Origin of the sequence: Paenibacillus hebaui (assembly GCF_051934385.1) — a bacterium.
Lineage (GTDB): Bacteria > Bacillota > Bacilli > Paenibacillales > Paenibacillaceae > Paenibacillus.
Genome location: NZ_CP196836.1, coordinates 173,014 through 230,684, shown reverse-complemented (window position 1 = coordinate 230,684; position 57,671 = coordinate 173,014). Strand labels below are relative to the sequence as shown.

Annotated in this window: 45 protein-coding genes, 1 tRNA gene and 1 other RNA gene (1 of these 47 running past the window's edge); 6 read left to right on the top strand and 41 right to left on the bottom strand. The window is 44.5% G+C overall.

Features of this window, described 5'->3' with window-relative positions; all coding sequences use genetic code 11:
- Positions 1 to 108: 108 nt before the first annotated feature.
- Complete coding sequence (locus ACR32F_RS01080) at positions 109 to 1,014, bottom strand: AraC family transcriptional regulator (protein WP_440115361.1); 906 nt, start codon at positions 1,012 to 1,014, stop codon at positions 109 to 111.
- A 175-nt stretch (positions 1,015 to 1,189) separates the two neighbouring features.
- On the opposite strand from ACR32F_RS01080, the gene ACR32F_RS01075 reads away from it, so the two are divergent.
- A complete protein-coding gene (locus ACR32F_RS01075; RefSeq protein WP_440115359.1) occupies positions 1,190 to 4,360 on the top strand; it encodes an alpha-mannosidase in 3,171 nt (1,056 codons plus the stop codon).
- Positions 4,361 to 4,549: 189 nt separating this feature from the next.
- Here ACR32F_RS01075 and ACR32F_RS01070 read toward each other — a convergent pair whose 3' ends face one another.
- From ACR32F_RS01070 to ACR32F_RS01045, 6 genes are all read right to left on the bottom strand, one after another.
- On the bottom strand, positions 4,550 to 5,350 hold the full coding sequence (locus ACR32F_RS01070; protein WP_440115357.1) for a carbohydrate ABC transporter permease: 801 nt from the start codon (positions 5,348 to 5,350) through the stop codon (positions 4,550 to 4,552).
- A gap of 72 nt (positions 5,351 to 5,422) precedes the next feature.
- On the bottom strand, positions 5,423 to 6,292 hold the full coding sequence (locus tag ACR32F_RS01065) for a carbohydrate ABC transporter permease (protein WP_440115355.1): 870 nt from the start codon (positions 6,290 to 6,292) through the stop codon (positions 5,423 to 5,425).
- Positions 6,293 to 6,361: 69 nt separating this feature from the next.
- Positions 6,362 to 7,675: an extracellular solute-binding protein gene (locus ACR32F_RS01060; protein WP_440115352.1), complete on the bottom strand. Its 1,314-nt coding sequence runs from the start codon at positions 7,673 to 7,675 to the stop codon at positions 6,362 to 6,364.
- 114 nt (positions 7,676 to 7,789) lie between these two features.
- Positions 7,790 to 9,376 (bottom strand): response regulator, encoded by a 1,587-nt coding sequence (locus tag ACR32F_RS01055; protein ID WP_440115350.1) that lies wholly within the window; start codon positions 9,374 to 9,376, stop codon positions 7,790 to 7,792.
- Positions 9,364 to 11,193 carry a cache domain-containing sensor histidine kinase gene (locus ACR32F_RS01050; RefSeq protein WP_440115348.1) on the bottom strand — a complete coding sequence of 610 codons (1,830 nt, stop codon included), beginning with the start codon at positions 11,191 to 11,193 and terminating at the stop codon, positions 9,364 to 9,366. The genes ACR32F_RS01055 and ACR32F_RS01050 overlap by 13 nt, the downstream gene beginning before the upstream one ends.
- 233 nt (positions 11,194 to 11,426) lie before the next feature.
- Positions 11,427 to 12,332: a LysR family transcriptional regulator gene (locus ACR32F_RS01045; protein ID WP_440115346.1), complete on the bottom strand. Its 906-nt coding sequence runs from the start codon at positions 12,330 to 12,332 to the stop codon at positions 11,427 to 11,429.
- A gap of 176 nt (positions 12,333 to 12,508) precedes the next feature.
- On the opposite strand from ACR32F_RS01045, the gene ACR32F_RS01040 reads away from it, so the two are divergent.
- Positions 12,509 to 13,303 (top strand): SDR family oxidoreductase, encoded by a 795-nt coding sequence (locus ACR32F_RS01040; protein ID WP_440115344.1) that lies wholly within the window; start codon positions 12,509 to 12,511, stop codon positions 13,301 to 13,303.
- 29 nt (positions 13,304 to 13,332) lie between these two features.
- Entirely contained in the window at positions 13,333 to 13,695 is a 363-nt protein-coding gene (locus ACR32F_RS01035; RefSeq protein WP_440115342.1) for a nuclear transport factor 2 family protein, read from the top strand.
- A 266-nt stretch (positions 13,696 to 13,961) separates the two neighbouring features.
- On the opposite strand, the gene ACR32F_RS01030 is transcribed toward ACR32F_RS01035, so the two are convergent.
- From ACR32F_RS01030 to ACR32F_RS00930, 21 genes are all read right to left on the bottom strand, one after another.
- Positions 13,962 to 14,342: an aldo/keto reductase gene (locus ACR32F_RS01030; protein WP_440119632.1), complete on the bottom strand. Its 381-nt coding sequence runs from the start codon at positions 14,340 to 14,342 to the stop codon at positions 13,962 to 13,964.
- 63 nt (positions 14,343 to 14,405) lie between these two features.
- Positions 14,406 to 15,653 carry a macrolide family glycosyltransferase gene (locus ACR32F_RS01025; protein ID WP_440115340.1) on the bottom strand — a complete coding sequence of 416 codons (1,248 nt, stop codon included), beginning with the start codon at positions 15,651 to 15,653 and terminating at the stop codon, positions 14,406 to 14,408.
- 266 nt (positions 15,654 to 15,919) lie between these two features.
- Positions 15,920 to 17,173, bottom strand: a complete 1,254-nt coding sequence (locus ACR32F_RS01020) for a mechanosensitive ion channel family protein (protein WP_440115338.1) — start codon at positions 17,171 to 17,173, stop codon at positions 15,920 to 15,922.
- 254 nt (positions 17,174 to 17,427) lie between these two features.
- Positions 17,428 to 18,054 carry a polysaccharide deacetylase family protein gene (locus ACR32F_RS01015; RefSeq protein ID WP_440115336.1) on the bottom strand — a complete coding sequence of 209 codons (627 nt, stop codon included), beginning with the start codon at positions 18,052 to 18,054 and terminating at the stop codon, positions 17,428 to 17,430.
- A 229-nt stretch (positions 18,055 to 18,283) separates the two neighbouring features.
- Entirely contained in the window at positions 18,284 to 18,922 is a 639-nt protein-coding gene (locus tag ACR32F_RS01010) for a methyl-accepting chemotaxis protein (protein WP_440115334.1), read from the bottom strand.
- Positions 18,873 to 19,085: a hypothetical protein gene (locus tag ACR32F_RS01005; protein ID WP_440115332.1), complete on the bottom strand. Its 213-nt coding sequence runs from the start codon at positions 19,083 to 19,085 to the stop codon at positions 18,873 to 18,875. Before ACR32F_RS01005 ends, ACR32F_RS01010 begins: the two co-directional genes overlap by 50 nt.
- A gap of 759 nt (positions 19,086 to 19,844) precedes the next feature.
- Positions 19,845 to 23,546, bottom strand: a complete 3,702-nt coding sequence (locus tag ACR32F_RS01000; protein WP_440115330.1) for an S-layer homology domain-containing protein — start codon at positions 23,544 to 23,546, stop codon at positions 19,845 to 19,847.
- A 572-nt stretch (positions 23,547 to 24,118) separates the two neighbouring features.
- Positions 24,119 to 24,652, bottom strand: coding sequence for a zeta toxin family protein (locus ACR32F_RS00995; RefSeq protein WP_440115328.1), 534 nt, complete (start codon positions 24,650 to 24,652; stop codon positions 24,119 to 24,121).
- A complete protein-coding gene (locus tag ACR32F_RS00990; RefSeq protein WP_440115326.1) occupies positions 24,645 to 24,842 on the bottom strand; it encodes a hypothetical protein in 198 nt (65 codons plus the stop codon). Before ACR32F_RS00990 ends, ACR32F_RS00995 begins: the two co-directional genes overlap by 8 nt.
- Positions 24,843 to 25,059: 217 nt before the next feature.
- Entirely contained in the window at positions 25,060 to 25,554 is a 495-nt protein-coding gene (locus ACR32F_RS00985; protein ID WP_440115324.1) for a hypothetical protein, read from the bottom strand.
- 551 nt (positions 25,555 to 26,105) lie between these two features.
- Positions 26,106 to 26,666, bottom strand: a complete 561-nt coding sequence (locus tag ACR32F_RS00980) for a hypothetical protein (protein WP_440115322.1) — start codon at positions 26,664 to 26,666, stop codon at positions 26,106 to 26,108.
- Positions 26,667 to 26,928: 262 nt separating this feature from the next.
- Positions 26,929 to 27,291, bottom strand: a transfer-messenger RNA (tmRNA) gene (gene ssrA / locus ACR32F_RS00975).
- Positions 27,292 to 28,041: 750 nt separating this feature from the next.
- Positions 28,042 to 28,524, bottom strand: a complete 483-nt coding sequence (smpB, locus tag ACR32F_RS00970; RefSeq protein ID WP_440115320.1) for an SsrA-binding protein SmpB — start codon at positions 28,522 to 28,524, stop codon at positions 28,042 to 28,044.
- 258 nt (positions 28,525 to 28,782) lie between these two features.
- Positions 28,783 to 31,578, bottom strand: a complete 2,796-nt coding sequence (gene rnr / locus ACR32F_RS00965) for a ribonuclease R (protein ID WP_440115318.1) — start codon at positions 31,576 to 31,578, stop codon at positions 28,783 to 28,785.
- Positions 31,579 to 32,098: 520 nt separating this feature from the next.
- Positions 32,099 to 32,332, bottom strand: coding sequence for a preprotein translocase subunit SecG (secG, locus tag ACR32F_RS00960; RefSeq protein WP_024629498.1), 234 nt, complete (start codon positions 32,330 to 32,332; stop codon positions 32,099 to 32,101).
- A gap of 216 nt (positions 32,333 to 32,548) precedes the next feature.
- Positions 32,549 to 33,835, bottom strand: a complete 1,287-nt coding sequence (gene eno / locus ACR32F_RS00955) for a phosphopyruvate hydratase (RefSeq protein WP_440115315.1) — start codon at positions 33,833 to 33,835, stop codon at positions 32,549 to 32,551.
- Positions 33,836 to 34,077: 242 nt separating this feature from the next.
- A complete protein-coding gene (gene gpmI, locus ACR32F_RS00950; protein ID WP_440115313.1) occupies positions 34,078 to 35,622 on the bottom strand; it encodes a 2,3-bisphosphoglycerate-independent phosphoglycerate mutase in 1,545 nt (514 codons plus the stop codon).
- A gap of 1 nt (position 35,623) precedes the next feature.
- Positions 35,624 to 36,376, bottom strand: a complete 753-nt coding sequence (tpiA, locus tag ACR32F_RS00945) for a triose-phosphate isomerase (protein ID WP_440115311.1) — start codon at positions 36,374 to 36,376, stop codon at positions 35,624 to 35,626.
- Positions 36,377 to 36,402: 26 nt separating this feature from the next.
- The gene (locus ACR32F_RS00940) at positions 36,403 to 37,584 is read right to left on the bottom strand and encodes a phosphoglycerate kinase (protein ID WP_440115309.1); all 1,182 of its coding nucleotides are present in this window, start codon (positions 37,582 to 37,584) and stop codon (positions 36,403 to 36,405) included.
- Between the two features lie 149 nt (positions 37,585 to 37,733).
- Complete coding sequence (gene gap / locus ACR32F_RS00935) at positions 37,734 to 38,741, bottom strand: type I glyceraldehyde-3-phosphate dehydrogenase (RefSeq protein ID WP_440115307.1); 1,008 nt, start codon at positions 38,739 to 38,741, stop codon at positions 37,734 to 37,736.
- Between the two features lie 103 nt (positions 38,742 to 38,844).
- Positions 38,845 to 39,873 carry a sugar-binding transcriptional regulator gene (locus ACR32F_RS00930; protein WP_440115305.1) on the bottom strand — a complete coding sequence of 343 codons (1,029 nt, stop codon included), beginning with the start codon at positions 39,871 to 39,873 and terminating at the stop codon, positions 38,845 to 38,847.
- Between the two features lie 482 nt (positions 39,874 to 40,355).
- Here ACR32F_RS00930 and ACR32F_RS00925 point away from each other — a divergent pair.
- Both ACR32F_RS00925 and clpP read left to right on the top strand, forming a co-directional pair.
- Positions 40,356 to 40,430: transfer RNA gene (locus ACR32F_RS00925), tRNA-Arg, on the top strand.
- A 179-nt stretch (positions 40,431 to 40,609) separates the two neighbouring features.
- Positions 40,610 to 41,206, top strand: a complete 597-nt coding sequence (gene clpP / locus ACR32F_RS00920; protein WP_024629505.1) for an ATP-dependent Clp endopeptidase proteolytic subunit ClpP — start codon at positions 40,610 to 40,612, stop codon at positions 41,204 to 41,206.
- 316 nt (positions 41,207 to 41,522) lie between these two features.
- Here clpP and ACR32F_RS00915 read toward each other — a convergent pair whose 3' ends face one another.
- The 10 genes from ACR32F_RS00915 to ACR32F_RS00870 form a co-directional block, all read right to left on the bottom strand.
- Positions 41,523 to 42,620 carry a PdaC/SigV domain-containing protein gene (locus ACR32F_RS00915; protein ID WP_440115302.1) on the bottom strand — a complete coding sequence of 366 codons (1,098 nt, stop codon included), beginning with the start codon at positions 42,618 to 42,620 and terminating at the stop codon, positions 41,523 to 41,525.
- A 378-nt stretch (positions 42,621 to 42,998) separates the two neighbouring features.
- Positions 42,999 to 43,751 (bottom strand): SIMPL domain-containing protein, encoded by a 753-nt coding sequence (locus tag ACR32F_RS00910; protein ID WP_440115300.1) that lies wholly within the window; start codon positions 43,749 to 43,751, stop codon positions 42,999 to 43,001.
- Between the two features lie 147 nt (positions 43,752 to 43,898).
- Positions 43,899 to 44,168: an HPr family phosphocarrier protein gene (locus ACR32F_RS00905; RefSeq protein WP_017691248.1), complete on the bottom strand. Its 270-nt coding sequence runs from the start codon at positions 44,166 to 44,168 to the stop codon at positions 43,899 to 43,901.
- 255 nt (positions 44,169 to 44,423) lie between these two features.
- Positions 44,424 to 45,362, bottom strand: a complete 939-nt coding sequence (gene whiA, locus ACR32F_RS00900; protein WP_440115298.1) for a DNA-binding protein WhiA — start codon at positions 45,360 to 45,362, stop codon at positions 44,424 to 44,426.
- 6 nt (positions 45,363 to 45,368) lie between these two features.
- Positions 45,369 to 46,355, bottom strand: a complete 987-nt coding sequence (locus ACR32F_RS00895; RefSeq protein WP_440115296.1) for a gluconeogenesis factor YvcK family protein — start codon at positions 46,353 to 46,355, stop codon at positions 45,369 to 45,371.
- Positions 46,356 to 46,368: 13 nt separating this feature from the next.
- Positions 46,369 to 47,271 carry an RNase adapter RapZ gene (gene rapZ, locus ACR32F_RS00890; protein ID WP_440115294.1) on the bottom strand — a complete coding sequence of 301 codons (903 nt, stop codon included), beginning with the start codon at positions 47,269 to 47,271 and terminating at the stop codon, positions 46,369 to 46,371.
- Between the two features lie 48 nt (positions 47,272 to 47,319).
- Positions 47,320 to 48,270: an ROK family glucokinase gene (locus tag ACR32F_RS00885; RefSeq protein WP_440115292.1), complete on the bottom strand. Its 951-nt coding sequence runs from the start codon at positions 48,268 to 48,270 to the stop codon at positions 47,320 to 47,322.
- Between the two features lie 441 nt (positions 48,271 to 48,711).
- Entirely contained in the window at positions 48,712 to 49,743 is a 1,032-nt protein-coding gene (locus tag ACR32F_RS00880) for an AI-2E family transporter (RefSeq protein ID WP_440119631.1), read from the bottom strand.
- A 162-nt stretch (positions 49,744 to 49,905) separates the two neighbouring features.
- Entirely contained in the window at positions 49,906 to 50,865 is a 960-nt protein-coding gene (gene trxB / locus ACR32F_RS00875; protein ID WP_440115290.1) for a thioredoxin-disulfide reductase, read from the bottom strand.
- A gap of 170 nt (positions 50,866 to 51,035) precedes the next feature.
- Positions 51,036 to 52,769, bottom strand: a complete 1,734-nt coding sequence (locus ACR32F_RS00870) for a tetratricopeptide repeat protein (protein ID WP_440115288.1) — start codon at positions 52,767 to 52,769, stop codon at positions 51,036 to 51,038.
- 1,361 nt (positions 52,770 to 54,130) lie between these two features.
- Between ACR32F_RS00870 and ACR32F_RS00865 the strand changes: the two genes are divergently transcribed.
- Positions 54,131 to 54,589, top strand: a complete 459-nt coding sequence (locus tag ACR32F_RS00865; protein WP_440115286.1) for a hypothetical protein — start codon at positions 54,131 to 54,133, stop codon at positions 54,587 to 54,589.
- 758 nt (positions 54,590 to 55,347) lie between these two features.
- Here ACR32F_RS00865 and ACR32F_RS00860 read toward each other — a convergent pair.
- From ACR32F_RS00860 to ACR32F_RS00850, 3 genes are all read right to left on the bottom strand, one after another.
- On the bottom strand, positions 55,348 to 56,034 hold the full coding sequence (locus tag ACR32F_RS00860) for a SurA N-terminal domain-containing protein (protein WP_440115284.1): 687 nt from the start codon (positions 56,032 to 56,034) through the stop codon (positions 55,348 to 55,350).
- Positions 56,035 to 56,046: 12 nt separating this feature from the next.
- Positions 56,047 to 56,568: a hypothetical protein gene (locus ACR32F_RS00855; RefSeq protein WP_440115282.1), complete on the bottom strand. Its 522-nt coding sequence runs from the start codon at positions 56,566 to 56,568 to the stop codon at positions 56,047 to 56,049.
- A gap of 626 nt (positions 56,569 to 57,194) precedes the next feature.
- A protein-coding gene (locus tag ACR32F_RS00850; RefSeq protein ID WP_440115280.1) for a hypothetical protein crosses the window boundary here: on the bottom strand, positions 57,195 to 57,671 show its end. It continues 1,266 nt past the right edge of the window; the window shows 477 of its 1,743 coding nt (coding positions 1,267-1,743); its start codon lies off the right edge, out of view; it ends in the stop codon at positions 57,195 to 57,197.

Below are 57,671 nucleotides of genomic sequence, written 5' to 3'. Positions count from 1 at the left end.
TCCATTTCTAGCTTCATCCCATCTTCTCGGTACTGAAAACCGGTCTTTTTGAACACACACTTATACATGAATATAGGGAGGAAGGTTTCAATAAAGCGTATTACCCTGCTACGGCTCCAGCCTCCGATTCTTCTGTGAATGCTGCATCCGGCGATATGCACTTGGGGACATGCCATTCAGCTTATTGAAGCTGCGATTGAATTGAGAGAAGCTGGCGAAGCCGCACTGCTCTGCGATTTCCGTTATTTTCATTTTGGAATTCAGAAGCAGCTGCTGGGCATTACGAATACGAGTCATTTGGATATATTGGGTGAATGTAAAGCCGGTAACCTTATTGAACTGACGGGACAAGTGATGAGCGCTTACATAAAATGTCTTCGAAATGGCTTCCAGCGACAGTTCCTGATGATAATGGCTGTGAATATAGGAGGCAATGGCATATATCTGCTTGGACATGGATGACCCTGTCTCGTGCACAACATAACTATTTTCATGGGAATAACAGTGGATGGCATACAGAAACTCAACGATTTTACTATGGATGGCGACGGATTGAACAGCAGATGGAGATTGAGACAGCGCGAAGATTTCATTTAAAGGTGTAAAAATATCCTTGTGCCGCTCTTCCGTAAACCTGAATATAGGCAGTGCTTCCTCAAAAATGGTGAACAATTCATTGTAACCGCTCTCAAGTCCAGGGATGTTGCGTGGCATGGCAAAGTTAATAATGACCCTTTTAGGAGGAGCACCCTTGGGATAAGTTGTTTTGTGCAGCAATGAAGGCCGAAGTAATACCAGATCAAACGGCTGAATTTCATATAAACGCCCTTCAATAATATGAGCAGCACTGCGATCAAGCAAAATGTGTATTTCATAAAAATCGTGAAAATGCTGAAACTCCATATTCTCATCATGGGAGCGTTCATCATAATCCATATAATAAAAGATTGAGTCACCAGGCTGGTTCACACGGATCGCATATCCCTGCTCGTAGGCCAGATCAAATGGTGTCATGGACATGTACCTCCTATCCCACTTCATTGCAAATATCTTAGCATGAAATGCAATAAAAAGACGTTATTTTAAGCATAAAATACATAGTTTACTACAAACCTCGTTTGCTATAGTGTAAGTTGATATGCAACATACGCACCCTGTACCTACACTTCAAACCAAGGTGGGAAACAAAATGAAAGCGAATTCACTACACACTCGAATCCATACCATTGTTAAACACTTGGAACGTGCCCGATTGACCTCAAAAGTTGATGTACAAGAGCTTTACCATAAAGAATGCGGTTATCACACATGGGAGTTGGTCCACGAAGACCCTTCCTCCTGGAATATTTTCCGAAAGGGAGACGGCTGGGGCGGCAAGGATGTGCACAGTTGTTTCAAAACACAAATTCGCATCCCCGACCATATGCAAGGCAAAAAAGTGGTCTGTGGCATCGTTACCGGTGCTGACGATATATGGAACTACGATAATCCGCAATTTCTGGCTTTCCTGAACGGTGAACTGGTCTGCGGACTGGACGTTAACCATACAGAAATTGATCTGACGCCAGCGGCGACCGCTGGTGAATCGTTTGAACTTGCGCTATATGCGTACTGCAGCACCTCCGCCTCTGATGTCTTTCTTCAAGTATATATAGCTGAACACCATCAGCCTGTCACGGATCTGTATTATGATCTGAAGGCAGCGCTGGATGCCGCTGATCTGCTGCGCGAGGATGATCTGGAGCGGCTGAAGCTGATTGAACAACTTAACATGGCGGTTAACCACCTGGATCTGCGCCAGGAAAACAGTGCCGCTTTTCACGCCTCGGTGCTGGAAGCTCGTCGTTACATGCAAGAAAACATTTACGGTGATATCCGTCCTGCTGGAGATCACATGCCAACAGTCCACTGCATTGGTCATACCCACATTGATGTGGCGTGGCTGTGGACGCTGGATCAGACGAGGGAGAAAGTGATTCGGAGCTTCGCGAGCGTACTGTACTTGATGGACAAGTTCCCCGAGTATACATTCATGTCCTCTCAGCCCAAGCTGTATGAGTACCTGAAGTCCGATTATCCACCGTTGTACGAAAAGATCAAACAGAAGGTTGCGGAAGGTCGCTGGGAAGCCGAAGGCTCCATGTGGCTGGAAGCAGACTGTAACCTGATCTCCGGCGAGTCTATGGTCCGTCAGATCCTATACGGAAAACAGTTCTTCAAGGAAGAGTTCGGTGTGGACAATCGCGTATTATGGTTGCCGGACGTCTTCGGATACAGTGCGGCTATGCCGCAGATTATGCGCAAGAGCGGCATCGATTATTTCATGACCACCAAGATTGCCTGGAACGATACCAACCAGATTCCGAACGACACGATGTACTGGAGAGGCATTGATGGTTCCGAGGTATTAACCCATTTCATCACAACTACCGATTATGACAAACATCCTGACCTCAAGCTTCGCAGCCGGTTTGAAACGACCTACAACGGGCGTTTCAACGCAAGCCAGGTCAAAGGAACATGGCAGCGCTATCAGAACAAAAGTATCAATTCGGATGTTTTACAGTGCTTCGGATTCGGAGATGGCGGGGGTGGGCCAACCGAGGAGATGCTAGAGCATGGCAGACGACTTGAAAAAGGCTTGCCTGGGGTACCAACGGTTAAGCGTACTTTCGTTCGGGAGTTTTTCGAGAAGCTGGAGGACAACTTAACCGATGTTCGTTCTGTCCCCCGCTGGTCCGGCGAGCTGTATCTGGAATATCATCGGGGGACCTATACTTCCATGGCCCGCAATAAGCGTTATAATCGGCACAGCGAATTCGCGTTAGCTGATGCCGAGTTTTTCTCCGTCATTCGTCAGCAGATGGATTCACAAGCAGTCTATCCGGAAGAGGCATTGGAGCGCGCGTGGAAGCTGACGATGCTGAATCAGTTTCATGACATTTTACCGGGCAGTTCCATTGGGCAAGTGTATGAGGATTCGAAGGAACAATATGAAGAAGTCCTGCAAGTCACGGATGAGCTGAAGGCCAATGCGCTGAACAGTATTGTGGGCAAGATTCAGTCCGATGGAGAAGCGATTGTGGTGTTTAACACGACCGGCTTCGAACGGACCGATGTCGTGGAAATTCCTTCTTTTGATCAAAAGGTAGCTGTATATGACGGAGACCGTCAATTGCCGAGTCAACTCACACCGGATGGCGGGTTGGTCTTTCTGGCAGAAGCGGTTCCGGCGGCCGGGTACAAAAGCTTCCGAATCACTCCGGCGGCCGCCTATGATGACACGACTAGCCAGTCGCTCACGCACGGAGAGCCGAGCTTGATACAGACGCCTTTTTACGAGATTCGTCTGAATGACAGCGCCGAATTTGTGTCCGTGTGGGACAAGGCCGAAGGCCGGGAACTGCTCCAGCCAGGCAAACGTGGCAACGTATTGCAGGTATTCGAGGATCGTCCTGCGGAATACGAGGCATGGAACATTGATGAATACTATGAAGAGAAAATGTGGGAGGTCAGCGATCTTCAACAGCTCGAATGGATTGAAAGCGGCCCCGTTCGTTCCCTGCTCAAAGTAAAACGTCAATTCCTTGATTCCGTCATTGAGCAAACGATCATCTTTTACGCACATACGCGCCGTATTGATTTCCGAACCTTTGTGGATTGGAAGCAAGAACACCTCTTGTTGAAAGCGGCTTTCCCGCTGGATATCTGGAGTGAAAAGGCCGTCTATGAAATTCAGTACGGCAACGTGGAGCGAGCAACCCACCGTAACACAAGTTGGGATCAGGCCCGGTTCGAGGTGTGCGGTCAGAAGTGGGCTGACCTGGCGGAGAACGGGTACGGGGCAGCTCTCCTGAACGACTGTAAATACGGGTATGACATTCATAATTCCGTGATGCGCCTGTCGCTGATTAAAAGCGCAACCTATCCTAATGAAACAGCGGACAAAGAACAGCACGTATTCACGTACTCCCTCTATCCACACAAGGGAGACTTCCGAGAAGGGCGTGTCATCCAGGCCGCCTATGATATCAACCGACCTTTGGTCGCCCGTGAGATTCCGCAGCAAACAGGTCCGATTCCTGAGGTGTGGTCACTCGTATCGGTCGATCAGGAAAATGTCATTGTGGAAGTGATCAAAAAAGCTGAGAATAACGATGATCTGATCATCAGGCTTTATGAAGCACATGGACGCCGCAGTCGGGCATCCCTCCAGCTGCCTCAAGGTATGGCCTCCACTGCTTATGCCTGTGATTTGCTGGAGAATAACGAAAGGGAATATGACGTGATAAGCGATCAGATTTCGTTTGACATTAAGCCGTATGAAATTCTGACCTTCCGTATCCCAACCGGGCAATAGCGAATTGCCTAACCTGTAACTTGGCGCTTGTCCAATAACAATACGCCTGTTCCATAACATGACATTAGTCCAATCAGACAGCGTTCATCCACACCAAAAGGGCTCTCCCCGTCATTACTGACAGGGGAGAGCCCTTTTCAACAACGCAAATTTAAGCCTGTATCCCGTCTCTTACGTTTAACCTCACAATTATCCCTTGATCGCACCAGCGATCATGCTTTTCTGTACCTGTTTGTTCAGCAGCAAATAAATAACAATGGTTGGCAATGTCGTGATCATGAGTCCTGCTCCGATAATACCCCATTGGGTAATATAGGTGCCCACCATGGACATCATGCCCACCGTCAGTGTCTGATACGCCTCATTATTAATAAACGTAACGGCAAACATCAGCTCGTTCCAGCAGGCAAGGAAAGTAAAGATTGCTACCGTGGACACCGCAGGACGAACAAGCGGCATGATGATGAAGAAAAAGGTTCTGTATATTCCGCAGCCATCGATGACCGCCGCTTCCTCCAGCTCACGTGGAACCCCCTTGAAAAAGCTGCCCAATATAAACACCGCCATGGGTATGCCAAAAGCAACGTAAGGGATAATCAACGACCAATAGGTGTTCAGCAATCCCAAATTCTTTAATATGATGAACAGGGGAAGGAGTGCGGCGTGAATGGGAACCATGATGCCCAGAAGGATCAGCGTCATCGTGAAGCCGCTCCATTTCCAGTTCATCCTTGTAATGGCGTATGCCGTCATAGAGGAGAGAATCAATACAAAAATAATCGAGATGATCGTCACTAACACACTGTTAAAAAAATAACTCAAGACATGGCCGTCCGACAACGCCTTGGTATAATTGCTCCAGAGAAAGGATTTGGGGAGTGCTACCACATCGCCGCTAAATATCTCGCTATTATCCTTCAGCGAGAAAAAAGTCAGCCAGACGAGCGGATACATCTGTAAGACGGCTACAATGATCAAAAACAGATGCAACAGTATTTTTCCCACCGGTTTTGGTTTTGGGGACGACAACACCACATCAACTGTACTCAGTTTTTTCACCCCCTACTCGGTCTTGAACCATTTATTGATTAAGACTGTACAGATCAGACATTCCAGAATGATAAAAACGGATATCGCACTACCGTAGCCATACCTGTACGTACTAAAAATGGTTGTATACATTAACGTGCTCGGCACTTCGGTCGTAAACAGCGGGCCGCCGCCCGTCAGTACATAGATCAGATCGAATACCTTAAACGCTCCGATGACCGAAAAGATAAGACAAACTTTGAGAATGGGCTTCATCAGTGGAATGGTGATGGAAAATGCCGTACGCAGACGGGAAGCCCCGTCCATTTTGGCCGCTTCCACAATATCCTGAGAGATCGACTTGGCACCTGCGTACATTAGCAGCATGTGATAGCCAATATACTGCCACAACGTTGGCACAAACGAGGCCGCGAGAGCCGTATTCTTCTGACCAAGCCAATCCTGAGCCAAGTGGGACAGCCCTATACTTTCAAGCAAAGCGTTCAGAAGGCCGTAATCCGCGTTATAGATTTTGGACCATAACTGTGCAATCACAACGGTTGAGATCAGAACCGGTATAAAGTAGACCGTGCGATAAAAGCCTTCACCCTTCACACTTGATGCCAGTACAAGAGCCAGCAGCAGTGAGATTGGCAACTGAATGAACACCGATGCACCTGCGAACACCAGTGAATTCTTAATCGAATTTAATACACGTGGGTCTTTAAACATCTCAACATAATTATCCAGTCCGATAAATACACCTTTACCTATGCCATTCCAATCCAGCAGACTATAATAACTGGAGACAAAAATCGGAATGAGTACAATGCCGCAGAACAGTACTAGCGTAGGCAAAACAAATATGGCGATCGTCGTTTTATTGGAAAATACAGTGTTCATTATTGTTCTCCTCTCCAAGTTGCAGCCAGGGATTACCCCTGACTACAATCTTGTATGGGTATTCCTGGATCAAAGACTCAACTCCGTTGGTTTAAGCTGAGCCATCTGTTCGCAGAATTCCTCTGGAGTAACGTCTCCGGCCAAAAGCTGTGCAATCAGATTTTTATGTGCCTCTGCGGATTCCGCGGGCAGAATGTTATCCCACCATGCAATGAACGAAGTCGCTGTTTTCATAATTTCCGCACTGGATTGGTCAAGCGTGGATAATCCGGATGTATCCAGATCGTCCGTGTTCCAGCTCGGAAGCCCTGCACCTGCCAGATAACCTTGCGTGCCGAGCTGCTCGCTCAGATACTTGAGAAACTCAACCGCTTCTTCGGGATGCTGAGTGTTGTTGCTAATATAGAAGCCATCCACGGCTCCGCCGAATATTTCAGTATTATTCCCTTTGCCATCTTCAAATACAGGGAAAGGAATGACCTTCACATTGCCCTTGGTTGCCGAGGATGGATCTTCGATCCCTGCATTTACCCAATTGGCCTGGAACATCATGGCTCCATTTCCTGCGTTGAATGCACCCAGCATTTCATCGTAGCCCATGCTGAACATGCTGCTGTTGAATGCCCCTGCTTTGGCAAGCTCCTGCATTTTGGTTGCCGCTGCAATAAAGTCGGGCGAATTCCATTTTGCCGGGTCTTTAAATGCTTCAATGACCGCTTCATTCCCTGCCTGCCGCATCGCAATGATGTCGTACCAGTACATACCTGGCCAGCGATCCTTTTCCCCCAGGAGAGCCGGGGTAATTCCAGCCGCTTTCAATTTCTCTACCGCATCAAGCAATTCCGTATAGGTGGTCGGCAGCTTGGCTCCTGCCTGCTCGAACAGCGCAGTGTTCACATACAGATTAGCGATATGGGTGTAGACCGGAAGGGTATAGATTTTCCCGTCCTTTTCAATCGCCTCTGCCATCCCTGGGGCCATTCGTTTTTTCAAGTCATCCGTAACATACTTGGTGATTTCCAGCACATTTCCAGACTGGATATATGGCTCCATGAAACTTCCCCCACCCATGCCGTAAAACAAATCAGGTGCCTCACCTGCTGCTATGGATGTCTTGACTTTGGTTTTGTACTGCTCACCTGTTGTGCCTGTCCGTACAATCTGGATGTCGGGATGTTCATTGTTCCATTTCTTGATGATTTGCGGCAATAATTTTGCCGATGGGTCTGTATTGCCGACGGACTGATCCCATAGCTTCAAGGTAACGCTTCCATCTCCGCCTGAACTTGTCCCCTCCGATGACCCGGATGAACATGCGACCAAGCTGCCTGCAATACCCAATGCCAACACCATACCCAGCGATCTTTTTAATAGCGCTTTCATCTTGTGACCTCCCCTAATCAGGTTTTGTTCTACTTGTACTATTTTAGGGAGTCATTTCCAATATTACCATTTAGAAAACGCACAATTCCTTTTAAAATTCAAACATGTTCCAGGTTACGATTTGCGTTGTCTGTACTCATTCATGGATCTCCCTATGCTTTTTTTGAATAACACACTAAAGTAATGCGGGTCCGCAATGCCGACCTGCTCGCCAATTTCATATCCTTTTAATTGTGTCTGCTTCAGTAAGATCTCTGCCCTTTTCATACGCAAATTCGTAAGGTACTCTACAAAGGTTTTTCCCGTTTCCTTCTTCATCAGCCTTCCTAAATGACCTGGACTGACAAAGAAAGCCGCTGCGGTATTCGCCAGGCTGATATTAGAATCGCTCATATGATCTTCCAGGTATGTCTTGACCTGGCTGATCAGGTTGTCTTCCTTGGTCTGGTTCTTGGAATATACCGTTTCGGATACATATCGGACGTAACTCTCCAATCGGGTTAACAGTTCCGGGAGATGATCGACGGTAAGAATGGAAACCAGCGTTGCTTTGTTAAACACCTGATCACTTTCAAACTGCTGCTCCATTGCCGCTCGCTGACATTCCGTAATGACATCCATTGCTGCCAGGCGAAACTGTGACACACTCGAAAAGGATACATCAAAAATAGGATGCAGGGCTTCAATTGCACGCGCTGAAGAACCAACACTGATGTAAAATTGTAATCGCTGAAGAAGATCAGCGTTTGACCGATATGACTGCTCCTGGTTATCCACAATATCCTCGAAGCAGACCACCTGATTTTTTCCGACAAACGATTGGTATGCCAGAGCGCGGCAAGCTTCCTGATAGACTACCGGTGCGTCCTCTACAAGACCATGCTTTCGTCCAATCCCCATGCTCACAGCACAGGGATAGGAAGTGGTCAGACGTGAAATGAGCGCTTCGCCATCTTCAATAAAATCCACCCCCGGAGTTAAGCTAATGATCACAATCCGGTTTCGAGTATCCGTCAAACGAATAACACCCGGTTCTTTTTCATAAAATGCGTCTATTTCGTTGCTGCACTCCATGCTGAGCAAAATCAACTGCTCCTCTGTCTCTTTGGCTGATGCCGTTGAAATTTCAATAACAGCTACCTGAATGCCATCGGTCTCCAGAAGCATCGGAATATTAAAATAGGCCGCTTTCTCTCGAATTTCTGCCTGTGTGGGGAGTAAGCCATTCAACCATTGCAGCAAAAATTTTTCCCGGAGATACGGAAAGTTGCGTTCCAGATCTGCCCTGAGCTTCTGGATCTCCTGCTCACGCTTTCGCTCATCATCAATCATGACTCTCAGCTTGTCTGTCACCGTAAGCAGTTCGGTTGCACGAATAGGCTTCAATATATAATCCACGATGCCTATTTGAATGCTTTTGCGTGCATATTCAAACTCATCATGTCCTGTGACCACCACGATTTTAATATCCGGATACTTCTCCAGAATCACTCGGCTTAATTCAATCCCATCCATGTTGGGCATATAAATATCGGTAAAAATAATATCCGGCGGCTGCTTGTCCACCAAAGCAAGGGCCTCTTGTCCGTTCGAAGCTTCGCCCATGATCCTCATGCCTTGTTCTTCCCAATCAATGCGCATACGAAGCAAGTTCCGTATCAGATATTCATCGTCTACAATCAGCACGTTTAATTGTCCCATGATGCCTCCGCTCCATTCGGTATTCTAATCATGATGGTTGTTCCTTGTCCTGGTTCACTATGAATCGTGATGCCGTCCTGTATTCCATAGAACATTCGCAAGCGTTCCAGTGTCCCCCACAGGCCAAAACTTCTGATTTCGCCTATCCTCTCCGTATGGAGAATCTGATCGATCTCTTCTACCGACATGCCAACACCATCATCGGAGATGGACAGGTTCACGCCACCCTTTGTTTTGCTCGCATGAATTTGGATGGTTCCTTTCGTGCCTTTTGGGCGAATGCCATGGTAAAGTGAGTTTTCAGCCAAAGGTTGCAGCACAAGCTTGGGGATCAGCGTCTGTAGGCAGCCCTGATCCACATGGAATTCAATCTCAAACGTATCCTGATAACGTGTTTTCTGAATTTTCATGTAGTTCCTTACAATCTCAACTTCCTCCCCAAGGGTGACCACATCACGACCTTTGCTGACACTCATGCGATAATACGTGCCCAGCGCCTCCAGTAGCTCGCATACCTGATGATTGCGGCCGGACAGGGCCAGGGAAGTGATGGAGTCCAGCGTGTTATACAAGAAATGCGGTTTGATCTGGGCTTGGAGTGTACTCAGTTCAGCTCTGCGGATCATCTTCTGTTCTTCCATCTTGCGTTTTAACATCTGATCCATCTGTTCAATCATCTGGTTATACCCCTTAAATAGCTGTTCAAATTCATAACTGTTCAGTTCCACATTCACTTTTCTGAAGTTGCCGCTTGGTGCTTTGTTCATGGATCGCAGAAGTTTATGAATGGGCTTGATTATACTGTTTGAAATAATGAACGAGCTGACAAAAAACACCGTTCCGTTGATGATTAACATCACCAGCGCCAGTAACACAAGTGACTTGTTACGGGAATCGACCCTGTCATACGAATTCATACTGATGAACTTCCATTGTTCATTTCCATCCGCGCGATACGAGACGGCATATTTCTGTGATCCGTTATTCAGCGTTAGCGATCCTGAGCTGCTCTGCTCGAAATGCTGCTCCAGTTCATCTTGGTGCCCAGCCAGAATGTCCTGAAAAGAGGTATTGTCTGGATCAACGGTGGAGTTATCAACAATGATCTGATTATGCTCATCCAGAATGGCCATCTGAAATGAATCCTGATTGATGAGGCTGGCGTAAGCTTGAGCAAAGGACTCACCTTTGATATTCATCACAAGAATCCCAAGCTGGGAGGTATTATCGATATCCCGAATCATTCGAATGAAGGAGACAAAAGGTTCATCATCCGCATCGGTGGAAACAGACTCGTTTCCATTGCGAATCAGCACATATTTCCCCTTATTGCGCACGACCTGTTCATACCACGAGGTTTCCTCAACGTTCGCATTCAGAAATGAAGGCAGTTCCTCTGTCCCGATGGAAAATCGATGTCCAGAATTGTCATAAATATATACCGAATCAATCATTGGAACCGCTTGCATAAGATTCACCAAATATGTACTGACCTTGGCCTGGGTTTGCAGGTTGGCATATACGTCTCCTTGTCTTAGCAGATTTTGCAGGTTGTGATCCGAGAAAATCATTTTGGAATAGTTGTTTACATTGTCAATAATCAGCTCCACATTGGTCTGGATGGAAGTAAGGGTTTGCAAGGAGGTCTCATTGATTTTTTTCTGGGCCGAGTTTGCAGAGATTTGGATGAGTACCCAATAACTGAATGCAACCGTGAGCAAAATGATCAGAAAGTAGGCAAATGGTATTTTAAAGGCCAGTTTTTTCGGTTTGCTGCGAATAAAAGAATGCCATTCATTCATCTGTTTTATGATCACTGTATTCCCCCCACTCGATATGACCTAGTTCTGCCGTCACCATATATCATTATAGCCGCAGCTCCGTTTAACTCAATGTACGATATGTGGCGCACTCCGTTAAATAACTGGGGTCTGCATGAGCCATAGATGCCATTCCTCCGTAAGTTGGATATAATTTACTGATGGGGATTGCCTTTTTTATATTTCTGATGCCAACCTACAGTGAATCTTGTAGACAGCATTATTAATTTCTAAAACTCTTTGCACTCGTTTGGGTCCTGTCCCCACAACCGTTTTTCAATATATGCAATAAACCGCTTGGCAGTCGGAGAAATATGGCGATCCTCTCTCCACTTCAAGCCTATTTCCCAATGCCAACCCTCATCGGTAATCGGAATCCACACCATCTCATCCAACATCAATCCCATAGTCCTAGGCAGGACAGATACACCGAGATTTGACTTAATAAATCCGGCTACTGTGATTAAGTCCTCGGCTTCATATGCCGAATCAAGTACAAAACCAGTATGTTGGAAACGCGACATAATGGTCGCTTTTAATCCGCAGTTGTTTTTCAAACCAATGAATGGCTCACCCGACAACTCTGCCAAACTCAAAGCTGAACGATCCGCTAAATGATGCTGGGAGGATACAACAATATACAATGGGACCTGCCGGATAATTATCCATTTATGATTGTCTAAAGTGGATTCCTTCGATGTAATCATAAGATCCGAGCGTCCTTCTTCCAAATGTGCATCTATATCTCCTAGATTCCCTTGTGTCAATTCAAAGCGGACTTTGGGATATTCTAATTGATAGCTTCGGACTAAATTGGGGATTAAATCAACGCCAAGGATATTGAGATAGGATAAAGTAATGACCCCCGTATCCGGGTTAGACCATTCTTCGATTTCTTTTACGCCATTTTCAATGTTTTGCAGTGCTTTGCCGATCCATTTAGAGAACATAGCGCCATTACGGTTCAGCTCCACATTTCTCCCATTACGCTCAAACAAGGGAGCACCGATTTCGTTCTCAAGTTTGGCAATCGCATGACTGAGCGCCGGCTGAGTAATACCGAGTGCCTTCGAAGCCATCGTCATGTGCTCTAACCTTGCAACCGTCATAAAATACTCTAATTGTGTGAGCTCCATTATATGACCCTCTTTACATTAATATTATTCATCAATTTCATTATTATAATAGATTGGACGTTATAAAAGGGTCAAGTGTAACATTATATCCAGCCCCTCTTGAACATTGCCTAAAAGTTTAAGGGACTGAGCGCTGAACAGGCAGATTCAGTTATTCACTATAAGGAGGAATAGATATGAATAGAACATTTGAGTACTCGGCAACAGAATTTAAAGGCAAGAAGGTGCTTGTAACGGGCGGAACAAAAGGAATGGGACGAGCTGTTGTAAATAGACTGGCAGACAGCGGAGCCACAGTTCTGGCAACCGCCCGTTCCGTATCTGCTGACTTGCCAAATTCGGTTAAATTTGTTCAAGCAGATCTTGCGTCACCTGAAGGGGTTCAGCAAGTGATTGCAGCGGTGAAAGAACAACTTGGCGGTATCGATATTATTGTCCATTGTGTAGGCGGCTCATCTACTCCACCAGGAGGAGCACTTGTACTTAGTGATGAAGATTGGCTACAGGCGTTAAATTGGAATCTTCTCGCCGCAGTTCGGCTTGATCGCGGCCTTATTCCATTAATGTTGGACAATAAATCAGGTGTTATTCTTCATTTCACCTCAATTCAAAGAAGATTGCCTCTTTATGAAACGACATTAGCTTATGCAGCGGCTAAAGCTGCTCTCGCGAATTACAGCAAAGGGCTGTCTAATGAATTTTCTCCCCGTGGCATTCGGGTTAATTCATTGTCTCCTGGTTTTATTCAGACTGAGGCAGCAGATGCGTTAATTGACCGGATGGCAACTGCAACAGGAAGCAGAGAAAGTGCGCTCCAGCAGCTTATGGATTCGCTCGGAGGTATTCCAATTGGCCGGCCAGGATTTCCTGAAGAAGTCGCTGAGTTGGTTGCATTTCTGGTTTCTGACCGTGCAGCATCCATAACAGGAAGCGAATATGTCATTGATGGCGGAACCATTCCTACCGTTTAATTATTCAAACTAACTAAGGGGGAGAAACAATGGAAATCGTTCAAATTCCTACTGTGATCCGTAAATATATTGATGCATCGAATCAGCCCAATCCGGAAGCATTTGTAAATTGCTTTTCAGAAGATGCCGTTGTGTTGGATGAAGGAAAAAAGCGGATTGGGAAAAAAGAGATTAAACAATGGAGTGATCAATATCATTTTGGAGCAAACGTAACGTTAGAGCCTAAAACAGTAAAAGAAAATAACGATGAGGTTGTTGTAACATGCAAAGTGGAAGGAACTTACGACAAAACAGGTCTACCCGATCCGTTATTGCTCGATTATCATTTCCGTATTGTAGATGATAAAATTGGGAGCTTATCCATTTTTCTAAACGATTACAAACGAGATTAGAGAAAACAATCGGACAAGCTGTTGATCACTCATGATACTCTAGCTCCAGCCGCTTTCCGGTTCGGGAGATCTCTTGATTAGGATGGAAAGAACCAAAATATCGCTAACAAGGGGCGTCCCCCGTCATGTCATGCTCATGACTTTTGGGACAGCCCCTTCGTTTGGGTCAAATCAATTGGAAGAAAATCCGTTTCTTAAAACTCTTCGTACTCGCTTGGGTCCTGCCCCCACAACCGTCCATTCTCACGATTATAAGAAGAGATGACCTACATCTCCTTCTCACTCAACTCGAAATCAAAAATATTGATATTTTCTTGTTGGTGTTGAAGGGAGCTTGCTTTAGGAATAGGAATTGAGCCAAGCTGGGTATGCCAGTTCAAAATAATCTGGGTGCTCGTTTTTCCATGAACTTTTGCAATGCGGAGGATCTGTTCATCTTTTACGATATCCTGTACAACATCCTTCCCACGTCCGATTGGACTCCAGGACTCGTTCACAATCCCATGCTGTGCATCCTGTTTCCGCTGGTCTTCTTGGTCAAAAAACGGATGCAGCTCGATCTGATTCAGGCTCGGGGCTACCCCTGTCTCTTTAATCAGACGGTCACTCACAAGCGCTTGAATCAATTCGACACCACTGTCGCTGATCCCTTCAGCCCTCCGCTCTGTTCACCCGGTAAGTCAACCTCTCTATAGAGGAAAGTCGCCTCTTCATTCAAGTGAAGAGATGGTCTTGGCCGATAATGGCTGATTGCCTATGAAGTTCTTAATAGCCCTAGCAGCCTGTTTGTACCCACCAGCGTCACGTAGCGTTTTCCCAATAACCTCTGCATGTTCCCTGTAGGAGACATTGCCGAGCACCTCTAATACAGCGGATTTCAGTACATCGGACGTAAGGTTATTTTTATCCACGATTACCCCTGCTCCCAGCTCCTGCACCCGGCTTGCTACACGCGGCTGATCCGAGGTTAACGGGAGCATGATCAACGGTACATTGTAATACAAAGCTTCGCTTGTACTGTTCATGCCTGCATGTGTCAGAAAAGCATCTACACCCTGCAACACTTCCAGTTGAGGAACATAGGGTCTTATGATGAAATTGTCAGGAATGAGATCAGCAATGGGCTCTATATCGGTATCCTTCCCAGAAGACAATATAAACTGCACAGGCAAATCACGAAAGGCTATAAAGCAAAGCTTATAAAAATCTAGATCTTTATTTAAAATGGTTCCCATCGAAATATAAACCGCCTGTTTATAAAGAGCATGCAGAGATTCGTTTGCAAAGGCTGGCGCATCCTTGCGGGGTATAATAGATGGGCCGGTGAACACAAAGCTGTCATCCAGCTTCTCCCCCATGGGTTGAAAATAACGGCTTGTATAGACAATTTTCAGTTGCCCTGGAGGCCCTGAAAGTTCCGCTAGGGAAGGCGCAACCACATTGAACCGGGAAGCTACTTGCTGGGACATTTCCATGATGCCGTTATATAGCTCCTTCACCTCCTCCGAGTCATCCTTCAGTTGATTGTCTGATCCAAGAGGCTCCACGAAAACAAAGGTGCTGGTTGAGCATACCGTTGGTATTCCTAGCTTCTCTCCTAAAATTTGTCCTCCCCAGCCTATTATGGAGTCAAAAATTAAATAATCGTAGGTTTCATCATTTTCGACCAGATTCATGACATCCGGAATAAAACGTTGAATAATTTTTTTCAACATCATATATAAAAATTGGTAAGGATGTTTGAGTTCAAATGGCTTCATACCAGGGTTGTTGAGCAGAGTTGCCTCGTTGAAGGAGTATGCTTTAAATTGTGCGCCTATCGCTTCAATCTTCGTCCGGTATTTTTCGGTACAACAATAGACGACTTCATCACCGTTCTCTACCAGTTCCTTGATTAATCCGAGCGACGGATTGATATGGCCTTCTGCAGGTATCATCACAACTAATACACGTGCCACGACACTCACCTCCATTAAATTTTCCAATCATCAGAGCGAGATATAATACCCATATCTTCATAATGATATAAAATAAAATCGTGCTGGAACCTTCACCCTAGTGGATATATTATACATTATTTACATTTTTGACAATAGAGTACATAGTCACTTTTAAACAAAAAAGAAGCACCTGAGAGGGTGCTTCTTCGTAATAAAACAAGACCATGGAAGCAAGGGAATAACTTTTCCATGCCTATAACTTCAATAAATTTGGATAACCTATCTCAATATCCCCGTGAAAATTCCTTACTTTCTTTGAGTTGAACGATATCATGACCCGTTGGATTTTGGAAAGCTCGAAGGCCAAATGTCGGCGCAACCGCAAAGATGTGATCAAAGATATCCGCCTGAACTGATTCATACACTCCCCAGGTGATGTCATTGCTGAATGCATAGATTTCGAGAGGCAGTCCGTTATCTCCCGGCGCTAGCTGTCTCACAATCAACGTCATATCCTTATGAATTTTCGGATGATTCCTCAGATATTGATGGATGTATTCTCTGAATACACCTACATTCGTAAGCTGTCTGCCGTTCACAATGCTTTCTGTATTAATGTGGTGTTCCATGTTGTATGCGTTGATTTCATCTAATTTTGTCGCGATATAATCGGTAAGGTAGTGGACTTTCTGAAATTCCCTAATCATGTCCTCGGTGCAGAAGCTTATGCTGCTAGTATCGATATAGACGCTTCGCTTAATCCTTCTACCGCCGGATACTTGCATACCTCTCCAATTTTTAAACGAGTCCGAGATGAGGGCGTAACTTGGAAGCATCGTGATCGTTTTATCAAAATTCATAACCTTTACCGTGTTTAATGTAATATCAATGACGTCGCCGTCGGCATTATACTTGGGCATTTCAATCCAGTCACCGACACGCACCATGTCATTCGATGATAATTGAATGCCTGCCACCAAGCCCAGGATGGAATCCTTGAAAACGAGCATCAGCACAGCCGATAATGCACCAAGGCCACTGAGAATAATTAACGGATTTTGACCGATGAGGCTTGAGATGACGATAATGCCCCCAATGATGTACAGGACAATTTTAGCGACCTGAATATATCCCTTAATCGGTCTGATCTTGGAGACTTCATATGATCGATAGATGTCATCAAACACATTGAGCAGCGCGTTGAGTACCGTAATCATGATAACAATCATGTATGTCATGGCAGCCTTCTCAATCAAGGCCTGATAGGATGGAAAAATGTAAGCAGAATAATAGATAATGATCGCCGGCACGAGATGCGACAGCTTGTGGAACAATTTTTTCTCCACAATGATATTGCCCCATTTGTACCGGTTGTTGTTGACGATATGATTAATCGTCTTCAGTACGATTTTTTTGGCGATAAAATTGGCTAGTATGGAGATCACCGCTATAAAAATGACCATGATTATATTCGAAAGATATCCAATGGATGGTTCACTCATGCCCAATCCGTCTAGTTGATTTTTAATAAAGTCCATTGTTTCCTCCTAACGCAATCTAGTTTAGCCTACTATTATAAAGTAGATTGGGGTGCTAAGCAAAATGTGCAGCTCGCTCTCCACCAATACTCCACATTTAAACAAGGTTAAAGGGTCTGCCTATTTTCTACAATTATGATTAGTGATCTATGCCCTTCGAAGGTCATTTATTATACTATCTGTTACTTTACTCTACAAGGAAAAAGGCCCCTAACATTCTATAGAATGATGGGCCCCGTTCTGCTTTATTTCAGTCATACATCATGAGAAATATCCAATAATTCACTTACCGTGACCAGACGGTACCCTTCCGCGACCAGTTCCTCCACCAGTATACGAACAGCCTCCACCGTCTGGAAACGCTCCCCGTACCCGTCATGGAACAGGAAAACGCTGCCGGGCTTCACCGTAGACCGGGTATGCTCCAGAATGTGACCAACACCAGGATTGTCCCAATCCTTCGCACCGCCGTTGACCGCACCAATCGTTCGGTATCCACGCTCTGCAGCCATGGACAAGATATCGTCATTTACGCCAAAATACGGCGGTCTGAAACACTTCGCTGGTTTCCCTGTTACTTCTCGTATGAGGTCTTCCGCACGTCGCAGTTCCTCTCCGGCTTGCTCCAGCATCAGCTTGGTTAGATCCGGATGTGTGTACGTATGGTTTGCAATCTCATGCCCTTCGCGGTGCACCTCAGCCACAATCTCCGGGTAAGCCTCCATCTCCTTGCCAATCATGAAAAAAGTTGCTCGCCCTCCTGCACGGCGGAAAATCTCAAGTACTTGATGCGTGTATACCGGATGCGGACCATCATCAAACGTGAAGGCCACGGCCTTTTCCCGGACGGATACCTGCTCTATCAACGATATATTGATCATAAAACAACGATCTCCTCTCCATCACAGCTTGCTATGCTAACCCTTATTATTCCATGGGCGAAGACTCTGGTCCAGCCCGGTTAAGCATGTAGGCTTCCGGGCCTGAACGGAACAAATTAAAGTATAAGCAGATCAATTGCCATTGCGAACAGACGGTGTAGAGAAACGCAAAAAAGCAACCGATCATGGTCGCTTTTCTGATGATATCGGTGGAGACGTGGGGAGTTAATCATAATTTCTTTGCAAATTGATTGAGCTGCTCCGACATACGATGAATCTCTTCGATGTAAGCCAAGACCTGTTGAGTCGACGTGGCTTGCTGATCTACGATAGACGCTATATGTTCAATCGATTGACGCATGTCATCCATAGCCCCTTCAAATGCCTTCAACGTATGCTGAACCGTATCCGTGGAATGGACTGATTCATTGGATAGCTTTCGGATCTCATTGGCTACAACGCCGAATCCTCTCCCATGATCCCCAGCATGTGCCGCTTCAATCGCCGCATTAATGCCTAGTAGATTGGTCTGGTCCGCTACTCGTCTGACGATAGCTAACACCTTGTCCGTTTCATTCACCTGTTCTACTGTCTGATAGGCTAGATCCCGAAGCTCCTGAGCAGCCCCAGCCAGCCCAAGTGAGCTATCCGTCACTTGCGAGAGCTGACGATTGGCTTGTGATAGTGAAAGTGAAATTTGATTGGATATGGATATGAGTTCCGTCTGCTTCCTAAGCTGAATCGCAATACCACCGATGACTTTGCCGCTGGAATCGTGTAGTGGCGTAGCCGTCCCTATAAATTCGAATCCGTAAAATTCAGAAGGTACTTCCGCTCGCAGAGCTACGTTGTTTCGAATTGCCTGCATCAAAGGCTCCTCTTGATGCAATACGTAAGTCGATATTTTCACCAGGCCAATACGCTAAAAACTTCTCTGTATCACAGATCGCAATCGATAATTCGGCCGGAACTGCCGCCTTAAACATTGGGATCATTGCAATCGCAGCTTCAAGTGATTCAATGCTATGCATCCTGGTGTCCCCCGCTCTGCACGATAAGTAAATTCCTGTTACGCAACCTCATTTTATCAAACTGGTTATCTATTGTAAATTTTAAGGTTTGGAGTTTTTGACTTGCTTACACTAAGAGCTGGGCATTAGAGCAAAAACCACCAACCAGAACGAACGGGTCGGTGATTTCTACTTACTACTTGGAGGAAAGGGACATCGTCTTCCATTGGTACTTAGAATTTCTCATGGGTATTTTACGCTTATAATAGAAGAAACATATTTAATCACAAAAAAGACCAGGTAGTACCCAATCCTCAGTTGTTGACTGCTTTGGCTAGCAAGTATATCTCTAAGCTCTACATCAATAGAGATACTAAAAAGATCTATTTAAATCTTCAACTGACTATGAATGACAAGTTTATGTACGAAAAAACAATGATGAGCGAATGGAAGTAAGTCCTGGTTCTTGTGCCACGACACCTTAAATCACACAAAATAATTCTGATGCCCTATAGTGCTGGTAAAACTCCAGAATTGTAGGGTTTCTCAAACCTCCTTGTATCAGAACAAACAAAAAAGCACCCTTCGAGGTGCTTCTTCTGATAATACTAATGGAGACAAACCGTGGCTATGCAAAACCACAATTCGCCGCAATTTCTACCTGGTCGGGCTTGCTCAAGTCCGTAGGTATTTCACTACCCGAAAGTGATCCCTTTTGGAGTTCATCTTTCGGGTCACCGTTGACTGTCCGCCTATTTATACTTCTTCTTAAAATCTCACTTATGGTGCAAGCAGTTTATCCAACAAGCGAATAATCATCGCAACTGACTCAGCACGGGAAGCAGAATCATTCGGTTTGAACAATCCGTTGCCTTTACCACTTACGATACCTGCATTCGCGAAAGCATTGATTTGTTCAGAAGCCCAGTTCGTAACTACATCCGAAAATGGATTGGATGCGCTGGGAACGTAGTTCGTCAGCCGAGCAAGCATGGCAACGATCTCAGCGCGGGAGATCTCTTGATTAGGATGGAAAGAACCATCACCATAACCCTTGATTATCCCTTTAGACTGTAATGCTGCAATCGCTTCTGAAGCCCAATGCCCTTGCGTGTCAGAGAAGGAAGAACGGCTTGAATCCGTTAGACCAAAAGCTTTTGCAAGCATCGTGGCGAACTCGGCGCGAGTTACCTTTTCATTGGGACGGTAAGAACCATCACGATAACCCTTTACAATGCCCATCTTAGCGGCACGTTCCACTACGGAAGCACTCCACAAAGATGCTGGAACGTCCGTAAAGCTTACAGCGGGAGCAGATTTCTCTTTTTCCACGATAGCCTTAACTGCGTCTACATCTACCTTATCGTTGAAGACAGGCCTCGAAGGCGTTGGTGTTGGTGTTGGCGTCGGCGTTGGTGTTGGCGTCGGCGTTGGTGTCGGTGTTGGCGTCGGCGTTGGTGTCGGTGTCGGTGTCGGCGTTGGCGTCGGCGTTGGTGTCGGTGTCGGTGTCGGCGGCTCGATTTCTGTTGTTTTCACGACAGAAAACTCATCGATCATTTTACCCTCACTCGTACGTGCTTCCACATGAATCTTATCCTCGCTAATTTCAATAGCGGAATATACGGGAACGTCTTCATCAAAGATAAAATTCAAATAATTATATTTAGTGCCATCATAGAATTTCCAGCCCGAAGCTCCACCATCCAGATATACAGTACCCTTATTTGTAGCTTTATTGGGCTTTCCATCCAGCATTGGATAGGTGCGCGCATACACATGATCATGACCAACCAAGATCAAATCAACTTTTTTCTCTTCTAATATAGGTGCAAAATACGTTCGTGTATACTCAACAAGGGATTCCCGGCCATTTTCTGTATGGTAGGCAGGACGGTGGAACATAGCAATAGTCCATTTTTTATCATTCTGATCCAAGTCTTCCTTCAGCCATGCTGCTTGATCAATCATTTGCTCCTCTGTACCTTCTGAGTTCAATACGACAAAATGAGTATCATCGACCTCATAAGAGTAAGCATATTGCATTTGGGATTCCGGCCCGTTCTCTGGGAAATTCGCACCTTTGGTAAATACATCTTTCCCTTCACTCTTCACATCATGATTACCCAATGTTAGAGCAGTTGGAATTGTTGTTGCATAGACCGACGAAGCTTGCCAGAACTTTTGCCATTCTTCAAATGCGCCACCTGCATCAACCATATCTCCACCATGCATAATAAACTGGGTAGATGGATATTGTGTCATAGCGTTAGTCATTAATTCTTGATAGATTTGTTGTCCTTGTAATTGATTCGTATGAGAATCCGTAATAAACAAGAATGAGGTCGGTGTTGATTTGTTCTGATCTACAGTAGAATATTCATGCCACTCCGACCAATTGCCCTCATAGCCTACACGATATTTGTAAGTGGTATCTGCTTTCAAGCCTTCAATCAGAGCATTATGAAACCGGATTTCACCCTTCGTTCCATTTTCCTTCATACTAACCACTTGGAGCTCACTCTCAGCTTGATGCTGTTTTACATGATTGACATCAGGGCTTTCTCCTGTTCCCCATTCACTTGCTTCGATGTATTGAAGATAAGTAAAGGTTTGGTCCGGATTTGTTTGCCAGGCAGCGCTCAGTTGTGAAGACATATCTTCTGCCACATAGGTTTGAACATATTGAGCTTCATCCGTACCGTATTGCTCCACGACTTCATAATGGACAACCTTGCTGTTCTGATCACCGTTGACAGCTTGAACCTGATAGGTTCCTAGTGCCAATGTAGTTAGGTCTGTCGTTAATTGTCCTTTAGCATCTGTTTTACCAACGCTGCTGTTCAATAACTGACTGCTAACATCAGCTTCAGAGATATAGCCCGTTGTTTGGCCATCTGCGAGAATAACCTCGAATAATCCATCCTCAGCTTCTGCTGAAGCGTAGTAACGTTCACCAGCATTTGCAACCATTAATACATTAGAAGACATATCATCATCCTCATATACATTAGACGTTACAGTTTTAACTGTAACTACTGAGCTTTGCTTTAATAATCCGGTGAATACAATATCCGCACCTTCATACGGTTTGCCCTCTCGGTCTAACACTGTAAATGTAGAAGACGTGCCCAAACCAACTCCCGTCATTTCCAGCTGATATGGAAATGCGATTGTATAGTGAATAGGTGCAGCCACCGGTGAGCTTGTCTGAACATCGCCCGCTGTAAGACTCGAATTACTCATAGTAATAGTTTTGTACTCTTCACCGCGCTCTAACAAGGCATGAGAGCTCACTCTGAAGTTAACAGTAACGACATCATGAGCTGCTGCTGTTACCTTATCAAGTGCTACCTGAACAATTCCGTGCTCATTATCAATATCTGAGGTTAGGACAACTCCAGCCGCTGGAGTAATACTTTCAACTTGAAGGGTGTTTGCATCATAATTTAGTGCGAATTTTGCCCCTTCTGCATTCAAGTAATCTTTGATGCTGACTTGAACAGAGTAGATTTCATTGCTTACTGCTTCTTTGCCAGCAGTCATGAACAAACGTTCTCCTGCATTCATTGTAAAATTGTATGTTTTCCCTGCCGGGTTACCAACCTTATCCCTCACTTCAATAACAAGCTCATGGTAACCGCCACCCACATATTTCCCTGGATAGGTTAATACATTTGTATCTGGAGAATAGTGCACTTCATTCGTAATATCCGTTCCATCCAGAAGAACAGATAATGTATCCAAATCCAAACCTGATCCGTTATCGGTCAGCTCAACCTTTAATTCATCAAGCGGAGCGTTTAATGCTTCATTCTCAACAGGGGCTATAGGTTTAATGTTTGGTACGTCTTTATCCTCATTCATTTCCTCATAGATGAAGGTAATATCATCTACCCAAATAGAGCCCTTATTTTTTTTGCTCATATTCGATTGTTTCAATTGGAGAAACAATTCAAGGACAAACGGTCCTTGTTTACCCTGCGGAACATCCGCCTCGATATATTTCCAACCAGACCAGTCTATACCGATTTGATTTTCATTATAAAATTCAGCCTGGAAAGAAGATCCGCCTTTATCTCTAAATTTTGTCGTTAGCAAATGCCCTTCCTTGTTCCCATAAACCCACATGCCTACTTTAGTAGGGTAACCTGTTACTGGGATATTCCCTGTTTTATACCCTACTTCAATTTGAGAGGGGTTATCTACGATACCAATCATATCGTAATCAATTCTAGCCGAGTATTGTCCATTTCTTACATGCTTCTTGTTGTCTTCCAAGTGCAGCGTCGCATCATACATACGTTTAGGATTCAATTTCACATCTGAGATTCCATCTTCAAAATCTTCAACCATGACGGATGACGCAGTTTCATCTGCTGCATAGATATAATTATTTTGACCAATACCTGTATGCAGAGTTCCTCCTAGCAACGTTACCATTGATGCAATCACTACTGTCTTTTGTAATACTTTTGCTTTCATTACTTTTCCTTCACTCCTTAGTGAAATTATCATTCTAAGAGTACTATAACAATTCAATGTAAAATTAATACACCATTACTATTAAGGATCTTTTCAATAAGCAGAATCTTAACATGTAGGAGTCGGACTTCCCATGGTGGGCGTCACCTGCCACTGTTACAATCGTGATATCGCACTCAGCAATGTGTCAATGCGAAGCTACGCAGAGAATACAAGCTGCGTCATAACCCAACTTAACCAGAAAGTTTTCAACGAACATGCCATTACCCAATTGGTACAGTTGCTTTCTTGGTGAATAACCTGAGAAAAAAACGGTTAGCCAAATCGATAAAGCAAAATGCACGCGTCACAGAGGCAGGTTTACGGCAGCTCCTTGCAAGCTTCAATGAGCATGTGGAACTCTTACTTTGAAAATGCAAAAAATCCACAACCTCTTGCGGTTGTGGATTTATATGGTGGAGGCGAGGGGGAGGCGAACCCCTGTCCGAAGATAACGACACATAAGCTTCTACGGGTGTAGTCACAGTTTTGATGTCATCCGAGTATTAGTATCCAGCAAGAACAGGATTAGCTCAAGCAGGTATTGACTCAACACAATAGATCAAATTACCCTGTATGATTTCCGTAACAATTAAAGGCTCGTATGTATTATCAAAGATGATAACCTGATCTGCGATGGCTAGAGCTGGTCTAAGGTTCTTCAATGACTGACCATATCGATAACGAATGTCCTCTTCTGCAATCCAATGTCCACCTTGTTCAACACAATCAATATGTATTTGAACGTTCTCAAGGCCAATATAGTATACGACAATTTCGTAACTGTTTTCTTTTGCAATTTGCATGTGTTTCAAAACAAACGATCCAGATAATGTCGTTTCAATAGCGAAGTTTTTACCACTTTTTATGAGAGATCGGATTCTTTTCACAGCTTCCCTTCCAGCAGACAGGTCAGCACTACGTGGATCCTCTGGCTTCAACTCCCTTGCAATCTGATCAGGATCAACCAGTTCACCAAGCCACTCTCTCATTTGCATGCTGAGTGTACTTTTCCCTGCTCCATTGGTTCCAGCAAACACAGTCATGACTGGTTTAGTTTCACTCATGATACTCAAACTCCTGGCGTTTCCCAGCAGCATCGAAAATAATTTCGAATTTATTACCTTTAGCATCTTCACGAACGCGTTTGTTATTCTTTATATAATAAATAGAGGCACCAGATTCTTTAGCTTGCTTCCGTGCATGTTGATTTGCTTTTTTTAAAATTTCTTGGAGCTGTTCTCGATTTTCAAACATCTTGAGTCCCCCAATCTAAACTTATGCGAATTGTATCATAAACTGAAAAACCACCAACCAGAACACTGGTTGATGGTTTTTGCTCTAATGGAGGCGAGGGGCATCGCACCCTACTTGGTACTTAATATTTCTGGCCATTTACTATGGTCAAAAAAAAGAAAATGATCGGTTAATCGATCATTTTCTTTGAATCAAGCTACTCAAAACAATGTTACGTTCATCCTTTTACTTCTTCAACATTATCAGAAGCAAACCCAGCAATATCCACATTTACATTACCGGAAGAAGAACGGTAACTAACGGTAAAGTCTCCACCACGTACCCCTTGCGGGAAATCATAGATGCTTCTCCAAGTGAAATCCTTTCCTTCTTTTACAGTTTTAGTAAAATAAACCTTGCCACTAGAATGGGTTACCGAAATAATTGTATCGCTCGTTCCTTTATTATTAAAATACAATTTAACATGTCCAAAGGTAGCAGGTACATAAAACTGGCTAGAAGTCATTTTGTTACCGTTCACATTTTGAGCCCAATTATTCCCTATGTTAAAAAGAGTGATATCTGGTCCAGGGTTATTTTCTCCCACTTGATCATTCTGGATAACTGGCGGAGTTGTAACATCCACCGTTTCGCTTGTTTGTGCCGATACTGCTGATACAGCAATCGCACCAAGCAGAACTGCGGAAGCTAATGTAGTCATAGTTTTCTTCATTTTAATTGCCCCTAAATTATGTAATTTATTTTACAATATTTAGGTTAACATCTTTAGCTTAATTTGTAAACAAAATATTAAATATTCCTTTTGGATAAAATTATAGGATTAAAACTCAACTATTGAGAAAAACTTACCACAGGCGATTAAAGTTCAGTAATAATTTTTGTTTTTCCTAATATTCAGTCCAATAGCTTAAATCAGTTGGTTGCACTTGCGGCAGAGCCTTAGGAAGTTTAGGTTTTTCCGCCTCGCACTCCCAGCCTAATAAAAAAATACCCAGTCGCTTTGACCAGGTACCATCATAACAGCATTCATGGGAGAGATTAATTCTATTACTCCCCCACTCTACCGTTCATAATAACACGCATATTTGCACGCATAAAAATTCGACGCGTATAATTACGCACTCTATATGGAGTTAATTATTTCTGATAGTAAATTGGTTTAACTTAAGTTTTTTATTTCAGAATTGAATTTATTAAGAGTATTTTGAATTTTTACTTTATTCTCTTTTTCGTCGATCTTATCTTGCATTTCCTTAAATACAATCAAAATAGCCTCACTCTCCTCAGATATGTATAAGCTGCGATTGCCGTAACGCTGGCATTCATATATGAGGCTTTTACAAAGTCATCATAGCAGCCTAATTTTTTCATCAAATTCCTGTGTCTATCTATTTGCGGCCTTACAAAATCACTCATGGAAGGAATTTGACCAATCTTTTTAAATTCATGCAAGTTCTTATCTTTATTATCATTCAATTGGTAAATAAACATGAATTCATGATCCGGGTTAAATGAGCATTTTACAATCTTAGTGAGTGTCTTATCTTTTAATAATAAATTTAGTCTAATAGCCATTGTTATATCTGGCATGTTAACTTTTGAGTCAAGATATTCTATTTCATCATCTTGCAAAGATTCTAACAGGCTTTCTGCTAGTTCTTCTTCCAATTCAAATTGCGAGGGTTGTACTGGGTTCTCTCGCTTACAGTAAGGGCAGTACTTATAAAACTTACTTTCCCATTTCAGAAAATCAATGAGATATTGAAAATCTTCTGAGTAATGAGTTTCATGTACATCAATTTCAATCTCATTATAATTTCCCATGGAATTTTTCTTGTCTTAGGAGTGTAACTATTAACATCTAGTTCTAATGTCTGATAAAAACTCAGCTTAAAAAGTAAATCCTCAAAAGAGTATTCCCTAAAACTTTTCTTCAAGACATCTCCTCCTAAAAAAACTATCTATTTTGAATTAGAACATTATAAAAAAAGAATCAGATTGCTGATGTTTCAGCTACCTGATTCTTTTTCACTTGAAGATTTTACCTAAACGCCTTCAACATAGTACTTACTCGTTAAGTACCATCTTGGAGGCGAGGGGAGTCGAACCCCTGTCCGAAGATAACGGCACATAAGCTTCTACGGGTGTAGTCACAGTTTTGATGTCACCCGAGTATCGCCCCGTAACCGGCTATACGTTGGGTCAGCCTGATTGTCTTCTTCAGCACACCCCAGGCGGAGATGTGACAGCGTATCCCACTACTAGTTAGCCCCTATCCCTGTCACATGGGCGATGCAGGGTAGAAGCACGCACACAGTTTCTTAGGCTGCGAAAGCGTAGTTTGTTTGTTGTTTGCCGTTTAATAGGCTTTAGCGTTGATAAAGCGGACGCGTCCCCACTACCCGCTACCCATGCTCGAACTACCCCCGTCGAATCCATAAACGCCCCCTCATATAAGAAGGGCTCCAGGATTAATCCGTGAATACGGAGCAAAGGTGCTGCACATCTTTTTCCTCCAAGGTAAAAGATGCTTCTTTCAAACTCGGCATTCCTGTCTGCTACATGAATAATCATAACACAGGACAGATTACCGATATAGTACAGATTACTGGAAGATGTTCCAGCAGGATGAGCACGTGTGCAAGTATATCCAACACAACCGGACTCAATCGTCTACATATTATACCGCGTCACCAGTGGGAAGTAAAGTTTACCCATATCGGACAACGAACAATTGTACCTAAGTATCTTACCCACGATTCAGTCAAATTAAGCAACAACAAGTCATGCCTCTGTATTTTAGCACCGTTAAGGCCTCAAACTCTGATACCTTTCCTTAACGAGAGAACGATCACCAAACAAACCTATTCAAAAGTACCCTTCTAACTCATGTAAACAAAAAAATCATTATGACATGCCTCGGTTATTTAATCACGGTGAACTGCTCATGTTAAAAATTGATATATCAAACAAATATCCTCCCAAAAACAACAGCAACATCAATTAACCACAAACAATTACTATCCACATCAAGAGACTACTTCTCATCCGATCAATACAAATTAAAAAAAGCCTCAATCTATCCCAATACAGGACAATACTTGAGACTTCTTAACCCGAACATCACTCTTCCTAAACTCTATTACGATACTAACTTATATACCTTAACATCTAAACCATTCACGCTCAGCAACCCCAATCAACGCGCAACCTTCTGCTTCTCGCGCAGTACCCGTTGGATATCACGTTGAGCATCGCGCTTCGCGGCAGTCTCACGTTTGTCGAACTGTTTCTTACCTTTGCCCAGCCCAATCAACAGCTTCGCATAGCCATTCCGGATATAGATCTTCAGCGGCACAATGCTGTATCCATCCTGCTTGGACAGCCCAAGCAGCTTGTGGATCTGCACTTTATGCATCAGCAGCTTGCGCGTACGTGTTGGATCTAAAGGGTTATTGCGGTTCCCTTGTTCAAAAGGACTAATATGCATATTGTGAATATGAATCTCACCGTTCCGAATCGTGGCAAAAGAATCCCCAATATTCGCACGGCCGTTGCGAAGAGATTTAATCTCCGTTCCGGTAAGCACCATGCCCGCTTCATACGTATCTTCAATGAAGTAGTCATGGGAAGCCTTTTTATTCTGTGCGAGCACTTTACTCTGTCCATCGTTCTTGCCCATGTCCTCACTCCTTCTCCGTAAAATAAGCCGGTACCATGCTCTATAGCAGTGCACCCTAAGTTGCACAAAGGTACCACGTGCCAGACCTCAATTGTAGCAAGTACGGCTGTTAAAATCAAGAAAGAGGCGACCTCTGCCGCCCCTCCTCATTACACCACTTCCAGACTGTGCGAAACAACACACAGCCCTAAAGCTAATAATCTTACACTTCTTCACTTAGATCACCATGTGTTCAATCCAGCTCTAAGTAAATTTGCTTTATTTTTTCTTTTTCCGTACAAAAGCCGCCGTGCCATTAGCTGACTCGCCTTTGCTTTTCTTGCGCTTGCGACGTGGCGCTCCACCTTCCTGAGCACCACCCGGTGTAGCTGCTTCCCCAATAAACACCCCACTAGTTGATGTGTTTTTGCGTCCACTACCACCTTTGCCACCTTTACCAGAGCCCTTGCCGGACTTGAAGCTTCCCTCACCTCGACCGCTGCTGCTGTTCAGGCCACTTCCTTGTCCACCGATTGAACTACTGTCCTGTCCACCCGATGTAGAGCTGTAGCCACCCTTACCAGAGCCAAAACCAAAGCTTAACGAGCCTTTGCCCCGGCCAGTCGATCCGCCAGCATCACCAGTGCGACGCTCACCCTTCGGTTTGCCCCCACCTTTACCAGCATAGCCTCCGGAAGTGCCTGCACCCGCACTTGCTGCACCGCTACGACCGCCACGTCCACCTTTGCTGCTATCTTCGGTGGTTCTTCCACCACGGTTGCCGCCAGCCCCAGCAGGCTTACCTTTACCGCCCCGTGAACCGCTAAATCCGCCAGACCCAGGCCCGCCTTTTGCTCCACCGCGTCCACCGCTACCTGCCGGACGTCCACCTTTACCGCCACGTCCACCGCTAAAGCCGCCAGGGCGTTCGCCGCGAGGTTTCATGTCGACCATTTCGAAGTCGATCGTATACTCTTCCATACTCACACGAGCCACACGGATCTTCACTTCATCACCGATACGGAATACCTTCGAGGTACGTTCACCAATGAGAGCCATATGCTGATCGTCAAAATGGTAATAGTCGTCCGTGAGTGCGCTCATTCGAATCAGACCTTCAACCGTGTTCTCCAGTTCAATGAACATACCAAAACTGGTCACACTGCTGATCATGCCTTCGAACTCTTCGCCTACCTTATCCAGCATGTACTCGGCTTTCTTCATTTTCTCCGTATCACGTTCAGCTTCAACCGCCACACGCTCACGTTCCGAAGACTGCTGGGCAATATCGGCCATGCGTGCAGCTAAATACTCCTGACGGTTCTCCGGCAAAGCGCCATTATTCTCGATGACTTCACGAATAACACGGTGAATGACCAGATCGGGATAACGACGGATCGGAGACGTGAAGTGACTGTAGAATTCTGCTGCCAAGCCAAAGTGACCCGACATTTCGGAATCATATTTCGCCTGTTTCATGGAACGAAGCATCATTGTACTGATCACAGTCTGTTCCTTCGTACCGCTAATATCCTCAAGCAGAGACTGAAGTGCCCGTGGATGAATCGCGTTGCCACGTCCTTTGACCTGATGTCCGAAATTCGCCGCAAAGGCGAGGAAATTTTGCAGTTTCTCCTGATCAGGATCTTCATGCACACGATAGATGAATGGAACCTTTAACCAGTGGAAATGCTCTGCCACCGTTTCATTGGCTGCCAACATGAATTCCTCAATAATTTGCTCAGCGATCGAACGCTCACGTTTAACGATATCCACCGGTTTGCATTCTTCGTCCACAATGATTTTGGATTCTTCAAAATCAAAGTCAACTGCACCACGACGCATACGCATCGCACGCAACTTCAAAGCAATCTCCTGCATCAAGTGGAAATCATCCACCAGATCCTTGTAGCGTTCCAGCAGTTCCGGCTCTTCGCCTTGCAAAATCTTGCGAACGTTAGAATACGTCATCCGCTCTTTGGTTTTGATTACACTTGTGAAAATGTCATGCTTCACAACCTTCATCTGATCGTTGAACTCCATCTCACAAGACAGCGTCAAGCGGTCTACCTGGGGATTCAAACTACAGATTCCGTTGGACAAACGTTGGGGTAGCATGGGAATAACACGGTCTACCAGGTACACGCTACATCCGCGGTTGTAAGCTTCCTGATCGAGCTTAGAGTTCTCCCGTACATAGTAGCCAACATCGGCAATATGAACGCCCAGACGGTAGTTTCCGTTTGGCAGCTTCTCGACATTGACGGCGTCATCCAAATCCTTGGCGTCTTCGCCATCAATCGTGACGATGTTCAGACCACGCAGATCGCGGCGACCTTGTTGAATAATTTCTTCATCCGTAATGGCATCTGGCGCCTGCTCCGCTTCTTCGACCACTTCATCCGGGAAGGCTTCCGGCAACTGGTGTTTGCGGATCACGGACAAAATATCAATGCCCGGCTCATCCTTATGACCGAGAATCTCGATCACTTCACCTTCTGCAGCAGCCTTACCCTCCGGGTAGCTGACGATACGCGCAACAACCTTTTGCCCATCAACAGCCCCAGCAAAATTCGTACGTGGAATAAAAATATCCCGGTTAATTCGTTTGTCATCCGGAATGACGAATCCATACACCTCATGGTTTTGGAACACACCAACCACTTGTGTGACCGCACGGGTAACAACACGGATAATCTCACCCTCCAAACGACCACCCGAAGGACCTTGAGAAGTCACTTTTACAAACACAGTGTCTCCATTCATGGCGCTCTTCATGTCATTGGCGTTGATGTATACATCCGGATGCTCTCGATCCTCAGGGATAAGGAAAGCAAAACCTTTCGCATGAGCCTGCAAACGCCCGCGCACCAAATCCATGCTTTCTGGCATGCCGTAACGATTATTACGAGTCAGCATGACTTTACCGGATTCCTCAAGCGTATTAAGCATAATTAAAAAGGCTTTGAAATCTGCCGCATCTTCAATCTTGAAATGCTGTTCCAGTTCCTGATAAGTCATTGGTTTATAAGCGGAACCCCGCATAAAGTCGAGCAATTGTTCTTCAGTTATCATTAATATTCACCTCGGGAAACATAAAAGTGTAATCTTGTCTCATCTCTCTATGTAACGGAATCCACACAGATTGAAAAGCCATTTAACTCTGGCCCTACTATCTTCTACCCTAGTATACACGAATTCAATCCAGCGCATCCGTACCCTGCAAAATAAACCAAACCTGTGGAGCCCTTTTCATAACCGCGCTTTCATACATCATAGCAGCGTTTGTGCCGCTTGTATTTTGCTCGCTTCTGGTTGGCTCTTGCAACAGAAATCCCTGAAGATCTAAGCTCAATCATACCTAGTGGTTGGTGTGCTGAATAGACAGAAATGGCGCCGCCCAAGAGGGCGAATATGTAGGAAGGAAACCGAACGGAAGTGAGAAAAATCGAAGATCAGAAACATGTGGATCTCATTGGAAAAGACTGGACATGAATAAACTTATCAAAAAACCTCCGTTTCTTCTCGAAACGAAGGTTAATCATTCAAGCGATTACGCTCAAGCTATTGAATTGTTTGGAAAAGTATCCACTTCTTACTTGGACACAACCGTAACAATAATAGACAAAATGAAGAATCCTGCACCCAGTACAACCGTTGCACGTTGCAAGAAAAGATCCAGTCCGCGCGCTTTCGTTTTACCGAAAAGATGTTCCGCACCACCGGAGATGGCACCCGCCAAACCAGCGCTTTTCCCGTGCTGCAGCAATACTACAGTGATTAGACCGATCGAAAACACCACGAGCAGCAATTTCAAAGCAATATCCATTCTTTCCACCTCCTACCCATGTGGGCATAACATCTCACCATAAAAACAGTTACTTTAATTGTAACACAGCTATTAACGTGATACAAGTAGTGTCAATCCTCTATTTGCCCATAATTAACCACTTTTTTTAACCATTCATAACTATAGAGTTAATAATCTAAAATTAAAAAAGGCAAGCCGATTATCCGGCTTGCCCTAGAGTTGTCAGCAGACAACTTATTTTTTGAGGTTGTAGAATCCTTTGAGACCATTGTATTGAGCCAGTTCACCCAATTGATCCTCAATGCGGAGCAATTGGTTGTACTTCGCAATACGGTCTGTACGGGAAGGAGCACCTGTTTTGATTTGACCAGCATTTGTTGCAACAGCAATATCAGCAATTGTGCTGTCTTCGGACTCACCGGAACGGTGAGAGATTACAGCTGTGTATCCTGCACGTTTAGCCATTTCGATTGCATCAAATGTTTCAGTTAATGTACCGATTTGGTTCACTTTGATCAGGATGGAGTTACCGATACCTTCATCGATACCTTTGCCCAGACGCTCCGTGTTCGTTACGAACAGGTCATCACCAACGAGTTGTACTTTGTCTCCCAGTTTCTCTGTGAGCAATTTCCAACCATCCCAGTCGTCTTCGGACATACCGTCTTCAATTGTGATGATTGGGTATTTCTCAACCCATGAAGCCAGAAGGTCAACATACTCAGCGGAAGTGTAAGATTTACCTTCGCCAGCAAGTGTGTATTTACCATCTTTGTAGAACTCAGTGGAAGCAACGTCCATACCCAGGAATACGTCAACGCCTGGTTTGTAACCTGCTTTTTCAATAGCTTCGATGATTGTGGTGATTGCTTCTTCGTTCGAACTAAGGTTCGGTGCGAAGCCGCCTTCGTCACCTACAGCTGTGTTCAGGCCTTTGGAGCTCAGTACAGATTTCAGGTTGTGGAAGATTTCTGCGCCTACGCGAAGAGCTTCTTTGAAGCTTGGTGCTCCAACAGGAAGAACCATGAACTCTTGAACGTCGATGTTGTTGTCCGCATGCTCACCACCGTTGATGATGTTCATCATTGGTACTGGAAGTGCTTTAGCGTTGAATCCGCCCAGGTAAACGTACAATGGCAGATCCAGTGCGTCAGCAGCAGCGCGAGCAACAGCCATGGATACAGCCAGGATTGCGTTAGCACCCAATTTAGCTTTGTTTGGTGTACCATCCAAAGTGATCATCAATTTGTCGATACCCAGTTGATCCAATGCGTCCATACCGATTACTTCTGGAGCGATTGTTTCGTTTACGTTTTTAACAGCTTGCAGAACACCTTTACCGAGGTAACGGGATTTGTCGCCATCGCGAAGCTCAACGGCTTCGTGGGCACCAGTGGATGCACCGGATGGAACGATTGCGCGTCCGATTGCGCCGGACTCCAAGTATACTTCAACTTCTACTGTAGGGTTACCGCGGGAGTCGAGGACTTCGCGAGCGTACACGTCAGAAATAATAGTCATGTGTGATAATCTCCTTTTAATTTGGAATTTTATTTTAATACGTTCAGAATATATGAGTTTCACCGAGCCACCCTCCGCATGCAGTACCGTCTTCCGATCGCTGTTATCCCCTGATTTCTTTGAACTTATCTTCATAAGTTGAAATCATGTGATAAAGGCGAACACTTCGCTTCTCCAGATCGGTTCTGCCCGCTTCGTTAAGGTGTAACTTTAGTCTTATTCAACAACCTATTAAAATTATATTATTTACGGGTAGCGATGACAGATGTTCCTGTCATTTCAGCCGGTTTAGGCAATTGCATCAGGTCAAGAATCGTTGGAGCGATATCCGCCAGAATTCCGCCTTCACGCAGGGTTACATTTGCATCGGTAACGATGAGTGGAACCGGGTTCGTTGTATGAGCTGTGAACGGACGTCCTTGCTCATCGAACACCATATCCGCGTTACCATGATCCGCAGTGATCAGTACCACGCCACCTTTGGCAAGTACTGCATCCACAACACGGCCCATGCACTCATCTGTTACTTCAACCGCTTTAATGGTAGGCTCCAGCATGCCGGAGTGTCCAACCATGTCAGGGTTAGCAAAGTTCAGAATGATGGCATCATGTTTGTCTGCTTCGATCTCGCGAACACATGCGTCAGCCACTTCATACGCGCTCATCTCCGGTTGCAGGTCATACGTTGCAACTTTTGGTGAGTTGATCAGCACGCGAGTTTCGCCCGGAAGCTCCACATCACGGCCGCCGCTGAAGAAGAAGGTAACGTGTGGGTATTTCTCTGTTTCTGCAATACGCAGCTGTTTTTTATTGTTCTGTACCAGAACTTCACCCAGTGTATTGTCGAGGTTCTTCGGCGAATAAGCCACATAACCTTCAACCGTCTCACTGAACAAAGTCAAGCAAACAAAGTGCAAGCCCACAGGGAACTTCGGACCACGATCGAAACCGCGGAAATCCTGGTTCGTGAATACTTGCGACAACTGGATCGCACGGTCAGGACGGAAGTTGAGGAAGATGACGGAATCGCCGCTCTCCACCAAGCCTACCGGCTCACCATCCGCTTTGACGATTACCGTTGGTTCAACGAATTCATCAAATACGGACTTCTCATACGATTCTTCAACCGCTTTGAGTGGGTCAGTGTATTTAGGTCCATCTCCATAAACGATGGCGCGGTATGACTTCTCAACCCGTTCCCAACGTTTGTCACGGTCCATCGCGTAATAGCGACCTTGAACCGTTGCGATTTTACCTACACCAACTTCTTCGATCTTAGCGATCAGCTTCTGCATGAAGTCTTTACCACTGTCAGGCATAACATCACGGCCATCCATGAAGGCATGAATATATACATCATTCAATCCTTCTTTTTTGGCCAGATCCAGCATAGCAAACAGGTGGTCGATGTGACTATGTACGCCGCCATCGGACAACAAACCGTAGAGATGAAGCTTTGTACCGTTTTGTTTCGCTTCGCGAACTGCTTTGACAAGTGTTTCATTGTCATAGAATTCACCGTCACGAATCGATTTGGAGATACGAGTCAAATCCTGGTATACGATCCGGCCGGCACCAATGTTCAGGTGACCTACCTCGGAATTTCCCATCTGCCCTTCTGGCAAACCTACAGCTTCACCGCAAGCAGTGAGAGTTGTATGTGGGAATTGGCTCATGAAACGGTCGTAGTTCGGTTTCTTGGCTTGCGCTACCGCGTTACCTTCCACCGTGTTACGAAGACCGAAGCCATCCATGATGATCAGTGCTACAGGTTTTGGAGCTGTCATCTTACTTCGCCCCCTCAACAAGCGCGATGAACGAAGCCGGCTGCAAGCTGGCACCGCCAACAAGTGCGCCGTCGATGTCGCTTTGTCCGAGGTATTCTGTTACGTTCTCCGGTTTAACACTGCCGCCGTATTGGATACGAACTGCGTCTGCTACCTTCTGGTCGTACAGATCCTTCACCAGCGTACGGATGTAAGCAATAACTTCATTCGCATCTTGGGAAGTGGAGGATTTGCCAGTACCAATCGCCCAGATTGGCTCATAAGCGATAACAACCTGTGCTGCTTGCTCAGCAGACAGACCTGCAAAAGCAGCTTCCGTTTGCACTTTGCATACGTCTTTCGTTTGGTCAGCTTCACGCTCTTCGAGCTTTTCGCCTACACATACGATTGGAGTCAATCCATGACGGAATGCTGCATGCGTCTTTTTATTGACAGTCTCATCGGTTTCCGCAAAATATTGACGGCGCTCCGAGTGACCAATAATAACGTAATCCACACCCAGGTCTTTCAGCATTACGCCGCTGATTTCACCTGTGAATGCACCATTGTCTTCAAAATGAAGATTTTGTGCACCAATTTTGATGTTTGTGCCTTTAACAGCTTCTACCAGGGATGGCAGATTCGTAAACGGTGCGCAGATTACAGTCTCCACGCCTTCAACTTCCGCTTTTCCTTTAACTTCCTGAATGAAGTCATTGGATTCGGAAACCGTTTTGAACATTTTCCAGTTACCTGCGATAATCGGTGTTCTCATGGGTTTCAACTCCTTCATGCTATAGCTTACTTGTCGTTCAATGCAACTACGCCTGGAAGCACTTTGCCTTCCATGAATTCGAGTGATGCACCGCCACCTGTAGAGATGTGGTTCATTTTGTCAGCCAATTTGAACTTCTCAGCTGCTGCTGCGGAGTCGCCACCACCGATTACGGTGTATGCTTCTGTCTCTGCGCAAGCTTGTGCTACTGCACGTGTACCGTGGGAGAATGGTTCGATTTCGAATACGCCCATTGGTCCGTTCCAAACCACGAGTTTAGAGTTTTTAACAACGTCAGCATAAATCTCACGTGTTTTAGGACCGATGTCGATACCTTCCCAATCCGCAGGAATGTCGCCAACTTCAACGATCTTCGTGTTTGCATTAGCACTGAAGTCGTCGGAGATCACGATATCTACTGGCAGATAGAAGTTTTTGCCCAATTTTTTCGCTTTTTCGATAAAGCCCAGAGCTACATCCAGTTTGGACTCATCCAGCAGGGATTGACCTACTTCGAATCCTTGAGCCTTCATGAATGTGTAGGACAGACCACCACCGATGATCACGTTGTCTGCAATATTCAGCAGGTTGTCGATAACATCAATTTTGTCTTTAACTTTGGAACCACCGATAATTGCTGTGAAAGGACGCTCAGGGTTGGAGATTGCTTTACCCAACACTTCAAGTTCTTTCTCCATGAGCAGACCGGATACAGCTGGCAACAGGTGAGCGATACCTTCTGTAGAAGCGTGTGCTCTGTGAGCTGCGCCGAATGCATCATTAACGAATACATCAGCCAGTTCAGCAAAAGCTTTCGCCAATTCCGGATCGTTTTTCTCTTCGCCTGCGTGGAAACGAACGTTCTCAAGCAACATAACGTCGCCGTTGTTCAGTTCAGCGATTTGAGCTTTCACTGCATCGCCAATGGAATCATCAGCTTTAACGACTTTTTTACCGAGCAATTCGGACAAACGCTCAGCAGCCGGTGTAAGACGCATGGATTCAACCACTTCGCCTTTTGGACGACCCATGTGACTTGCCAAAATGACTTTAGCGCCTTTTTCGATCAGGAAGTTGATCGTAGGAAGCGTTGCACGAATACGTTTGTCATCTGTAATTTTACCATCTTCAAGCGGCACATTAAAATCTACACGGACAAATACCCGTTTTCCTGTCAATTCGATATCACGTACACTTTTTTTGTTCATCTGTATTTCCTCCGCACCCATGTATTTGGTGGATCAATCAAGAGCTGAAATCCCTTATCAATCCCGGTGTTTTTGAGAAATTTGCAAAATGTAGATATATAAAGAGCGGAAACAATAGCATCTGTTTCCGCTCTATGTTATTGCAGATATTACTTAATCATTTTTGCAAAGTGCTCCAACGTGCGAACCAGTTGAGCAGTGTAGGACATTTCATTGTCATACCAAGCTACTGTTTTAACCAATTGTTGATCGCCAACAGTCAGAACTTTAGTTTGAGTTGCATCAAACAGGGAACCGAAAGTGATACCTTGGATATCGGAAGATACGATTTCGTCTTCTGTGTATCCGAAAGTTTGTGGATCGGAAGCTTCTTTCATAGCTGCGTTAACTTCTTCAGCAGTTACTTTTTTGTTCAATACAGTTACGAGCTCAGTCAGGGAACCAGTCGCTACTGGTACACGTTGAGCTGCACCGTCGAGGATGCCTTGCAGTTCTGGGATTACCAGACCGATTGCTTTAGCAGCACCCGTTGTGTTAGGGATGATGTTCTCAGCTGCTGCGCGAGCACGACGGAAGTCACCTTTAGGGTGTGGAGCATCCAATGTGTTTTGGTCGCCAGTGTAAGCGTGAATTGTAGTCATCAAACCTTGAACGATTCCGAATTTGTCTTGCAACGTTTTTGCCATAGGTGCCAGGCAGTTCGTTGTGCAAGATGCACCGGAGATTACAGTTTCAGTACCGTCGAGGATTTCATGGTTTACGTTGTAAACGATGGTTTTCATGTCGCCAGTAGCTGGTGCGGAAATAACAACTTTCTTAGCTCCGCCTTTCAAGTGTTTCTCAGCTGCTTCTTTAGTTGTGAAGAATCCAGTACATTCCAGAACGATATCTACGCCCAGATCGCCCCAAGGCAGTTCTTCTGGGTTGCGGTTAGCCAATACTTTAACTTCTTTACCGTTCACTTTGAAGAAGCCATCGTGTACTTCAACTTCGCCATCGAAGCGACCTTGAGTTGTATCATATTTGAGCAAATGAGCCAGCATTTTAGCATCAGTCAAGTCGTTGATTGCTACAACTTCAATGCCCTCTACATTTTGAATACGGCGGAATGCCAAACGACCAATACGTCCAAAACCGTTAATACCTACTTTAATCATGAGTAAGTTCCTCCCAAGTTTTGATTGATTTTTGTTGAAGCTTATATATTCAAGACAGACGGTGAAGTCCGTCAAGACAACAATGTTTATGGTGTAAAATGAACTACTTATCCATTTCGGCAACGATGACTTCGGCAGCAGCCTCATCAATAATCAGAATATCTTCCTGTCCGAATCGTAATACGGAATGAATCGCGGCTGCTTTACTTTTGCCACCTGCAATTCCTATGACTAGATCAGTTCGTTCAATATCCTGAAGTCGCATACCCAGAGTAAGCATGGTATGTACCACTTCACCCTGATCGTTAAAATAATATCCGAAAGATTCAGATACAGCACCTTGCTCCTGAAGTTCATCTACAATCTCCGTTGCAAGTTTGCGTCGCCGCGCCATTTCCACGGCATCACCGATCCCGTGAATGACAATCCGAGATTTTCGGATCAGTTGCAGAATTTCCTGGACACTCGGGTCCTGAATCAAGGATTCATAAGCATGATCACTAAGCAAATCCGGTACATGCAGGAGTTTGTATTGCGCTCCTACCCGTTTTGCCATTGTGGATGCAATCGTATTCGCTTGGATTTCAAGGCTTTCTCCCAGCCCGCCACGTGCCGGTACGAACCAGACACCTTTGAGCGATGTTGGTGGAGTAAGCTGCTCTGCAACTTCAGCCGTTGTTGAACCGCCAGTAACGGCAACAACGTCGTAATCATTCATGATATTGCCGAGAGCCTTCGCTCCGGCTTTGCCCAGTTCCCTTTTGGCTAGCGGAGAAGTGTCCGAATCGCCGGGAACGACAACTACCTTTTGCAGACCATAGGCTTGCTTAATGCGCTCTTCCAGCTCGGATAATCCGAATAGCTCTTTGGCTACAGGCTCTAACTGCTGCAGCAAATCATGCCCTGCCTCGCTGATCTTCATTCCTGCACTGTGAATTTCAATAAGTCCCTGAGCCTTTAACAGATCGGTCTCAGCCCTCAGAACCCGCTCGGTCATCTGCATGGAATTAGCCAACGTTCTCCGCCCAATCACATCCGATAACATGATCTGATGCAGAATCGTATACCTCTTCTTCAATACATCCATGAGATCAGGCAGAAGCTGCTTTTGCACTTCTAAAATCCTTCGCATGCTTTCCACTCCCGCAAGCTTCTAGTTCCAAGCTCTCTTTCGTGGCCCCAAAACGTCCCGGGTTAACTTTTTAAGTCCCACTTCTATTCTACCTAAAACTGACGCGACATGCAAGTGTTTCAATGTGTTATTTCGACACGTTTCAGGCGTTTGTACGCGCCTATTTTCACAATCTCAGGCTACAATGATCTAAGAAACTCTTACGTACACTATATATAGAAGGAAAGAAAAAAATCGATCTATATATTGCTTCCTTATGCTTTTCATACAGCAAGTCCAAAACCTCTTTTTAGCATTTACCGAATTGCATTCTTTATCCACTTATCTTCATCATGATCATTTTCGGAGTAATCCAAACTCTAGAGTGGATCATCTGCTTGCAATTAAATTATTCATGAGCTATAATCATTATTGCTGTCACATATTTGAAACTAAATTAACGATGTGAATACGTGCTACATAATATAGTAGCAATTCAATCTGCGCCCGTGGTCCAATGGATATGACGTAGGCCTCCGAAGCCTGAGATCCAAGTTCGATTCTTGGCGGGCGCGCCATTCTTATTTAGCAGCTCATAACCCTTTTAACCAATGGAACCGTAAAGGTTTCTTTTTTTTCAAACTTAGTTTGACTTTCTTTGACTTTTTGTTTGAAATTGTTTATGATGTGGGTAATACGGTAACAGTTTAAGTATGAACACCAATTTAACAATTACATTTCCGAGGAGGTTTTTCACGTGAGTTATATTCCAATGGTCGTTGAACAGAGCAACCGCGGTGAGCGCGCCTATGACATCTATTCCAGATTGCTGAAGGATCGTATCATTTTCCTTGGTAGTGATGTAAATGATGTTGTTGCGAATTCCATCATGGCACAGATGTTGTTCCTTACTGCTGAAGATCCGGAGAAAGACATTCACTTATACATCAACAGCCCAGGCGGATCCATTACGGCCGGTATGGCCATATATGATACAATGCAATTTATTAAACCGGATGTATCTACCATCTGCGTAGGTATGGCGGCTTCCATGGGTGCATTCCTCCTGAATGCGGGTGCCAAAGGCAAACGTTTCGCCCTGCCAAACAGTGAAATCATGATTCACCAACCTCTTGGCGGTGCGCAAGGTCAGGCTTCGGACATCGAAATCCGTGCCCGCCGCATCTTGAAAATGCGTGACACCTTGAATCGCATTATCTCTGAGCGCTCAGGCCAACCGTTGGAGCGTATTGAGAAAGATACAGACCGTGACTACTTCATGAGCGCTGCTGAAGCTGCTGATTACGGTATCATCGATAAAGTTATCGAAAATGTAGGATCCCAAGGCATCTAAGCTGGGAGAACACTTATACGGCAAATATAAACAGAAGCACAATTCCATCAGCAACATCTGATTGATTTGGCTATATGAAAAAGGACGCCCTCGTCACGAATATGACGAGGGCGTCCTTTTTTTATCTTTTTTTTGAAATAATATAAAAGTGCATAAAAAGAACTGACTTAATCCCTAACGAACCGAACACACGCTATTAGCCTACATTTCAACGAGATGGGATTCTAACGAATCACAGAGCAGACAAAGTCTCATATTTAGCCCTATAGGGTGCAACAAGTTCGTTAGAGCGAGCACTTACAGCCAGCACGTCGCTTTATTTGTTTGCCGTTAAGCCACTGAACGGTTTGCTACCTTTAGGAAGTAGATCTTTATACATGAACGTGAACTCAGGGAAACCTTCCGCGTAAGCGGTGTACTCATATAACTGGAAGAACACAACTACACCAGTAGGTGTTACATAGAAATCCTGATCCTTATTCAAGCCTTTATAGCCCTCAAGGTAACCACCACGGCCTTTAAGCTGATCCCCCACTTTTTTGCTCACCGTTTCACGCACGGTTTTGTTATTTTGAATCACATCATTCAGGCTCAATTCCTTACCGGAGTCTAATGCAAAGGTGTGCCCTGTACGGAATGACATGCCATGTGCGCCCGCATAATCCTCATAAGTTGACGTAATGAGCCCAAGCACACCATTTTCGTTGTACGTCACAACATAAGAACTATCAAATTCATATGGGCGGCTCGCTGCTTCGTCGCCAAAGTCCTTGGTTTGTTTTTTGAAATCTGCTACAAAAGCATCTACTTCATCCTTCAACACTTTGTTGATCGCCGCTTCTGCTTCTTTGCTTCCAAGTCCGCTCACCTGAGGATATTGAATATCCACTTCAGCATTCTTGATGCTGACATCCACTTTTGCCGCTTTGACTGTCACGCTATTTTGCTTCACTTTGCTCAGCGTTAGTGTCTTGGCTTTGCTATCCCAACTGCCCTGAACACCCAAATAATCTCTCATTGCGGAAAATGGAATGTACAATCGGCCATTGATCAGCTTCGCTTCTACCCCTGGGTAATATTTATTTATTCTCAGCATTGGATCACCATCCAACAGGCTGATCGTCATCGTATTATTGGCTGCTGTCAGGGCATACTCTTTGTTTTTCGCATCATATTTCAGCGTTCCACCTGCCACATCTTTCACTGCGGTAAGAGATACCCAGGTTGATCCCCCTTGCAGCAATCCTTTTTGCGTCAGTGTTTTGCCTCCGGATTTCAACGTCACCTCATTAGGTGTTGTCACTTTCGTCGATACCGAAGCAGCCTGTACAGAACTATCCTGCCACACAGCCCCACTCCCTACAATAATTCCTGCCGCCAACAATGCACTTGTCCATTTTTTCCATGATGTCATATATAAAACTCCTCTCTGAATTCACAATTAGGTGTCATTGCGTATGTAAACCTTGACCTGATCGTATGTCTCATACGCTCACCTCTTTATTATAACTAACCCAATTCCGGAAAGGTTTACAGCTCCAGTTACAATGTTGATGAATATCTGGCGGATAAATTAACCGGAAATGACCGTTTTGTCACGAACATCTATACAAAAAAGATACCAAAAAACAGCATTTCATTACGCTAAAAAAGCTCGCCCCCGACTAACTTCATCAAAGTTCGCTATTTCAACAAAAAAGACCCTGTCCCCAGGACAAAGTCTTTGTCATTATTTCTTTTTACCCTTTCAAAATGTCGCTCGAAAAAGTATTCAATCTTTATTCTATCTTGTTTATTTCATTTCGTAAGTAATGTTCAACGTTGTGCTGACTTTAACCTGTCCTGTTTCAATAGCTGTGCCGCCGGCTGCATCTGACTTCGCTGACATCAAAGCTTCGTTTGCGTACATTACAGGCACATTGGCATCTCCTTGGTTCACAGACAGTACACTACCCAATTGACGTTTAATCGCCTTAGCAATAGCCCCAGCTTTCACATCAGCATTAGCTACCGCTTTCTCAATGACTTGAGCTTCAAAGCTTTCCGGATTTTCTACAGTAAAGCGCACGTTCTCAATGTTGTTGGCACCTGCTTGAGAAGCAGCGTCCAAAAGCTCACCAATCTTGTCCATCTCACGATACGTGATCGTCAGTGTATGATGCGCTGTGTATCCTTTTACTTTTTGTCCTTCATTATCGTTATACGTGTAGTTCGGCTGTACATAAAACTGACTGGTTTGAATATCGTCCGCACTAATTTTCCACGTGTTTTTTAACAGGTTCGTTACTTTTTGAATTTTGGCAGCATTCGCCTTCTGGGCAGAAGCAGCCGTCTCTGCGGTACTGTTTACTCCGATAGAAAGATAAGCAATATCAGGCTTCACCTGAATCTCACCTTTACCTACCACATTAATAACGTTTTGCTGAACTCCCTGTACCTCGGCAGCATACGCATAATTACCAGGGGCCACCCACGCAGTACCCCCAACGAGCAACGTGCCTGCTACCAACACCGCTCCAAGCGGTTTCATCCATTGTTTGCCCATGATATTAGCCTCCTTGTGTTTAACATTTGAAATTCAAAGCTGTTTGATACCTTAACAGACGGGACAAATTCCAAAATGTTGCACTTGACTGACCATGAAACGCAAAAAAGTCCCTTTCGGGACTTCTTCATTGGGTTCAACCATATCTTATTGGTTCTCAAGCTCTTCCTTGCTTACCAGACTAACTAAAGCGTTTACAGCCTGTTCGGCATCCGCGCCTTCTGCACTAATCTGGATTTCAGTACCTGTACTGATTGCAAGGCTCATGATCCCCATGATACTTTTTGCATTGACTTTTTTGTCGTCTTTTTCGACGAACACTTCTGATGAGTACTTATTCGCTTCTTGAACGAACAGTGCCGCAGGTCTGGCATGGAGACCCGTTTTCAAACGGACAACTACCGGGTGCTTTGTCATGGAAACTTACCCCCTATTATGAAATCTGGACATTAAATACACAATTATATTTATACAACATTATAACATTAACCCGTGCAGGACACTAGAAGAAAAAACTCAGGCTGATTTGGATGCCATAATCATGACTGTTTTGCCCTGTCACATCTCCTCATTATACCAGAGAAAGGCTTCCATATCCTTAGCGACCTTGCTGTTTAGTCTATCTGTCAGTGAAGAACCCCAGCAGCCAGACTCGCGAGCTTATTACTTAAGTCATCCATAGCGCTCTTTACGCACCTTGTCAGCCAGCTCATCGATCTTGCGAAGCCGATGGTTCACACCCGACTTGCTAACAGTACCCTTGAGCAGTTCGCCTACTTCCTTCAGATTGATGTCAGGATGGGCGAGTCTGACCTCAGCAACTTCGCGCAGCTTCTCGGGCAGTGATTCCAGACCCACTTCCTTTTGCAACAGCCTGATGTTGTCGATCTGTCTGACTGCTGCTCCAATCGTCTTGTTCAGATTGGCAGTCTCACAGTTGACGATTCGGTTGACGGAATTGCGCATATCTCGCATGATACGTACATCCTCGAATTTGAAGAGGGCCTGGTGTGCACCAATAATGCTGAGTAGCTCAATAATTTTCTCGCCTTCCTTAATGTATAGGATGAATCCTTTTTTACGTTCTATACACCGGGCATTGAGATGAAATTCATTCGCCAGATCCACCAGGGCCTGACAGTGCTCCTCATACATCGACGCAATCTCCAGGTGGTAGGATGAACCCTCTGGGTTATTGACCGAACCTCCTGCCATAAATGCACCGCGAAGATACGCGCGTTTACAACAGTTTCTCTCGAAAAGCTCCTCACTAATCCCAGGCGTAAACAGAAAACCCTCGGATACAATGGACAACTTTTTTAGAATCTCCTGCACCATGGTTGGAATCCGAACAATATATACATTGTTTTTTTTCAGCCGCATTTTTTTGCGAACAAGCAATTCCGTATGCACTTGAAAATGCTTTTTAAGCAGAGAGTATGCCCGTCTTGCAATGGCGGCATTCTCCGTCGAAATATCCAAGATCACTTTTTTATTCGATACCTGCACTGAACCAAGCATACGGATGAGGGCTGAAAGTTCCGCCTTTTCGCAGCACGGTTCACTCTCGATCATCGTTAATTCTTTTTTGGTCTGTGCTGCAAACGACATGGGACTTCACCTCTTCCGCAACATCCAATTTTGTACAAGTTGATAGATGTGATGGCTCAGTTTGTCGGCGTCATGACGAAGATAGGTCCGGAATAGGACCAATGTATCTGCAACGACTTGATATCCAGCACTCTTCAACACATTCATATCCAATACAACCGGTTTTGCTCCCTTTTCCGCATACCTATTCTGCACTTGCAGCGGAATATCACCATTATTCACAATGACATAGTCAAAAATCTGATGCCCTACATGCTCATGAACCGCCTTAAGGTGGTCACTCACCGTATAATTATCCGTTTCTCCTGGCTGTGTCATCACATTGCATATAAACATCTTCACCGCATCTGCCTGTACTACGGCCTCTGCCAGCTTTGGCACGAGCAGATTGGGCAGAATGCTTGTATATAAGCTTCCTGGTCCAATAAGAATGGCGTCTGCTTGACGAATGGCCTCGACGGCCTCTGGCAACGGCTCCACGTGATCCGGTTCAAGGAAAACACGTTTGATCCGTCCGCCCGCCTCAGGGATTTTGGATTCGCCCGTAATAATCGAGCCATCCTCCATCTCTGCATGCAGAACTACGGCCTGCCCAGCAGCGGGCAACACCTCACCACGAACGGCAAACACGCGGCTAAGTTCCCGCACAGCGGTCACAAAGTCGCCCGATATATCCGTCATTGCAGCCAAAATCAAGTTACCCAGGCTGTGGCCTGCAAGCCCTGCGCCTGTATTGAAGCGGTAATTCAGCATATCAGCCAGCAACGGTTCTACGTCAGCCAGTGCTGTGAGCACGTTGCGAATGTCACCCGGAGGTGGCATTTGCAGCTCATTGCGCAGGATGCCTGAACTTCCTCCATCATCCGCAACCGTAACGATGGCCGTGATGTCCAACGGTTTTTCTTTCAAACCGCGCAGCATCACGGATAGCCCGGTTCCGCCGCCCATTACAACAATTCTCGGACGTTCTCTTCGTGGTCCGGCTTCTTTCATCCCTTCACCCTCTTCAATGACGGTCCCGGTCGGCGTCGCGATGGCTCACGGTGACAGCTTCTGTTTCGCTGCTTCCCAACATTTTGCCCAAATATTCCGATATTGCTACCGAACGATGCTTGCCTCCGGTACAGCCGATTCCAATAATAACCTGGCTTTTGCCTTCCTTCCGGTATTGCGGAATCAGAAAATGCAGCATATCCAGCAGTTTCGTCAGAAATGCCTGCGTCTCCGGCCATTTCATAACATATTCATACACATCACTATTCTGTCCCGTATTCGGACGTAAATGCTCAATATAATGCGGATTTGGTAAAAAACGTACATCAAACACTAAATCAGCATCAATTGGAATACCATATTTGAACCCAAACGACGTAATATTTACCGACAGCATATTGCTTTCCAGATGGGAAAAGCGGGATATGATGCGCTCTTTCAGTTGAGCAGGCTTCATCGTACTTGTATTCAGAACCTGATTAGCGGAATTTTTGAGTTCCTCCAGCATCTTGCGTTCCAGCCGGATGCCGTCCAGCGGCATGCCCTCAGGAGCCAGTGGATGTCTGCGCCTACTCTCCTTGTAGCGCTGAACAAGTACAGAATCTGTAGCGTCCAGAAATAGAATTTCACAATGAGTGGTATAATGATGATTTTTAATATAGTTCAATGACTCGGACAGCGCTGTAAAGAATTCACGCCCTCGTAAATCAATAACAAGTGCCACCTTGCCGATCTTGCCGTTCGACTGTTCAATTAGTTCCGCGAATTTGGGAATCAATACCGGCGGCAGGTTATCCACACAGAAGAAACCCAGATCCTCTAGGCTTTGTACTGCAATTGTTTTCCCTGCTCCGGACATGCCCGTAATGATAATGAGCGTGGCGCCTGTGCCCGGTGAAACTTCACCTTCAAGCATAAATGTCCCCTCCTTATCCTATTGCCGGTTTATACTGTTACGAGGTTACTAGGAACGCAAGAGAAGACCTGCCGCGCCAACGATACCTGCATCGTTGCCTAGTGTTGCTTCCAGAATCTGAACCCCTTCTTGCAATGGTTCCGGTGTTAGCTTCGCAAATACGGTACGTACTTCATCGAACAAAATCGTACCCGCTTTGGATACACCACCACCGATAATGAACAACTCAGGATTGATAACAGCCGCTACAGCCGCCATCGATTTGCCCAAGTAGAAGGCTGCGCGATTGACAATTCGCAATGCCACTTCATCGCCCGCCTTGGCAGCATCGAATACTTCCTTCGCTGCAATCTTGTCGACAAGCGCCAGAGATGTATGGTCGCCACGCTCTACAGCGTCTTTGGCCATACGAATAATTCCGGTTGCTGAAGATACAGTTTCCACACAGCCCATTTTGCCGCATCCACACTGAATCGCTTCCAGATCAGGCACAACACTGATATGACCAAGCTCACCAGCCATACCGGAGAACCCTTGATAGATCTTGCCGTTTATAATCATGCCACCGCCAACGCCTGTACCGAGCGTATAACATACACAATTGTCCACACCCTTGCCAGCACCCGCCCAAGCTTCACCCAGTGCAGCCACATTGGCATCGTTATCTATTTTAACAGGCTTGCCCAGACGTTCTTCCAGAATCGAACGAATGGCTACATTCCGAAATCCGATGTTAGGGGCAAGAACGATAATTCCCTCGCGTACATTCGTGAATCCGGCCACTCCAGCACCCACACCCTCAAGTTGTTCCCAACTGTAAGGCGATTCAGCAACGATATGACGGACATACTTTTCGATGTTGGCGATGACCGTGTCTACGCCCTTATCCACTTCAGTCGGTCCTTCATACGTATGCATAAGCTGACCTAGTTCATCGCATATACCGACCTTGATTGCTGTTCCGCCGAGATCGACCCCAACGTAGATTTTCTCAGACATGCTACAAGCCACCTTTATCTATCTAAAATAGTTTAATCCTACGTACCAACTATAATTGAAGGATACGCCTGGGTCAAGACGATAAGACCATTGCTGCAGTTAGCTCCACCGCTATTGTGAACAACATCATAGGCTATTTTGAATACGTATACAAACCCATATGTCTTCTATTAAAACGCAAGCTCTGTCCCTTCCTTCATAGAAGAGGAAGCCTCAATTCATGATATTGCATCATCACTCATTCCATGCATGAAAGATGACCGTTGTCACCTGAAAGGTCATGACAATGGTTACTAATCCTGTCACTCTCCAATCCCTAAGATTGAGTTACGGCATGGAGAGTGTGACACACAAAAACGCCTCCCTTAACGGAAGGCGTCGTTTTATCTTCATTTTAATATAACATCCATAGTGGAACTAATTCTTCATAATTCTTCATCGTTACAGCTTTGTTTCCACACGTATTGGTTCTTCCGTTTTCTCCATCTTGTTGACATCCAGAATGTCGAGCAGGAAGACGAAGATTGGAATACCAATAATCAGTCCCCAGATCCCCAGAAAATGCTGTGACAGAATCAGTACGATAAACGTGTAGAACATCGGCAACTTCGTTTTGTGCGCCATCAGCTTGGGATTCAGGAAATACGTCTCCAGCGCATGAATGATAATGATCATAATGATCACAATAATGCCGAGCTTCAACCCACCCATCTGATACCCGATCAGACAGAGCGGTACCAATGAGATAATAACCCCCGCAACGGGTACCAAACTAAGCAGGAATACCAGAATGGTCAGTGCGAACAAATATGGGAAGCCCAGAATCCATAAACCGAGGATCGTCAGTACGGTATTAAATACAGCAATCAATAACTGTGCCTCAATTACTTTTCCAAAGGAGGATACAAATTTATCTCCCAGGTACGCAACTTCATTATAAAACCAGCCAATCTTGCTCGTTTTGAACTTGGACGTGAATTTGGCTATCTCCTGCTTTTGTAACAAGAAGAACAGACTAAGAATAATAACCAATAGAATGAATTCCAGCCACTTGCTCAAGGCGAAAATATATTTCAAGGCGTTATTCGTATAGTTTTTGATATCGAATGATTGAAGGTAGCCAGCAATTTTGGAAGCAAAATTATCACCCTCAGCCGTATCCAGAAATTTCATAATTTCATTTGTTAACTGAACGACCTGATCCACGATCCGTGGTGAATACCTGGAGATACCCAGTACAATGGCCGCAATAACGATAACATAGAGCAGTATGACCACGACTTTATAGTTAATCGGAAACAACCGATTTAACCACCCAGTAATAAAATGCTGTAGCCTGTTCATGACATACGTCACCAGGAATAACAGCAGAATCATGTGCAGCATATTCCCCATGCTGAACAGAATCAAACAAAACAACAGCAGGATCAAAAATCGCCTAACTGTTGCATTCTGTAACCAATCTTTTATCATTTCCCCCAAAGTCTTCACCTCACAGCTAATATGCCCAATATGTATACGATCTCATGCCCATTAAAGTTTCAAAAAAAGAGAAGCCTTCCGGCTTCTCTCACATCATGAGACTTCCCGTTGTCTCTTACTTCTAACTTATGCCAAACCACACCGTCGTCATGCTTACTTATCCAGTGTTTCGCTCCAATCGTGGACAATACTGCCTTCAAGGAACTTCTCGCAATCCATCGCTGCCATACAACCTGATCCTGCCGCCGTAATGGCCTGACGATACTTCGTATCCTGAACATCACCACAAGCGAATACACCTGGAATATTGGTCTCCGTTGTACCCGGTTTAACGACGACATAGCCGTGTTCATCCAGTGCAATATGATTCCCTAGGAATCCGGTGTTCGGTGTATGCCCAATCGCGACGAATACACCCTCCGCTTCGAGCAGCTCTTCCTGACCTGTCTCGTTGTTGCGCACCTTCAGTCCTTTGACACCCAGCGCTTCAGGCACAACTTCAAGCGGTGTACGGTTCAAAGCCCACTTTACCTTCTCGTTGCTACGAGCCCGATCTTGCATAATCTTGGATGCACGCAATTCATCCCGGCGGTGAACCAATGTGACGTCCGTTGCGAAACGAGTCAGGAAGCTCGCTTCCTCCATGGCGGAGTCCCCACCGCCAACAACCACAATCTTTTTGCCGCGGAAAAAGAACCCGTCACACGTCGCACACGTACTCACACCGCGTCCCACATTCTCCTGCTCTCCGGGAATACCGAGATAACGGGCAGATGCACCCGTCGAGATAATGATCGATTCGGCTTCCAGTTCACCAATGCCTCCAACCTTGACCTTGAATGGCGGTTTGCTGAAATCCACTTCTTCCACCCAACCGTTTTTGAATTCAGCGCCAAAGCGCTCTGCTTGCTTACGCATATTGTCCATCAGTTCCGGACCCATAATACCTTGCGGAAAACCAGGGAAATTCTCAACTTCCGTTGTCGTCGTCAATTGACCACCCGGTTGAAGACCTTCGATTACCAGCGGGTTTAGATTAGCACGAGCCAGATATATCGCTGCTGTCAGACCTGCTGGTCCGGTTCCGATCACAATCGTTCTGTATTTAGACATATAGATACAGCCTCCTTGATAAGGTTGAGAGTGTGTTGTACTAGCGATTAACTTGCTATGATGATATCCTACAGGCATTCCGAGGCCTATTCGTTAAGTTTACCCGTTTTCCAGGCCAATGTATCCTTCACGCTTTGAAATCCATCCCGAAGCAAAATTTCACAGAAAGCCTATACGATTGGTGGGTTGCTGCTACACACCAGGTTAATCTGTCGAGCATATTTACTAACGGTGGAAGCTGATATGCCATATCGGTCTGCTACGCTTTGATAGGAAACTGGGCGGCTATGGATCTTGGCAGCCAGATACTCCAATCCTGCAGCTAGACCCTCAATTTGCTTGGTACCGGGCACCTCAGGGTGCACGCGGGATACATATTCATTCCACAACCGTTCCATCTCTTGCTGTAGCTCCGCTTTCGCTTCAGACATCTGCAGCGCCCGATCCACAACAGCCTGCCAGTGTGAAGAAGATTGCACATCCGCGCGTTCCGTCGTGGACTGAATATTCTGAATCGAACGTGCGGCCACAGAAGTCAGGGTTCGCAGAACAGGAGATACATCCTGTTTTGGTTCCGTCGAATTCAGATCGCTCAGTACGGAACGCGCTGCTTCTATCAGCTGCCGATCTTCTTCGGGTTCCTCAATGAAGGATTGCAATGCTTGCTGCACCTCATAATCACCAATCATGCCCAGTGCATGAATGACCTGAAGCTTGGTTGCCCGGTCACCATGTCGCAATGCCCAGAAGAAAGAGGAACGGATCAAAGGATCATTTTTCATCTCTTCAGGTATGCCGTTTCCATAGTCTTCCCATTGTCTGAATTGCTCATCAAAGGGCAAATGATAGTGGTAACTCAGCTTCTCCGGATCTTGCTCCCCTTGCCGTACAGCCTCCAGACCCGACAGATAGTAACGGGAAACTTCAGAGCCGGGGTCCAGCTTGCCTACATGACGCCATAGGCGCTCAGCTGCATCGTAACGCTCCGTATTATAGGCGGCCACAGCTGCATAATGGGCGAGCGCAGGATCAGCAGCCGTTTCTTCCTCCTTCAACAGACGGCGGAAATGAATATAGGCCGTATCGTGTTGACCCAGGATACCCATCGTGGTAGCCAGTTTGTAGACCTGTTCGTGCTGGAAAGGTACAATAACACGCAATTTTTTGATCAGAAGCAGCACTTGATCTACCCGGTTCTCATTCTGGTGAAAGATTGCCAGATTACACAACGCATGCAGATTACCTGGCTCCTGTTCCAGTACTTCCGCAATCGTCTCTTTTGCTTTGGGAAACAACCCCATATAGTAATAGGCAAGCGCCAGATTGTTGCGCGCAGCCAAATAATCGGGATAATCCGGTGACATGCCTTCAAGCAGCTCAGCTGCTTGTGCAAACTTCCCTTCTTCCAACAGCTCGCGCGCCTGATCGTGTTCAACCACACCTTTACGCGACTTGATCCGGTTCAGTTTGGCTGGGCGATCCAGCTCGTAATATAGAAGCTCCATCATCTCTTCGGCTTCTGTCATGAACTGACCCTGGGTATCTTCCTCCAAATACGTAACAAGCGCTTGTTCGGCTTCTTCAAACCGATCCATATTCGCATAATTGTTTGCCATGTAAAAATAACATTCTGTCATGGACGGATCAACCAGTTCCAGCACATGCGCAAGAATGGCATTGGAGGCTTCGTAATCCCCCTTCTCTGATAATATACCCGCCATATTACAATGATTCACCGGATTTTCCGGTTCATATTCAACAGCTTTACGAAAATATTTTAATGCCTTGTCGACGTGATTACGGTCCAGCGAGCGGACAGCTCTCTCGAAAAAGAAAGAAGCATCCAAGTGAATCGGTATAACATTGGCGAGGTGTCCCTCAGCCCGCAGTAGCTTGCCCTTCATCTTCCAAGGCACCTCCTCTTTGAATTCATTCATACTCTCCAGTATACCACATCTTAAGGCCCACTTCTCAATATGTAGTTTCATGTCGTTTATGAAAAAAATGTAAAATAAAAAAGACATCTCATCCACCAATTCGAATGAAATGACATCTATTGACTTTCTGATTCTAACAAACCCCATTTTTTGAATATATAGATCAATCCTATGTATGAGAACATTCCGATCAGTGACAAATCCTACCCTTAGAAAAACCAACTGAACTTGAGTAAGCACTGATAAGAATGAACGATCAGGTTGTACATGGTAGCAGATCTCCCTTGATCGATTACTTCATGCTTGTTGCAAGACCGAAACCTTGCAGACAACCAAAAAATTTGATTTAACATGTATTCAAGCATTTAGGCATACCTCACCTGAATTATATGCTACTTCTTTATAGTTCCAATACAGTTGGAAAAGAGTCTTGTTCCCATTCCTACAGATATATATCGTAGATGGAATTCAATTATACTTTGGGTGATCTTGAAATACAGATTAGTAAACTTCACCATCGGGGACTGGAATAACTTGATTCTATTTATGCTTAGAGTGTAGTAGTTTGAGGATGAGTATCCTCTTATTATGAATGCGGACACATAGAAATAGTAACAATGAAAATCAAGGAGGATAAGGGAAAAATCCTTTCAGGACTCCTTCATTTATGTTTATGTGTGATGATTTATCAAGCCAAGTACGACAGGGCATGCTTGTAATGATTTATAAGCGGTCTTACATTTAATCATTCTACTTACCGAGAAATCTTCATGAGTTTTAATGGGTTTACGACGTCTACCCATGGGCGAAGAATGCTAACTTATGTATTGGGCTAACCATTCTTGCATTAGGGCCAGCAGCAGTACACTGCGTTCCCAGATATTTATATAATTTGTTCAAAAGCAAATCTGCTGAGTCCTTTGTTGGACTTTCTTGCTATTCCAACTGCTATTTTTCCCAACAATTTTATATAATTTACGCTTATACCCATAAACCACTAGCCCATAAACATTTTTTTATTTGACACCCGATTCTTTTTCTATACCACGTTAGTCTATCCTTATCAGTGAAGGACATCTAGCTGGCTTCGTTTGATTATGGTAAGATGAGTATAGATTCCATGGCCTGATTCTCCTTGTGATTGTTTTGTCATAACCTCCCCCTCCGCGAATCTGCCATTTGCCATTTTTATTCTTTAGCTCATTTCGCACTTCATATTTCAATCCATTCAACTCTGATCCTTACCCACTTTGTGCGACATTAGGCTAACGTATAAAATTACGTCGTTTAAGTCGATTAAAAGGTATATTATCTTAAGGAGATGTTATATGATTATTACAAAAGTAAAACCGCTCGTAATCATCTTAATATGCTTGGTTGCCTTAACCGGATGTTCAAAAGAGGTAGAAATTAAAGAAAATAAGTTCACTTTAGATGATGTATTAACAGCACTTGAATCACAAAAACTGGATTTAGTGTCTTTTGGTATAACTGGGTATCCTTTAAAATTAAATAATGTTATACCTGAGGCATACTCAGTTGAGGTGCCAGAGGCAGAAGAACAATACAACCCTGAATTTATACATTTTTATATCTTCAATTCTGAAAAGGATCGTATAAAAGGGGCTAAAGAATTCAATAAACACATGGAAAGTACCAGTTCTACAACGTTCCCCTTTCTATATGAGAAAAAAAATGTTCTCATCGTTTACTGGAGTAAAACAAAAGATAATCCTCTGTTAAATACAGCAATTGAAACTGCAATAGAGCAACTGAAGTTACATTAGTGCACACATATAATGGACTGTGCAAAGTTTCGCACTTTAACAAGGCAGTGAATCCTTTATATTTATGAAACGGCCTGAAAAGTGCAAAACGACCGGTTGCGGGGCATGATCGAAATGCGCTAATAATTTCAGTGCAGATTTAAGATTCCCATACAGAATTATATAGAAATTAAATATACCCCCTTTGAATGGCATTAGAATAAACCCTCTGGTTTATTCGATGAGATTCTAGGGGGCATTTTTTATAGCGATTAAAGGGCGGCAATATAGCTACTAAGAATAGATAAATAATGAAGATACTCGCTTCACATTGTGTGGAAGTGGACCTACTGAAAGATTAGTGAACACTTGTGAAATCACAATCTAACGAATAAAAAATGGAAGCGGAAATACCATGGGCAGAGTAAATTCAGGCTCTTGGATCAACGAGGCAGAAGAAAAAGAATATATCCATCAAAACTGATATGTTCAACAACATATACGGAAGAATGAAATGCTAAATAAGTGTTAGGAATAGCTGCCAAAACTTATCCCACTAGCATTCTATACAAACTCTTTCCCATATGATATCTAAATCTAGTCGAGGCACAAATCTGAGTCGAGAAATACATTCATTTTATAACCAGGCATAGGCCTCAACGTAAATTAAACAAACTGACGCCGATAGAGTACCGACGCCAGTTCGCAATCCAGTTTTTTCAATGTCCACTAAAGACCAGTGACCAATTAGTACGCGATGGATTTTATTTCATAGTAGACTACTTAATAGCAGCATAATTTATTTCTAGTTTGTCTTGGGAAGCGTTTAAAAGCCCTGTTTGATATTCATTAAAATCGGTAATATCGTTAATTGTTCCTTCTTTTACTAATTGATCAAAGAGTTTACCAAGTAAAATAGCTTTTTCATAACCATATCTTGTTTCTTCACTATTCCAAAACTCTTCTTCTGTTAAACCTGTTATTCTAATTCGATTCGACATGAGTTCTTTTACTAAATAATTATCTGGATCTAGATCTGGATCGTTTAACGCAGCTTTTTCCGCTGTAATAACATCATCAATCTCTTGAGCTGTTGCTTCAAGTCCTAGGTTTTTAGCATTTTGTACAGTCAGTTCTGATTTAATAAGTTCATTGATAATATCTTCATCACTTTGGGAAGCCTGCTTCACTAGATTATTATTATTTTGAAGACTACTGATTAACTCAGAACTCTTCTTGTAAAAGATAAATTTATCCCTTGTAATTTCGATTCCTTCCCCCACAACCAACGGAGATTCAGCTGTTAAATTACGATTTAATTTTTCTTTCTCAAGACTTAATTGAATCTCATCAAATCCGTCTTTAGTTTGTTCTTTTGGAATAGTCGACTGAGAATATATAACTGAACCTGTCAATAGTAAGGCAGCAAATACGCCCATCATAATTGATATATATTTTTTTTTCAAAAGTAGTACCTCCTAATGTGATATTCTGAACGAATCGGAAACACTTCCACCACCGGTGCATTTACCAATATTCGGTGTTGCAACACCGTAATTTTCGACGTTCACAGAAAATGGGGAATCAGTAGTATAAGACCATCCATTAGATTTGTAGCCTATAATAGCTGTTCCGGGTGAAACAATATAGCTTCCTTGAACAGGTAGACTAATCGTCTGAGACCCAAAATTAGTGGACTTTCTTATTCCCAGCGTTGTTGAACATCCAGCTAGACCATAGCTACTTGAAGAAGATGCACTTGCATTTGATTCTGTATAAGTATACAATGTCGAACCTGACTGAACTTTAGATGAATATGTTAATGATGAAGATACTGTGACAAGTACAGTAAATGAAAGCCCTCCGTTTAATCCCCACTGAATAATATTTTTTGATGTGGAATTAGTATCAACTGCCGCACTTGCGGTTGAATAAAAAGGGACCATTAATAAAGCAAGACACAAGGGGATAACTACCAACAACCTTTTTATTTTCTCCAAAGAAATACCTCCAATTATTATATTCCCCCAAGAATATAGCCCCTCCAACAGCCTAAATTTGGGAGTGTTATACTATATAAACGCTTACAACGCACAAAAGTTTAAAAAAATACAAAATAATGGGTGTTATCATGAAAAATAGTATAAAGGTCTCGTATTAATATCTGCCACAGGAAGGAAAAATTATTTTTATGAATGGCAATAAATTTCATCATTCCTTTTTATTAAGTCTAAGTGAATAGTTAATCAATGCATTTATTATATAAAATGCATTGATCGCTATTATGATCTCTCTATTCATCGTTGTATCCTGCGGCCAGGCTAGGGCCCATCCATCGAAATAAAATCTTTCATTCATGGTATTTTCCGTAATTATTCTCAAAAAAAATATACCGAGCTCAGGGCTCGGTATATAGTTTAGTAATGAATTAAACTGAGACTGAAAAGCTTTGTTTGAATTTTCGAGATAGCATCTTTAAGCGCAGAATCGTTTTCTACGGTCAAATCTTGCATCATCCGTATCCCTTGAAGAATCTCAGTATTATTGCTCTCAATGAACACTAAATATTCTATTGCTAAAATGGGATATCATCCAAATGACCCTTAAATAAGCTACTACATAATATTCAACTTGAAGATGGCGAAAGTGCGATATGAATGGTCTTATCAAACGGAGTCATGAAGTTGACCAGCACAACTTTGCACTTGTCAGGCAGTTTCGCCTCCCGCACCGTTGCCGCCAGATGCCCCAGTTCGCCCCCAGACATCTCTATCCAGTCTTCTCCACAGGTATAGCGCAACGTTCCGCCTTTCCACAAGTAGTGCCCCTCACTCGTTTCAATCGCGTCCTCACAGGTCAGCTCCCCTTCGCTTCCGAATACCAAGGACAGCTGCATCATCATGTCCCCCGGTTCCTTTCCTGTGAGATGCATCGTCCAGCCAGTTTCCGTTTGCAGCACTTCTGCCCCTACTTGGAACGTCTGCTCATGAGTCAGTTGACGGCTCTGATGGGGTAGCAAGTACCAAGGACTTATCGCTGATGCAGCTGATTCCGGTAGCAGATTCGCAGGAATCGGACCGTAGTAGCCCTTCTTCTGCTCACC

Coding starts and splice junctions, on each gene's coding strand:
- ACR32F_RS01020 (WP_440115338.1), bottom strand. CDS start 17,173: ATGGACTTTATTAAAAATCAACTAGACGGATTGGGCATGAGTGAACCA.
- ACR32F_RS00905 (WP_017691248.1), bottom strand. CDS start 44,168: ATGACAAAGCACCCGGTAGTTGTCCGTTTGAAAACGGGTCTCCATGCC.
- rapZ (WP_440115294.1), bottom strand. CDS start 47,271: ATGCTTGAAGGTGAAGTTTCACCGGGCACAGGCGCCACGCTCATTATC.
- smpB (WP_440115320.1), bottom strand. CDS start 28,524: ATGGGCAAGAACGATGGACAGAGTAAAGTGCTCGCACAGAATAAAAAG.
- ACR32F_RS01035 (WP_440115342.1), top strand. CDS start 13,333: ATGGAAATCGTTCAAATTCCTACTGTGATCCGTAAATATATTGATGCA.
- gpmI (WP_440115313.1), bottom strand. CDS start 35,622: ATGACAGCTCCAAAACCTGTAGCACTGATCATCATGGATGGCTTCGGT.
- whiA (WP_440115298.1), bottom strand. CDS start 45,362: ATGTCGTTTGCAGCACAGACCAAAAAAGAATTAACGATGATCGAGAGT.
- ACR32F_RS00930 (WP_440115305.1), bottom strand. CDS start 39,873: ATGCGAAGGATTTTAGAAGTGCAAAAGCAGCTTCTGCCTGATCTCATG.
- ACR32F_RS00940 (WP_440115309.1), bottom strand. CDS start 37,584: ATGAACAAAAAAAGTGTACGTGATATCGAATTGACAGGAAAACGGGTA.
- ACR32F_RS01065 (WP_440115355.1), bottom strand. CDS start 6,292: ATGAACACTGTATTTTCCAATAAAACGACGATCGCCATATTTGTTTTG.
- ACR32F_RS01005 (WP_440115332.1), bottom strand. CDS start 19,085: ATGCATAGCATTGAATCACTTGAAGCTGCGATTGCAATGATCCCAATG.
- ACR32F_RS00985 (WP_440115324.1), bottom strand. CDS start 25,554: ATGAAGAAAACTATGACTACATTAGCTTCCGCAGTTCTGCTTGGTGCG.
- ACR32F_RS01080 (WP_440115361.1), bottom strand. CDS start 1,014: ATGACACCATTTGATCTGGCCTACGAGCAGGGATATGCGATCCGTGTG.
- ACR32F_RS00915 (WP_440115302.1), bottom strand. CDS start 42,620: ATGACATCATGGAAAAAATGGACAAGTGCATTGTTGGCGGCAGGAATT.
- ACR32F_RS01040 (WP_440115344.1), top strand. CDS start 12,509: ATGAATAGAACATTTGAGTACTCGGCAACAGAATTTAAAGGCAAGAAG.
- ACR32F_RS01075 (WP_440115359.1), top strand. CDS start 1,190: ATGAAAGCGAATTCACTACACACTCGAATCCATACCATTGTTAAACAC.
- rnr (WP_440115318.1), bottom strand. CDS start 31,578: ATGATAACTGAAGAACAATTGCTCGACTTTATGCGGGGTTCCGCTTAT.
- ACR32F_RS00865 (WP_440115286.1), top strand. CDS start 54,131: ATGATTATTACAAAAGTAAAACCGCTCGTAATCATCTTAATATGCTTG.
- ACR32F_RS00885 (WP_440115292.1), bottom strand. CDS start 48,270: ATGTCTGAGAAAATCTACGTTGGGGTCGATCTCGGCGGAACAGCAATC.
- tpiA (WP_440115311.1), bottom strand. CDS start 36,376: ATGAGAACACCGATTATCGCAGGTAACTGGAAAATGTTCAAAACGGTT.
- ACR32F_RS01010 (WP_440115334.1), bottom strand. CDS start 18,922: ATGCAGGCAATTCGAAACAACGTAGCTCTGCGAGCGGAAGTACCTTCT.
- ACR32F_RS01015 (WP_440115336.1), bottom strand. CDS start 18,054: ATGATCAATATATCGTTGATAGAGCAGGTATCCGTCCGGGAAAAGGCC.
- ACR32F_RS00880 (WP_440119631.1), bottom strand. CDS start 49,743: ATGATAAAAGATTGGTTACAGAATGCAACAGTTAGGCGATTTTTGATC.
- eno (WP_440115315.1), bottom strand. CDS start 33,835: ATGACTATTATTTCTGACGTGTACGCTCGCGAAGTCCTCGACTCCCGC.
- ACR32F_RS00980 (WP_440115322.1), bottom strand. CDS start 26,666: ATGGGAAATTATAATGAGATTGAAATTGATGTACATGAAACTCATTAC.
- ACR32F_RS00895 (WP_440115296.1), bottom strand. CDS start 46,355: ATGAAAGAAGCCGGACCACGAAGAGAACGTCCGAGAATTGTTGTAATG.
- ACR32F_RS00990 (WP_440115326.1), bottom strand. CDS start 24,842: ATGTTTGAAAATCGAGAACAGCTCCAAGAAATTTTAAAAAAAGCAAAT.
- ACR32F_RS00995 (WP_440115328.1), bottom strand. CDS start 24,652: ATGAGTGAAACTAAACCAGTCATGACTGTGTTTGCTGGAACCAATGGA.
- ACR32F_RS01060 (WP_440115352.1), bottom strand. CDS start 7,675: ATGAAAGCGCTATTAAAAAGATCGCTGGGTATGGTGTTGGCATTGGGT.
- gap (WP_440115307.1), bottom strand. CDS start 38,741: ATGATTAAAGTAGGTATTAACGGTTTTGGACGTATTGGTCGTTTGGCA.
- ACR32F_RS00910 (WP_440115300.1), bottom strand. CDS start 43,751: ATGGGCAAACAATGGATGAAACCGCTTGGAGCGGTGTTGGTAGCAGGC.
- ACR32F_RS00870 (WP_440115288.1), bottom strand. CDS start 52,769: ATGAAGGGCAAGCTACTGCGGGCTGAGGGACACCTCGCCAATGTTATA.
- trxB (WP_440115290.1), bottom strand. CDS start 50,865: ATGTCTAAATACAGAACGATTGTGATCGGAACCGGACCAGCAGGTCTG.
- ACR32F_RS01045 (WP_440115346.1), bottom strand. CDS start 12,332: ATGGAGCTCACACAATTAGAGTATTTTATGACGGTTGCAAGGTTAGAG.
- ACR32F_RS01055 (WP_440115350.1), bottom strand. CDS start 9,376: ATGGGACAATTAAACGTGCTGATTGTAGACGATGAATATCTGATACGG.
- ACR32F_RS01000 (WP_440115330.1), bottom strand. CDS start 23,546: ATGAAAGCAAAAGTATTACAAAAGACAGTAGTGATTGCATCAATGGTA.
- secG (WP_024629498.1), bottom strand. CDS start 32,332: ATGGATATTGCTTTGAAATTGCTGCTCGTGGTGTTTTCGATCGGTCTA.